At 74.0% G+C, this 57,671-nt stretch carries 45 protein-coding genes (1 of these 45 cut by a window edge); 11 read left to right on the forward strand and 34 right to left on the reverse strand.

Features of this window, described 5'->3' with window-relative positions; genetic code table 11:
* Window positions 1-288 precede the first annotated feature (288 nt).
* The 10 genes from ACFY4B_RS32025 to nrdR all read right to left on the reverse strand — a co-directional run bounded on the left by ACFY4B_RS32025 (window position 289) and on the right by nrdR (window position 13,045).
* On the reverse strand, window positions 289-1,677 hold the full coding sequence (locus ACFY4B_RS32025; protein WP_387973878.1) for an ABC transporter substrate-binding protein: 1,389 nt from the start codon (window positions 1,675-1,677) through the stop codon (window positions 289-291).
* Between the two features lie 334 nt (window positions 1,678-2,011).
* Window positions 2,012-3,226: a cytochrome P450 gene (locus ACFY4B_RS32030; RefSeq protein WP_387973881.1), complete on the reverse strand. Its 1,215-nt coding sequence runs from the start codon at window positions 3,224-3,226 to the stop codon at window positions 2,012-2,014.
* A 137-nt stretch (window positions 3,227-3,363) separates the two neighbouring features.
* Window positions 3,364-4,608 (reverse strand): cytochrome P450, encoded by a 1,245-nt coding sequence (locus ACFY4B_RS32035; protein ID WP_380741622.1) that lies wholly within the window; start codon window positions 4,606-4,608, stop codon window positions 3,364-3,366.
* Entirely contained in the window at window positions 4,605-5,309 is a 705-nt protein-coding gene (locus ACFY4B_RS32040; RefSeq protein ID WP_387973942.1) for an ATP/GTP-binding protein, read from the reverse strand. The genes ACFY4B_RS32035 and ACFY4B_RS32040 overlap by 4 nt, the downstream gene beginning before the upstream one ends.
* A gap of 118 nt (window positions 5,310-5,427) precedes the next feature.
* Window positions 5,428-5,796 carry a DUF742 domain-containing protein gene (locus tag ACFY4B_RS32045; protein ID WP_049653110.1) on the reverse strand — a complete coding sequence of 123 codons (369 nt, stop codon included), beginning with the start codon at window positions 5,794-5,796 and terminating at the stop codon, window positions 5,428-5,430.
* Window positions 5,797-5,896: 100 nt separating this feature from the next.
* A complete protein-coding gene (locus ACFY4B_RS32050) occupies window positions 5,897-6,331 on the reverse strand; it encodes a roadblock/LC7 domain-containing protein (RefSeq protein WP_049653112.1) in 435 nt (144 codons plus the stop codon).
* The gene (locus ACFY4B_RS32055; RefSeq protein WP_387973885.1) at window positions 6,331-8,187 is read right to left on the reverse strand and encodes an ATP-binding protein; all 1,857 of its coding nucleotides are present in this window, start codon (window positions 8,185-8,187) and stop codon (window positions 6,331-6,333) included. The genes ACFY4B_RS32050 and ACFY4B_RS32055 overlap by 1 nt, the downstream gene beginning before the upstream one ends.
* Window positions 8,188-8,491: 304 nt before the next feature.
* Window positions 8,492-9,259: an SDR family oxidoreductase gene (locus tag ACFY4B_RS32060; protein ID WP_387973888.1), complete on the reverse strand. Its 768-nt coding sequence runs from the start codon at window positions 9,257-9,259 to the stop codon at window positions 8,492-8,494.
* A 185-nt stretch (window positions 9,260-9,444) separates the two neighbouring features.
* Window positions 9,445-12,339, reverse strand: a complete 2,895-nt coding sequence (locus ACFY4B_RS32065) for a vitamin B12-dependent ribonucleotide reductase (protein WP_387973891.1) — start codon at window positions 12,337-12,339, stop codon at window positions 9,445-9,447.
* Window positions 12,340-12,544: 205 nt separating this feature from the next.
* Complete coding sequence (gene nrdR, locus ACFY4B_RS32070) at window positions 12,545-13,045, reverse strand: transcriptional regulator NrdR (RefSeq protein ID WP_049653458.1); 501 nt, start codon at window positions 13,043-13,045, stop codon at window positions 12,545-12,547.
* A 354-nt stretch (window positions 13,046-13,399) separates the two neighbouring features.
* Between nrdR and lexA the strand changes: the two genes are divergently transcribed.
* Window positions 13,400-14,281 carry a transcriptional repressor LexA gene (lexA, locus tag ACFY4B_RS32075; RefSeq protein ID WP_310593172.1) on the forward strand — a complete coding sequence of 294 codons (882 nt, stop codon included), beginning with the start codon at window positions 13,400-13,402 and terminating at the stop codon, window positions 14,279-14,281.
* A 176-nt stretch (window positions 14,282-14,457) separates the two neighbouring features.
* On the opposite strand, the gene ACFY4B_RS32080 is transcribed toward lexA, so the two are convergent.
* From ACFY4B_RS32080 to ACFY4B_RS32100, 5 genes are read right to left on the reverse strand one after another with little or no spacing between them, the layout of a single operon-like run.
* Window positions 14,458-16,587, reverse strand: coding sequence for an ATP-dependent DNA helicase (locus tag ACFY4B_RS32080; protein ID WP_079272798.1), 2,130 nt, complete (start codon window positions 16,585-16,587; stop codon window positions 14,458-14,460).
* Between the two features lie 12 nt (window positions 16,588-16,599).
* Window positions 16,600-18,423: an IucA/IucC family protein gene (locus tag ACFY4B_RS32085; protein ID WP_387973894.1), complete on the reverse strand. Its 1,824-nt coding sequence runs from the start codon at window positions 18,421-18,423 to the stop codon at window positions 16,600-16,602.
* Window positions 18,401-19,849, reverse strand: coding sequence for a lysine N(6)-hydroxylase/L-ornithine N(5)-oxygenase family protein (locus tag ACFY4B_RS32090; RefSeq protein WP_387973897.1), 1,449 nt, complete (start codon window positions 19,847-19,849; stop codon window positions 18,401-18,403). Before ACFY4B_RS32090 ends, ACFY4B_RS32085 begins: the two co-directional genes overlap by 23 nt.
* Window positions 19,850-19,858: 9 nt before the next feature.
* Window positions 19,859-20,572 (reverse strand): GNAT family N-acetyltransferase, encoded by a 714-nt coding sequence (locus ACFY4B_RS32095; protein WP_387973945.1) that lies wholly within the window; start codon window positions 20,570-20,572, stop codon window positions 19,859-19,861.
* Window positions 20,464-22,278 carry an IucA/IucC family protein gene (locus ACFY4B_RS32100; RefSeq protein WP_387973900.1) on the reverse strand — a complete coding sequence of 605 codons (1,815 nt, stop codon included), beginning with the start codon at window positions 22,276-22,278 and terminating at the stop codon, window positions 20,464-20,466. The genes ACFY4B_RS32095 and ACFY4B_RS32100 overlap by 109 nt, the downstream gene beginning before the upstream one ends.
* 412 nt (window positions 22,279-22,690) lie before the next feature.
* Between ACFY4B_RS32100 and ACFY4B_RS32105 the strand changes: the two genes are divergently transcribed.
* Together ACFY4B_RS32105 and ACFY4B_RS32110 are read left to right on the forward strand one after the other, a co-directional pair.
* Window positions 22,691-23,884 carry a serine protease gene (locus tag ACFY4B_RS32105; RefSeq protein WP_049658939.1) on the forward strand — a complete coding sequence of 398 codons (1,194 nt, stop codon included), beginning with the start codon at window positions 22,691-22,693 and terminating at the stop codon, window positions 23,882-23,884.
* Window positions 23,885-23,939: 55 nt separating this feature from the next.
* The gene (locus tag ACFY4B_RS32110; protein ID WP_049658941.1) at window positions 23,940-25,058 is read left to right on the forward strand and encodes a serine protease; all 1,119 of its coding nucleotides are present in this window, start codon (window positions 23,940-23,942) and stop codon (window positions 25,056-25,058) included.
* A gap of 68 nt (window positions 25,059-25,126) precedes the next feature.
* Here the strand turns inward: ACFY4B_RS32110 and hflX are convergent, their stop codons facing one another.
* The 5 genes from hflX to miaA all read right to left on the reverse strand — a co-directional run bounded on the left by hflX (window position 25,127) and on the right by miaA (window position 31,943).
* Complete coding sequence (gene hflX, locus ACFY4B_RS32115; protein ID WP_049658942.1) at window positions 25,127-26,629, reverse strand: GTPase HflX; 1,503 nt, start codon at window positions 26,627-26,629, stop codon at window positions 25,127-25,129.
* A gap of 237 nt (window positions 26,630-26,866) precedes the next feature.
* The gene (locus ACFY4B_RS32120) at window positions 26,867-29,044 is read right to left on the reverse strand and encodes a RelA/SpoT family protein (RefSeq protein WP_387973904.1); all 2,178 of its coding nucleotides are present in this window, start codon (window positions 29,042-29,044) and stop codon (window positions 26,867-26,869) included.
* A gap of 275 nt (window positions 29,045-29,319) precedes the next feature.
* A complete protein-coding gene (gene dapF, locus ACFY4B_RS32125; protein WP_387973907.1) occupies window positions 29,320-30,225 on the reverse strand; it encodes a diaminopimelate epimerase in 906 nt (301 codons plus the stop codon).
* Window positions 30,226-30,257: 32 nt separating this feature from the next.
* Entirely contained in the window at window positions 30,258-30,770 is a 513-nt protein-coding gene (locus ACFY4B_RS32130; RefSeq protein WP_049658893.1) for a hypothetical protein, read from the reverse strand.
* A gap of 228 nt (window positions 30,771-30,998) precedes the next feature.
* Window positions 30,999-31,943 (reverse strand): tRNA (adenosine(37)-N6)-dimethylallyltransferase MiaA, encoded by a 945-nt coding sequence (gene miaA / locus ACFY4B_RS32135; RefSeq protein WP_049658895.1) that lies wholly within the window; start codon window positions 31,941-31,943, stop codon window positions 30,999-31,001.
* A 163-nt stretch (window positions 31,944-32,106) separates the two neighbouring features.
* On the opposite strand from miaA, the gene ACFY4B_RS32140 reads away from it, so the two are divergent.
* Window positions 32,107-32,376 (forward strand): antitoxin, encoded by a 270-nt coding sequence (locus ACFY4B_RS32140; protein ID WP_241853171.1) that lies wholly within the window; start codon window positions 32,107-32,109, stop codon window positions 32,374-32,376.
* A gap of 25 nt (window positions 32,377-32,401) precedes the next feature.
* On the opposite strand, the gene ACFY4B_RS32145 is transcribed toward ACFY4B_RS32140, so the two are convergent.
* Entirely contained in the window at window positions 32,402-33,100 is a 699-nt protein-coding gene (locus ACFY4B_RS32145; protein ID WP_117489707.1) for a class III extradiol dioxygenase subunit B-like domain-containing protein, read from the reverse strand.
* A gap of 78 nt (window positions 33,101-33,178) precedes the next feature.
* On the reverse strand, window positions 33,179-34,681 hold the full coding sequence (miaB, locus tag ACFY4B_RS32150; RefSeq protein ID WP_255357448.1) for a tRNA (N6-isopentenyl adenosine(37)-C2)-methylthiotransferase MiaB: 1,503 nt from the start codon (window positions 34,679-34,681) through the stop codon (window positions 33,179-33,181).
* A 95-nt stretch (window positions 34,682-34,776) separates the two neighbouring features.
* Between miaB and ACFY4B_RS32155 the strand changes: the two genes are divergently transcribed.
* Window positions 34,777-35,796, forward strand: a complete 1,020-nt coding sequence (locus tag ACFY4B_RS32155) for a TAXI family TRAP transporter solute-binding subunit (RefSeq protein ID WP_074005693.1) — start codon at window positions 34,777-34,779, stop codon at window positions 35,794-35,796.
* Window positions 35,797-35,811: 15 nt separating this feature from the next.
* Here the strand turns inward: ACFY4B_RS32155 and ACFY4B_RS32160 are convergent, their stop codons facing one another.
* Window positions 35,812-37,245 carry a HAMP domain-containing sensor histidine kinase gene (locus tag ACFY4B_RS32160; protein WP_049655577.1) on the reverse strand — a complete coding sequence of 478 codons (1,434 nt, stop codon included), beginning with the start codon at window positions 37,243-37,245 and terminating at the stop codon, window positions 35,812-35,814.
* Window positions 37,246-37,251: 6 nt separating this feature from the next.
* Window positions 37,252-38,025 (reverse strand): response regulator transcription factor, encoded by a 774-nt coding sequence (locus ACFY4B_RS32165; protein ID WP_049655579.1) that lies wholly within the window; start codon window positions 38,023-38,025, stop codon window positions 37,252-37,254.
* Window positions 38,026-38,416: 391 nt separating this feature from the next.
* Between ACFY4B_RS32165 and ACFY4B_RS32170 the strand changes: the two genes are divergently transcribed.
* The 5 genes from ACFY4B_RS32170 to ACFY4B_RS32190 all read left to right on the forward strand — a co-directional run bounded on the left by ACFY4B_RS32170 (window position 38,417) and on the right by ACFY4B_RS32190 (window position 43,608).
* A complete protein-coding gene (locus ACFY4B_RS32170; protein WP_049655580.1) occupies window positions 38,417-39,190 on the forward strand; it encodes an amino acid ABC transporter ATP-binding protein in 774 nt (257 codons plus the stop codon).
* Window positions 39,191-39,312: 122 nt separating this feature from the next.
* Window positions 39,313-40,221, forward strand: a complete 909-nt coding sequence (locus tag ACFY4B_RS32175; protein ID WP_074005695.1) for a glutamate ABC transporter substrate-binding protein — start codon at window positions 39,313-39,315, stop codon at window positions 40,219-40,221.
* Window positions 40,222-40,274: 53 nt separating this feature from the next.
* Entirely contained in the window at window positions 40,275-40,925 is a 651-nt protein-coding gene (locus tag ACFY4B_RS32180) for an amino acid ABC transporter permease (RefSeq protein WP_049655583.1), read from the forward strand.
* Entirely contained in the window at window positions 40,922-41,770 is an 849-nt protein-coding gene (locus ACFY4B_RS32185; protein WP_117489699.1) for an amino acid ABC transporter permease, read from the forward strand. The genes ACFY4B_RS32180 and ACFY4B_RS32185 overlap by 4 nt, the downstream gene beginning before the upstream one ends.
* A gap of 122 nt (window positions 41,771-41,892) precedes the next feature.
* Complete coding sequence (locus tag ACFY4B_RS32190; RefSeq protein WP_380740142.1) at window positions 41,893-43,608, forward strand: FAD-dependent monooxygenase; 1,716 nt, start codon at window positions 41,893-41,895, stop codon at window positions 43,606-43,608.
* 28 nt (window positions 43,609-43,636) lie between these two features.
* Here the strand turns inward: ACFY4B_RS32190 and rny are convergent, their stop codons facing one another.
* The 7 genes from rny to ACFY4B_RS32225 all read right to left on the reverse strand — a co-directional run bounded on the left by rny (window position 43,637) and on the right by ACFY4B_RS32225 (window position 51,209).
* Complete coding sequence (rny, locus tag ACFY4B_RS32195) at window positions 43,637-45,106, reverse strand: ribonuclease Y (RefSeq protein ID WP_387973913.1); 1,470 nt, start codon at window positions 45,104-45,106, stop codon at window positions 43,637-43,639.
* Between the two features lie 133 nt (window positions 45,107-45,239).
* A complete protein-coding gene (recX, locus tag ACFY4B_RS32200; protein ID WP_387973916.1) occupies window positions 45,240-46,247 on the reverse strand; it encodes a recombination regulator RecX in 1,008 nt (335 codons plus the stop codon).
* 4 nt (window positions 46,248-46,251) lie between these two features.
* On the reverse strand, window positions 46,252-47,364 hold the full coding sequence (gene recA, locus ACFY4B_RS32205; protein WP_049659177.1) for a recombinase RecA: 1,113 nt from the start codon (window positions 47,362-47,364) through the stop codon (window positions 46,252-46,254).
* 195 nt (window positions 47,365-47,559) lie between these two features.
* Window positions 47,560-48,786 (reverse strand): AI-2E family transporter, encoded by a 1,227-nt coding sequence (locus ACFY4B_RS32210; RefSeq protein WP_387973918.1) that lies wholly within the window; start codon window positions 48,784-48,786, stop codon window positions 47,560-47,562.
* Between the two features lie 37 nt (window positions 48,787-48,823).
* The gene (locus ACFY4B_RS32215) at window positions 48,824-49,018 is read right to left on the reverse strand and encodes a DUF3046 domain-containing protein (RefSeq protein WP_117489691.1); all 195 of its coding nucleotides are present in this window, start codon (window positions 49,016-49,018) and stop codon (window positions 48,824-48,826) included.
* Window positions 49,015-49,605: a GNAT family N-acetyltransferase gene (locus ACFY4B_RS32220; RefSeq protein ID WP_387973921.1), complete on the reverse strand. Its 591-nt coding sequence runs from the start codon at window positions 49,603-49,605 to the stop codon at window positions 49,015-49,017. Before ACFY4B_RS32220 ends, ACFY4B_RS32215 begins: the two co-directional genes overlap by 4 nt.
* Window positions 49,606-49,697: 92 nt before the next feature.
* Window positions 49,698-51,209 carry a S8 family serine peptidase gene (locus ACFY4B_RS32225; protein ID WP_387973924.1) on the reverse strand — a complete coding sequence of 504 codons (1,512 nt, stop codon included), beginning with the start codon at window positions 51,207-51,209 and terminating at the stop codon, window positions 49,698-49,700.
* 159 nt (window positions 51,210-51,368) lie between these two features.
* Between ACFY4B_RS32225 and ACFY4B_RS32230 the strand changes: the two genes are divergently transcribed.
* Entirely contained in the window at window positions 51,369-56,081 is a 4,713-nt protein-coding gene (locus ACFY4B_RS32230; RefSeq protein WP_387973927.1) for an ATP-dependent helicase, read from the forward strand.
* A gap of 77 nt (window positions 56,082-56,158) precedes the next feature.
* On the opposite strand, the gene ACFY4B_RS32235 is transcribed toward ACFY4B_RS32230, so the two are convergent.
* The 3 genes from ACFY4B_RS32235 to ACFY4B_RS32245 form a co-directional block, all read right to left on the reverse strand.
* A complete protein-coding gene (locus ACFY4B_RS32235) occupies window positions 56,159-56,458 on the reverse strand; it encodes a hypothetical protein (protein WP_375877274.1) in 300 nt (99 codons plus the stop codon).
* A 55-nt stretch (window positions 56,459-56,513) separates the two neighbouring features.
* Window positions 56,514-56,882, reverse strand: a complete 369-nt coding sequence (locus ACFY4B_RS32240; protein WP_049660741.1) for a helix-turn-helix domain-containing protein — start codon at window positions 56,880-56,882, stop codon at window positions 56,514-56,516.
* A gap of 349 nt (window positions 56,883-57,231) precedes the next feature.
* Window positions 57,232-57,671 carry the 3' portion of a CinA family protein gene (locus ACFY4B_RS32245; protein WP_387973948.1) on the reverse strand. 40 nt of this gene lie beyond the right edge of the window, so 440 of the gene's 480 nt are visible here — the last part of the coding sequence; its start codon lies off the right edge, out of view; it ends in the stop codon at window positions 57,232-57,234.

Consider the following 57,671-nt stretch of genomic DNA (forward strand, 5'->3'; position numbering starts at 1 on the left):
CGCCGTGGCGGCGGGGGGGGCGGCTTCCGGTTTTCCCCCCGGGGGGGGGCGCCGGGGGGGGGGGGGGGGGGGGGGGGGGGGGGGGGGGGGGGGGGGGGCCCCCCCCCCCCCCTCGACAGGTGGTCCTCGGTGTGCCCGACCCCCGGGAACCGGCTCCTCGGTGTCGGCCCCGGAGGCCGGCGCCGGGCCCAGGACCGAAACCGGGGCCAGGGCCAACTCCGGGTCCAACTCCGGCTCCGGCTCCGGCTCCGAGACCAGCCCCGGAACCGAGCAGGACGGACGGCCCGGCTACTGCGGCCAGGCGGCGTCGATGTCGGCGGCGGTCTTCTGGATCGACTGCCCCTCGGCGAACCAGGCGGTCAGCGACTTCCACTCCTGCCCGGCACCCACCGCGGCCGGCATCAGGTCGGAGCCGTCGAAGCGGAAGGTGGCCGACGGGTCCGTCAGCGCCTCCGCCGACAGCTTGTCGATCGGGTCGGTGTAGAGGCTCTTGTCCACGCCCTGGTTGGCCGAGACCCAGCCGCTCGCGGTCTTCACCCGGCTGCTCGCCCAGTCCGAGCTGGACAGGTAGTTCTGCACCGCCTGCACCTCGGGCCGCCCGGAGAAGGCCGCCAGGAACTCGCCACCGCCCTCGACCGGGTTGGCGACCGACGGGTTCACCGCGGGCAGGTGGAAGGCGAAGACGTCCCCGTCCGGGCCGACCTTGGTGCCCTTGGGCCACTGCGCCTCGTAGAAGGAGGCCTGCTGGAGCATCAGGCACTTGCCGCTCAGGATCGGCGTGCCCGCGTCCTGGAAGGTGGTGGTGGCGATCGACTTCACGTCACCGAAGCCCGCGTTGACCCAGGCCGGGTTCTGCATCCAGTCGGCGACCGTCTTCATCGCGGTGGTGATCTTCTGGTCGGAGAACTTCACCTGGTGGCCGACCCACTGGTCGTACACCTCGCCGCCGTACGAGCCGAGCACCACCTCCTCCAGCCAGTCGGTGGCCGGCCAGCCGGTGGCCGTCCCGGAGGCGATGCCGCCGCACCACGGCTTGGCGCCGCCGGCCTTGGCGATCCGGTCGCTGAGCGCCATCAGGTCGGTCCAGGTCTTGGGCACCTCGTAGCCGGCCGCCGTGAAGGCCTTCGGCGAGTACCAGACCAGGGACTTCATGTTGGCGCTCATCGGGGCCGCGTAGTAGGTGCCGTTGACCGAGCCGTACGTCTTCCAGATCGGGCTCCACTTGTCCTGGTTGGCAACGGTCTGGGCGGGCGGCTTCACCACCTTGCCGCTCTTCACCATCTGCGCCAGCAGGCCCGGTTGCGGGATGATCGCGAAGTCCGGGGCGTTGCCGCCGGAGACCCGGACCGGCAGCTGGGACTCGAAGTCGTTCGAGCCCTCGTAGCTGATCCTGATCCCGGTGCACTTGCTGAACTCGGCCCAGGACTTCTCCAGATTGTCCGACTCCGGGCTCAGGATCGAGGCGAACATCGTCACGGTGGTGCCCGAGTGTCCGGCGTACGGCTGGTACTTGGCGCAGTCGCCGGACAGCGAGGCGGCCGATCCGCCTCCGCCGCCACCCGAACCGCCGGAGCTGTTGGAGCAGGCCGCGGTCAGCGCCAGTGCCGCCACCAGGGCGGGCACGGCGGCCAGACGGCGGCGGTAACTCGGTTGCGGCGCGGTCGGGTTGAGGGTCAATGCGGTTCTCCTCGCCAGGGCATGCTGCCGACGGTGGACTGAACGACATTGCGCTGTACCGGAGGTGGGCCTACACGGGGATCGCGGACAGGTTCACGGGAACGGAATCGCGGAACGGGATCATGAGCGGGATCACGAGCGGACGGCGGCCGGACTGATCGAAGACGTTAACGCAGCCGCCGCCCCCCGCCAAGGTCCCCGTTCGACCTTCACAAGCCGGTGTCCCGACCGTGACCCGCGACCGGAAGCCGAAGGCCCCGACCGGACGTTCAGCCGGACGTCCAACCGGACATCCGCCGTAAATCCAGCCAGGGCCTTGCGATATGACCGAACGTCAGAAGAGCCGGACCGGCAGCTCCAGCAGGCTGTTGACCACCAGCGAGGGGCTCGGCCGCAGGTCCGCGTCCGGCACCGCGAGCGACAGCCCCGGGAAGCGCTCGAACAGCGCGGGCAGCGCGACCCCCGCCTCCAGCCGGGCCAGCGGGGAGCCCGGGCAGACGTGCGGGCCGTGGCCAAAGGACAGGTGGCGGGACGGGTCCCGGGTGATGTCGAAGACCTCGGCGGTCACCCCGTGCTGGAGCGGGTCGCGGCCGATCGCGTTGTACGAGACCAGCACCGGTTCGCCGGCCGGGATCACCACCTCGCCGACCGGTATGGGCTCGGCGGCGAACCGGAACAGGAAGTTGCTGGTCGGCGGTGTCCAGCGGAGCGACTCCTCCACCACCGCGTCCCAGGACACCTGTCCCGAACGCACCAGTTCCAGCTGGTCCGGGTGGGCCAGCAGGGCCCGCACCGCGTTGCCGATCAGGTTCACCGTCGTCTCGTGGCCGGCCGCGATGATCACCCGCAGGGTGGCCGCCGCCTCCACGTCGCTCAGCGCCCCGCCCTCCGTGTCGGCCGCCAGCAGCACGCTCGCCAGGTCCTCGCCGGGAGCCGAACGGCGCTGCGCCACCAGGCCGTTGACGAAGGCGTTCAGCCCGGCGACGGTCGCCTGGATGCCCTCCGGGTTCGGCTTGATGCCGAAGAACCGCTCGTACAGGTCGCGCAGCAGGCCGTGGTCCGACTCCGGTACGCCCAGCAGCGAGCAGATCACCGTCATCGGCAGCGGGAAGGCGAAGGCCGTCTTGAGGTCCACCAGCGGCTCGCCCGCCGCCAGCGCGTCCAGCAGCGCGTGGGTGATCTCCTCGACGCGCGGCCGCATCAGCTCCACCCGGCGCGGGGTGAAGGCCTGCGCGACCAGTGCCCGAAGCCGGCGGTGCTCGGCCCCGTCGGTGGTCACCATGCTCGGGCCGGGCACCGCCAGGCCGATCAGCGGCCAGGTCTTCGGGACCTCGCCGCGCTGGTAGGCCGCCCAGTGCGCGGCGTCCTTCACGAGCCGGGCGTCCGTGAGCAGGTCACGCGCGGCGGCGTGCCGCGTCACCGCCCAGGCGGCGACCCCGCCGGGCAGCTCGACCGGCACCACCGGGCCGGCGGCCCGCAGCAGGGCGCCCTCGGCCGCGTTGTCGCGGGCCAGCGGGTCGAGGGCGATTCGGGCCGGGGCAGCGGTCATCGACGTCTCTCTTTCGAAGCTCTGGAGAAGCTCTCTCGAAGCCGTTCGAAGCCGTTCGAAAACAGCCGAAGCCTTTCGGAGGTTTCGAGGGCGTTCGAGGGGTTTCGCGGCTCTTTCGAACGGCGGGTGCGGGTGGATCAGGCCGGGTGGCCGGGGGTGAACGAGACCGGCAGCGCCACCAGCCCGCGCACCCAGGCCGACGGCCGCCACACCAGCGCGTGCTCGGCCACCGCCAGCCGCAGGTCCGGCAGCCGGTCGAGCAGCACCTCGATCGCGGTGGTGGCGATCACCTCGGCCGCCTCCTGGGCCGGGAACGGGCAGCCGTGCTCGCCGTACGAGTAGCTCAGGTGCGCCCGGTTGCCCTCCGCCGGGCGGCCGTCCGGCTGCCGGACCGCCGGGTCGGCGTTGGCCCCGGCGATGCCGAGCAGGACCATGTCCCCCTCGCCGATCCGCTGGCCGCCCACCTGGGTGTCGCGGACCGCCCAGCGTCCGGCGAAGATCTGGGTCGGGGTGTCCTCCCAGAGCGCCTCGTTCAGCGCCTGGCTGATGCTGCGCCGGCCGCCGGCCAGCGAGGCCGCGAACCGCTCGTCGGTGAGCATCAGCCGCAGCGTGTTGGAGATCCAGTACGAGCTCGGCTGGTGGCCGGCGATCAGCAGCACCCGCAGGTCGCGCATCACCTCGTCGTGGGTCAGCCCGGCCGGGTGCGCCAGCATCCGCGAGGCGACGTCGGCGCCCGGGTGCTCGGCCTTCTCCTCGACCAGCGCGAGCATCAGCTCCAGCAGCCGTTGGGCGCCGGCCGGCGCGTCCGGGCCGCCGTCCAGCATGGCCAGCAGCGCCGCGATCAACTGCGGCGCCTGCTCCTCGTCCAGGCCGAGCACCCGGCACAGCACCAGCAGCGGCATCCGGTGCGCGTACTCGGCGACCAGGTCGGCCTCGCCGCGCCCGGCGAACTCGTCGATCAGGCCGTCGGCGATCTCCTCCGCGTGCTTGCGCAGCTCGTACGGGTCGATCCCGGCCAGCGCGTCGGTGACCGCGCGCGAACGCCGGACGTGCTCCTCGCCCTCGGCGTAGAGGATCGAGGGGACGGGGGCCATCATCGGCTTCAGCGGCCAGTCGGCGGGCAGCGTCGCCCAGGCGTGCCAGCGGCTGGAGTCGCGGCCGAACAGCTGCGGCCGGCCGGTCACCTGCTGGAGCTCGCGGTAGCCGATGACCAGCCAGGCGGGCACGCCGCCGGCCAGCTCGACCGGGGCGACCGGGCCGTGCGCGGCGCGCAGCTCGCGGTAGAGCTGGGACGGGTCGGTCTGGAAGCGCGGCCCGTACAGCGGCGTGGCGCCGGCGTGCGCCGGGCAGCCCGGGGGCGGGGTGGCGGCGGGCTCGGTCACGGGGTGCTCTCCTCGTAGATCGCGGTGCGGGGCCCGGCCGGGGCTGGCCGCGCGGCGGGAGCCGTCTCGTCCTCCCCGGCGGCAGCGGCCGGGACGCCTCCGTCGGCCCCGGCCAGGACGGCTCCGTCGGCACCGGCCAGGGCGGCCTCGTCGGCCCCGGCCAAGGCGGCCAGGTGGTGGACCAGGGCGATCAGCACCCGCTTGCCGGACTCGCGGTCGCGCGCGTCGCAGTCCACCAGCGGCACCTCGGCCGGCAGGTCCAGCGCCTCGCGGACCTGCTCCAGAGTGTGGCCCGGCTCGCCGAAGTTGTTGCGGGCCACGATGAACGGCGTGCCGTGGTGCTCCAGCCGGTCGATGGCATACCAAGAGTCCTCCAGGCGCCGGGTGTCCACCAGGACGACCGCGCCCAGGGCGCCGCTGAACAGGCGGTCCCAGAGGAACCAGAAACGTTCCTGCCCGGGCGCGCCGAACAGGTACAGCACCTGCCGCTCGGAAAGGGTGATCCGGCCGAAGTCGAAGGCGACCGTGGTGGAGCGCTTGCCCCAGGCGCCGGCCGGGTCGATGCCCTCGCCCGCCTTGGTCATCACCTCTTCGGTGTTCAGCGGGCGGATCTCGCTGACCGAGCCGACCAGGGTGGTCTTGCCCACGCCGAAGCCGCCGACCACGACGATCTTCAGCGCGTTGTCGGCCGTCGCCCGCAGCGGGGTGCGCGCACCGGCGGGCCGGACGTCAGCAGCGGCCCGGACGTCGGCGACGACGTGGACATCGGCAACGGGCCGGGCCTCCACGGCGGTCCGGACGCCGCCGACGGCCGAGACGTCAGAGCTGTTGAAGGCCATGCAGCACCTGCTTCAGCGTGTCGAGGTCGGGCAGCCGGGCCTTGTTCGGCGCGAACCGGGGGTGGCGGGCGGTGACCGCCCCGGACTCCAGCAGGTCGCCGAGCAGGATCTTCACCACCGAGACGGGCAGCGCCAGTTCCGCCGCCACCTCCACCACGGCGGTCGGGGCCTCGCACATCCGCAGGATCCGGGCGTGCTCCGACTGCATCCCGGGCGCCGGCTGCCGCTCGGCGACAATCAGGGTCACCAGGTCGAAGGCGTTCTCCGGGGAACGGCTGCGGCCCCGGGTGATGGTGTAGAGGCGGTCCGGGTCGTCGTCGCGCCCCGGAAGCACCGGCCCCGGACTCATGCGCCCACCTCGCTTCGCGCGGCGGGGGCGTCGACCCCCGCGACCCCCGCGACCCCCGCGACCCCCGCGACCCCCGCGACCGTCCGCTCGCTCCGCGCGCTCATATGACCGCGCTCTCTTGCGCGGCCTCGCCTTCCGCCGCCCGGGCGGGCGCGCTGAGGTGGACCCCGATCTGCTCGATCAGGCCGTGCATGTTGTGGCCGACCACGCCGACGTCCGCGTCGTCGTCCGTGACCACCGCCAGGTGCGCGCCCTCGCCGGCCGCCACGATGCACAGGATGCCGCCGTGGAACTCGGTCATCGACTGCCGCACGCCGCCGCTGCCGTCGCCGAACTCGATCGAGGCGCCGTGCGCCAGGCTCTGCAGGCCGGAGGCGATGGCGGCCAGCTGGTCGGCCTGGTCGGTACTCAGACCGGCGGTGTGGCAGAGCTTGAGGCCGTCGGCGGAGAGCACCAGGGCGTGCCGGGTGCCGGGGGTCGCCGCCAGCAGGTTCTCCAACAGCCAGTCGAGGTCACGGTCGGTGGCACTGCTCATCAGGTGTCCTTCTCGGTGACGGGGGAAGCGTCGGGCGTGGTGTCGGGGGCTGTGGTCGGCACCCCGGAAGGGTCGGTGGCCGGCGGCCCGGCAGAGTCGATGGTCGGAGCCCCGGCAGGGTCCGTGACCGGCGTCCCGGCGGGGCCCTCGGTCGGAGCCCCGGCGGCGGGCCGCCCGGCCGCCACCGGACGGGCGGCGGCCCGGCGGAACGCGCCGAACCGGCCGGCCGCACCCGCCGCGTCGGTGCCGGCGGGCTTCGCCGCCCGGTCCGTCGCGGGGGCGGCGGTGGCCAGCGTCTGTCCGCGGCGGCGCTGCGGCAGGCCGCTGTCGGTCGTCCGGACGGGCGCGGCCGGCAGCGCGGGCGCGGTGGCGGTCCGCGTCCCGGCCGCGGCCTGCGTCCCGACGCGGGTCCGCTGCGCGGAGGGCGCCGGAGGCAGGGAGGCCGGGGCGGGGCGCGCCGAGGTGAGCGCGGGGCGTGCGGTCTCCGCGGGCGACGCCTGTACCGGTACGGACACCTGGACGGGCGCCGGGGCCGCGGCCGGTGCCGGGTGGGTGACCAGCTGATGCGGGATCAGCATCACCACGCCGGTACCGCCGCGCGCCGAGGGCCGGAAGGAGATCTGCAGCCCGTGCTTGCGCGCCAGCACGCCGACCACCGCCAGCCCCAGGCGGGTACCCGCGGAGAGCGTGGTGAGGTCCAGCGGTTCGGCGGAGACGGCCCGTTCGGCCCGGCGCAGCCAACTGTCGCTCAGGCCCAGCCCGCTGTCCTCGACGGTGACCGCCAGCCCGGCGGGCACCTCCTCGACGTAGACGTGCACCTCGGCCGGCGGGGCGGAGAAGTTGGTGGCGTTGTCCAGCAGTTCGGCCAGCGCGTGCATCACGCCCTCGGCCGCGTACCCGGCGACCGCGGCAGTGCTGGCGTTGTGCAGCCGCACCCGCTGGTAGGCACCGATCCGGCCGAGCGCGCCGCGCAGCACCGACTCCACCGCGATCGGCTTGGCCCAACGGCGGCCCGAGCGGGCGCCGGTGAGCACCGCGATGCTGTCGGCCATCCGACCCGCCTGGGCGGTCGAGTGGTCCAGGCTCAGCAGGTCGCCGAGGACCTCCTCGTCGTGCCGGTGCTGCATCTCGCGCAGCTCGGCGTGCATGCTCGTGGCCAGCGCCTGGACCCGCCCGGCGGCGGTCGCGCACACCGCGAGCGCGGCGGCCCGCAGCCGCTCGCCGCGGCCTATCTCCTCGCCGACGGCACGCAGCAGCGGGTACTGGGGGTGCTTGCGGTGGACGGCCAGCGCACTGTCCACCGCCGCGCCGGCCCGCAGCTTCGCCACCACCTCGGGCAGCACGCCCTCGGTGATCCGGGCCAGTTCGGCGCGCTCGGCCTCGACCCGGGTCCGCTCCGCCTCCGCCCCGGCCCGCTCGGCGTCGAGTTCGGCCCGCAGCCGGGCCAGCTCGGCGTGCGCGGTGGTGACGTCGGCCTCGGCCCGGGCCTGCCCGGCGCGGGCGGCGTCCCGCTCGGCGAGCGCGGCGGCGGCGCGGTCGACGGCGGCCGTCTCGGCCTGCCGGGCCGTGCCCGCGGCGACCAGCGCCGCCCGGGTCTCCTCGTGCTGCGCGGCCAGGTCCTCGGCCAGCCCGCGGGAGCGTTCGACCCCGGCCGCCGCGAGGCCGACGGCGATCAGCCAGAGCACTGTGACGGCGCCCACCGCGAGGGCGGTGAGCGGCTGGTGCGCGCCGAGCGCCCTGGCCACGCCGACCGGCGCGGCGACCAGCGCCAGCAGCACGGCGGCCGCGGTCAGGGCGACGGTGCGCGGCGCGGGCCGTCGGCGCGATCGGCCGTCGGGGCTGGTGGCTTCTCTCATCGGTGCGGTCCTCGGCAACGTCGGCGGGCGGCGGCGCGGGCGGCGGGTCGGCGACGGTTGCGGCCGCCGACAGCTGGTCGGGCGCATACCAGTCCGCCCGGCGACGTAGCGAAACGTCTCCGGGCGTCTGATCGGTTCACGCTTTCGGCCGATCATATCGATTCAGACATAGGCCTCAAGCGGCCAGTTGACGGCCAATCTCCTACCTTCACGCCGCCCACACCACACGGCGACACCCCCGACGCCCACCCGAGCACCACGCCTCACACCGTGGGCGCCCGCCCTGTACCGGCGGCCGCCGACCTCAGCGGCCGCCGAACCGTCGCTTCAGCGCCTCCTCGAAGGTTCCCCGGCCCACCGCCCGATCCGGCGTCAGGTTGCCGCCCGCCCGCAGTCCGCGGCCGGTCGCTCCCGGCAGGGGCAGCGGCAGCAGCAACCGGCGCCTGCCCGCCGCCCGCAGGTAGGCCTCGGCCAGTTCCCGGTACGAACGCACCTGCGGGCCGCCGACCTCCGGGGCGAAGCCGGCGGGCTCCTCCCCTGCCAGGTCCGCGACCGCCGCGGCCACCTCCCGTACGTCCACCGGCTGGCACGCCACCCCGCTCAGCACCGGGAGGACCGGCAGCTTCACGGAGGCGTCGAAGACCTTCAGCACCAGGTCGTGGAACTGCGTCGCCCGCAGCACCGTCCAGCCCAGCCCCGACTCCCGCACCACCCGCTCGCAGGCGAGCTTCGTCGCGTAGTACCCGAACGGCACCCGGTCGATCCCGACGATCGACACGTACACCAGGTGCCGCACCCCGGCCTCCCGGGCCCGGGCCACCAGCGTCCGGACCCCGGCCACGTCCGCCTTCTTCTGCGTGGTCGCGCAGTCCACCACCACGTCGACCCCGGCCATCGCCTCCGCCACCCCGGCCCCGCCGACCAGGTCCCCGACCACCCACTCGACCCCGTCGCCCCCGTCCCGCACCCGCCGGCTCAGCCCCCGCACCGCCACCCCGCGCGCCACCAGCAGCCGCACCACCTCCCGCCCCAACGTCCCCGTCGCCCCGGTCACCAGCACCGTTCCCACCACCGCGCCACTCCTTCCCTGAGGAAACCCGTCACCCCCTACAGACCGGACACCACCCCGGAACGTGACATCGGCACGCCCGGGGGCTCGGGAAAGGGCACACGAAAAAGCGGGGCGAGGACCGTTTGAAGGTCCTCGCCCCGCTTCAGGGGTTCACCTCAGGAGGCGACCACCGGGGTCGGGCACGGTCAGCTGCAGCCGCTGGTGGAGCCGCAGCCCTCGCAGAGGTAGCAGCTGCCGGCGCGGCGCATCTTGGTGCCGCAGGAGAAGCAGAGCGGGGCGTCGGCGTTGAGGCCGAGCTGGATTTCCATCAGCTCCGTGGAGTTGTGGGCCTGCTTCGGGGTCGCCTTGGGTGCCTCGACGACGACGGGGGCCGGGGCCGGGACGGCGGCCGGCTTGGCGGCGACGGGGGCGGACTGGGCGAGCGACTCGGTGTCGAGCTCCTCGGCCTCCAGCGGCTCGTACGAGCCCGTCTCCAGGTGGCGCTGGCGCTCCTCGACGGAGTGGATGCCGAGCGCCGAGCGGGTCTCGAACGGCAGGAAGTCGAGCGCCAGGCGGCGGAAGATGTAGTCGACGATCGACTGCGCCATCCGCACGTCCGGGTCGTCGGTCAGGCCGGCCGGCTCGAAGCGCATGTTGGTGAACTTCGAGACGTAGGTCTCCAGCGGCACGCCGTACTGGAGGCCGACCGAGACGGCGATGGAGAAGGCGTCCATCATGCCCGCGAGGGTCGAGCCCTGCTTGGACATCTTCAGGAAGACCTCGCCCAGGCCGTCGTCCGGGTAGGAGTTGGCGGTCATGTAGCCCTCGGCGCCACCGACCGTGAAGGAGGTGGTGATGCCCGGACGGCCCTTGGGCAGACGCTTGCGGACCGGGCGGTACTCGACGACCTTCTCGACCACGGCGGCCGGGGCGGCCGCCTCGGTCTTGGACTCGGAGTCCTTCTTCTTGGCCGAGAGCGGCTGGCCGACCTTGCAGTTATCGCGATAGATGGCGAGTGCCTTGACACCCATCTTCCACGCCTCGAAGTAGATCTCCTCGATCTCCTCGACGGTGGCGGACTCGGGCATGTTCACGGTCTTGGAAATGGCGCCGGAGATCCAGGGCTGGATCGCGGCCATCATCCGGACGTGGCCCATGGCCGAGATGACGCGCTCGCCCATCGCGCAGTCGAACACCTCGTAGTGCTCCGGCTTCAGGCCCGGGGCGTCCACCACGTTGCCGTGCTCGGCGATGTGGGCGACGACCGCCTCGGTCTGCTCGTCCTGGTAGCCGAGGCGCTTGAGGGCGCGCGGGACGGTGCCGTTGACGATCTGCATCGAGCCGCCGCCGACCAGCTTCTTGAACTTGACCAGGGCCAGGTCGGGCTCGACGCCGGTGGTGTCGCAGTCCATCATCAGGCCGATGGTGCCGGTCGGGGCGAGCACCGAGGCCTGGGCGTTGCGGAAGCCGTTCTGCGCGCCGAGGCGGAGCACGTCCTGCCAGGACTTGTTGGCGGCCAGCCAGACCGGGGCGTCCAGGTCGTCGTGGGAGACGGCGTCCAGCGAGGCGTCGGCGTGCTGCTTCATGACCTGCTGGTGCGGGGCCGCGTTGCGGGCGTAGCCGTCGTACGGGCCGACCACGCCGGCGAGTTCGGCGCCGCGGCGGTAGGCGGTGCCGGTCATCAGCGAGGTGATGGCGCCGGCCAGGGCGCGGCCGCCCTCGCTGTCGTAGGCGTGGCCGGTGGCCATCAGCAGGGCGCCGAGGTTGGCGTAGCCGATGCCGAGCTGGCGGTAGGCGCGGGTGGTCTCGCCGATCTTCTCGGTGGGGAAGTCCGCGAAGCAGATGGAGATGTCCATCGCGGTGATGACCAGCTCGACGACCTTGGCGAAGGTCGCCGCGTCGAAGGAGTCGTCGTCGCGCAAGAACTTCATCAGGTTCAGCGAGGCGAGGTTGCAGCTGGAGTTGTCCAGGTGCATGTACTCGGAGCAGGGGTTGGACGCGTTGATGCGGCCGGACTCCGGGCAGGTGTGCCAGTGGTTGATCGTGGTGTCGTACTGGATGCCGGGGTCGGCGCAGGCCCAGGCGGCCTCGGCCATCTTGCGGAACAGCTTCTTCGCGTCGACGGTCTCGATGACCTCGCCGGTCATCCGGGCGCGCAGGCCGAATTCGGTGCCGTTCTCGACGGCGGTCATGAATTCGTCGTTGACGCGGACCGAGTTGTTGGCGTTCTGGTACTGGACGGAGGTGATGTCGTCCCCGCCGAGGTCCATGTCGAAGCCCGCGTCGCGCAGGGCGCGGATCTTCTCCTCCTCCTTCACCTTGGTCTCGATGAAGGCCTCGACGTCCGGGTGGTCCACGTCGAGCACGACCATCTTGGCCGCGCGGCGGGTGGCGCCACCGGACTTGATGGTGCCGGCCGAGGCGTCGGCGCCGCGCATGAAGGAGACCGGGCCGGAGGCGTTGCCGCCGGAGGAGAGCAGTTCCTTGGAGGAGCGGATCCGGGAGAGGTTCAGGCCGGCGCCGGAGCCGCCCTTGAAGATCATGCCCTCTTCCTTGTACCAGTCGAGGATCGAGTCCATGGAGTCGTCGACGGACAGGATGAAGCAGGCGCTGACCTGCTGGGGCTGCTTGGTGCCGACGTTGAACCAGACCGGCGAGTTGAAGCTGAACACCTGGTGGAGGAGGGCGTGGGTCAGCTCGTGCTCGAAGATCTCGGCGTCGTCCTTGGAGGCGAAGTAGCCGTGCTTCTCGCCGGCGGCGCGGTAGGTGAGCACCACGCGGTCGATGATCTGCTTGAGGCTCCACTCGCGCTGGGGGGTGCCGACGGCGCCGCGGAAGTACTTGGACGTGACGATGTTGACGGCGTTGACCGACCAGAAGTCGGGGAACTCGACGCCGCGCTGCTCGAAGTTGATCGAGCCGTCACGCCAGTTGGTCATGACGACGTCCCGCCGCTCCCAGCGGACCTCGTCGTACGGGTGCACGCCAGGAGTGGTGTAGATGCGCTCCATCCGGAGACCGCCCTTCGGGGCCTTGGCGCCCTTGGCCGCGGCCTTCTCGGACTTCGACCCGCGTGCGGAACCGCTCGTGGTGTCTGTCACTTCTCGCTCCTCCTCCTGGGCAAACGCCCGAAGTGCCCTGAAAAGTCCGGGCACTGCTGGTTCGTTCTTCCGGTGTGCGGGCAGGCAGGAACCCTGCCTGCTTACGCACGGTTTGTAGTGTTCTGTGCCCCGTTTTCGGGCACGCGTGGGCCCCGCGGGGCCGTGGTGGTGCGGGTGGCTGGGCCCGCGAGGGGCCCGGCGCCTCCTAGGGCGCGGCGGCGGACACGGACACGCAGGTGTCGTCCGCCTCGGGGGTGCGGGGCCGTTCTGCGCGGAGCTCCGCGATGGCGGCCTCGAAGTCTTCCAGTCCGTCGTACGCCTGGTACACGGAGGCGAAGCGCAGGTAGGCGACCACGTCGAGTTCCTTGAGCGGGCCGAGTATGGCCAGCCCCACGTCGTGGGTGGTCAGCTCGGCGCTGCCGCTGGCGCGCACGCACTCCTCGACCCGCTGGCCGAGCTGGGCGAGCGCGTCCTCGGTGACCGGGCGGCCCTGGCAGGCCTTGCGGACGCCGGTGATGACCTTCTGCCGGGAGAACGGCTCGGTGACGCCGCTGCGCTTGATGACCATCAGCGCGGCCGTCTCCACCGTGGTGAAGCGGCGTCCGCAGTCCGGGCACTGCCGACGACGGCGGATGCAGCTGCCGTCCTCGGTGGTCCGGCTGTCGACAACACGGCTGTCGGAGTGCCGGCAGAAGGGGCAGTGCACCTCGGGATCCCTCCCTGGCAGAACGTTCGGACCTGTTGAGTCTATGCGATGCGCCCCCGGCCTGGGCAAGCTGATCATGCGGGGCGACCACTAGTACTGGGCACGGAGAGGACTGTAGCCACTACATCTAGGAGTCTGGGGGAGGTGAGCGCCTTGGCGTGTCGATGCCGCGAGGGGCCCGATTAGACTGCCGGGGGCGAGTTTCGCTCGAACATTTACTCGATGTACAACAAAGCCTTGATCGAGTCAGTCAACTCCCGAATAATTCACTCGAACGTGTGTTTGGCGCAACCTTTCGATAGGAGGCGCGTTGGGCTGGAAAAGGGGAGAGGACAGCCGTCGAGAGGGGCCGCCGTGAACACGATCGAAAGCAACACCATCCCGGTGCAGGAACACTCCCAGTTCAAGGTGGGGCAGCGCACCACGAATCAGCAGGGTGTGGACAGCAGCATGGACCGTAGCGAAGACCACCGCCTCTCCGGCGCGGCCCTTTCCGGGGCGACCCGCGTTCCCGACCAGCCGATCGAACACTCCACCGCCATGGACGACTCCCACACCTCCCCCGCCCGGGCGATGCCAGGTCGCCCCCCCGGCATCCGCACCGACGAGGCCGGTCTCACCGAGCGCCAGCGCCGGGTGATCGAGGTCATCCGGGATTCCGTCCAGCGCCGCGGCTACCCGCCGTCCATGCGCGAGATCGGCCAGGCCGTGGGCCTGTCCAGCACCTCCTCGGTCGCCCACCAGCTGATGGCCCTGGAGCGCAAGGGCTTCCTGCGCCGGGATCCCCACCGCCCGCGCGCCTACGAGGTCCGCGGCGTCGAGGTGGCCCGTCCGAACACCGCCGAGACGGCCGGCCGCCCCTCCACCTCCTACGTCCCGCTGGTCGGCCGGATCGCCGCCGGCGGGCCGATCCTGGCCGAGCAGACGGTCGAGGACGTCTTCCCGCTGCCCCGCCAGCTGGTCGGCGAGGGCGAGCTGTTCGCGCTCACCGTGCGCGGCGACTCGATGATCGAGGCGGCCATCTGTGACGGCGACTGGGTCACCGTGCGCCGCCAGCCGGTCGCCGAGAACGGCGACATCGTGGCCGCGATGATCGACGGCGAGGCCACCGTGAAGCGGCTCAAGCGCGAGGACGGCCGGATCTGGCTGATGCCGCACAACCCGGCGTACGAGCCGATCAACGGCGACAACGCGACCATCCTGGGCAAGGTCGTCGCGGTCCTGCGCCGCCTCTGAACGGCCCTGTGCCGCCCCTGGGCGGCCCCGTGCGCCTCTGAGCGCACCCGCGCCGCCTCGGCGCGCACAGCAACACGCACCAGCACGCACCGCACCACCACACACACCGGGAAGGGGCTCCTCCGCACAGTGCGGGGAGCCCCTCCGGCGTTCCACGGGCCGGGCGGCCGGGGCCCTCAGCCCCGCTTCACCACCGGCCGCACCGGCGCCGCCGAGGCGTCGATCGACGCCAGCGAGCGGCGCACCTGGTTGCGGTCCGTGGTGTACCAGAACTCCGGCATCGAGGAGCGGAAGAAGCTCCCGTACCGCTTGGTCTCCACCCGCGGGTCCAGCACCGCGACCACGCCCCGGTCGTCGGCCGCGCGCACCAGCCGGCCCGCGCCCTGCGCCATCAGCAGCGCCGCGTGCGTCGCCGCGACGGCCATGAAGCCGTTCCCGCCGCGCTGTTCGACGTCCTTCTGGCGGGCGCTCATCAGCGGGTCGTCCGGCCGGGGGAACGGGATCCGGTCCATCACGACCAGCTGGCAGGCCGAGCCGGGCACGTCCACGCCCTGCCAGAGCGAGAGCGTGCCGAACAGGCAGGTCGTCGCGTCCGAGGCGAACTCCCGGATCAGCTCGCCGAGGGTGTCCTCACCCTGGAGCAGGACGCGGTGGTCCAGCCGCTCGCGCATCGCCTCGGCGGCCGTCTGGGCGCCGCGCATCGAGGAGAACAGGCCCAGCGTCCGACCGCCGGCCGCGCCGATCAGCTCGGCCAACTCGTCCAGCATGTCGGGCCGTTCGGGATCGCGCCCGGGGTCGGCCAGGTGCTTGGCGACGTACAGGATGCCCTGCTTGGGGTACTTGAACGGCGAGCCGACGTCGATCCCGCGCCAGTGCGGCACCGCGTCCTCGCCGAAGCCCGCCTCGGCGTCCGGGTTGTCCCCGGCGGTGCGGACGTCCGGCAGCCGCGTCTCGGAGGGCAGGCCGACCGAGGCGGCGACGCCGTTGAAGTCCCCGCCGAGCTTGAGCGTGGCCGAGGTGAGGACGACCGAGCGCTCCTTGTACAGCCCCTCGCGCAGCAGCCCGGAGACGCTCAGCGGGGCGACCCGCAGCGAGGCGGTGCCCAGCCCGTAGCGGTCGCTGCGCTCGATCCAGACCACGTCGTACTCGGAGTCCTCCAGCAGCCGCTCGGCCGTCTCGTGCAGCGCCTCGGCCGAGGCCATCGCCTGCTTGCGGACGGCGTCCTCGTCGCTGAGCCCCTTGTCCCTGGTCTCGCCGAGCGAGGTGATCACCTGGCGGGAGGCGTCCCGGATCGCGGTGACCGCGTACGCGAGGTACTCGGGCAGCTCCTCGACCCGGCCGGGCTGGGCGGTCTCCATCAGGCCGTGGTAGTTCTCGGCGGCGGCCTGGAGCGCGTCCACCGCCTTCTCGTTGGCCAGCCGCGCGGCCCGCTTCACCGCCCGGTTGACGGCGCCGACGGTCAGCTCGGCGGTGGCCGCGCCGGTGACCCGGTTGACCAGCTCGTGCGCCTCGTCCACGATCAGCAGCCCGTGCTCGGGCAGCACCGGCGCGCCCTCGATCGCGTCGATCGCGAGCATCGCGTGGTTGGTGACCACGACGTCCGCCAGCTTGGCCCGCTCCCGCGCCTTCTCCGCGAAGCACTCCTGCCCGTACGGGCAGCGGGTGGCGCCCAGGCACTCCTTGGAGGTGACCGAGAGCTGGGCCCAGGCCTTGTCGGAGACGCCGGGGCTGAGGTCGTCGCGGTCCCCGGTGTCGGTCTCGTCGGCCCAGTCGCGCAGCCGCAGCACGTCCTTCCCGAGCTTCCCGGTGGGCCCGCCGAGCGCGTCCACCGGATCGAACAGGCCCTCGCCCTCGTCGCTCGGGGTGCCTTCGTTGGCCCGGTGCAGGCAGAGGTAGTTGGAGCGGCCCTTGAGCATCGCGAACAGCGGGCGGCGGCGCAGCACCGGGTGCATCGCCTCGACGGTGCGCGGCAAGTCCCGCTCCACCAGCTGGCGTTGCAGCGCCAGGGTGGCGGTGGCGACCACCACCCGGTCGCCGTGGGCGAGCGCGGGCACCAGGTAGGCCAGGGACTTCCCGGTGCCGGTGCCGGCCTGGACGAGCAGGTGCTCGGCGTGGTCGACGGCGTCGGCCACGGCCTCGGCCATCCGGACCTGGCCGGGGCGCTCCACACCGCCGACGGCCGCCACCGCGGCGTGCAGCAGTTCGGGGATCCGCGAGCGCGGGACGGCGACGGCTTCCTCGGCCTCGTCGCCGAGGACTGCCGCCCGCTGGGATTCGGAGTCGTGGGATTCGGAGTCGTTCGTCATGACCCTCCCAGCCTACGGGGCGGGGGTGACAATCCGGTCCCGTTGCCCGGGCATCCGCACGTCCACGGCGACCAGCGCGTTCGGCACCGTCCCGTACCGGGCGGCGTGCGGGCGGTGCGGGCGGTCCTGGTAGCCGTCCATCAGCAGCCGGTTGCGGTTGAGGCAGAGCCGGTCGATCCGGGGGCGGAACAGGTCGAACAGCTCGAAGCGCTCGCGCAGCTCGGGGAAGCGGTCCTGGTAGCGCAGCACCTCGGCGCGCAGCAGGGCCCAGAACTCGGTCTCGGGCAGTCCGGTCTGCGCCTCCAGCAGCGGGGCGAGGAAGCGGAAGACGCCGATGAACAGCCCGGAGTGGATGAACTGGCAGAGCCCCTGCGGGCTCTCCCGCAGCAGCACCTCGGCCACCTCGTCGGGCAGGCCGCGCAGTTCGGGCAGGTCCTGGGCGCTGAGGTTGACGTCGTCCACGAAGTCCTTGACCGCGAGCCGGACCGGCGCGTCGGTGGGGTCGAAGACCACGATGGCGTTCTCGCCGTGCGGGGAGAAGACCAGCCCGTAGCGGTAGAGGAAGTGCAGCAGCGGCGGCATCATCGCGGCGAACAGCCGGGCGGTCCAGTCGCCGGGGAGCAGGCCGGAGCGGTCGATCAGCTCGGCGGCGAGCGCCCGCCCGTCGGAGCCGGTCTGCAGCAGCGAGGCCAGGGTGCGGGCGCGCTCGCCGCCGTCCAGGAAGGGGCCGAGCGGCTGGCGCCAGATCGCGCCGAGCAGTTCCTTGTACTGGTACGGCGCCTCGGGCAGCTCGCGGTAGAGCGGGTGGTCGACGGTGACGGAGGCGATCTCGCCGAGCAGGATCACCCGGCACTCGTCGCGCAGGTACGGGTCGGCGTCGCGCAGTCCGAGCAGCCAGGCGGTGACGGCGGGCGCGGCCAGCGTGCGCTCGACCGGCAGGCCGCGCCAGACCAGGGTGTTGAGGATGGACAGCGGCAGCTTGACGGTGCAGCGCTCGGGGTGGGCGGTGTTGAAGAAGGAGCGGATGGACTGCTGGGGCAGCCGTGGGTCGCCGTCCGAGGGCAGCGGGACGATCTCGCCGGAGGCGATCCAGGGCGCGAACAGCGGCAGGACCGTCTCGTCCCACTGCCAGGGGTGGACGGGCAGCAGCAGGTAGTCCTCGGCGTCCGGGCCGAGCGCGGCGCGCAGCGCGTCCACGTCGTCGAGCTCGCGGGCGTACAGCTGCTCGGGCCGCTCCAGGCCGGGCACGCCGCGGTACTCGGCGAGCCGGCGGTGCACGGCGATCCACGGCAGCGGGCGCGGGCTGCGGGCCTCCGGGGCCCAGCGGGCGGCGTCGGCGGCGGAGAAGCCGATCCGGCCCTTGTTGGGGACGATCCAGGGGTGGCCGGTCTGCCGGCCCTCCAGCGCGGCGTGGTCGAGGTCGGCGAGTTCGGCGGCGGTCAGCGCGGTGGCGAGCTGGCGGGCGTCGGCGGTGAGGGTGGCGGAGAGCTCGCGGATCAGGTGGCCGGTGGTCTCGCCGCGCAGGCCGAGGGTCTGCCGGGCGTACGGGAGGAAGCGCAGCGGGTCCAGGCCGTCCGGGCGGGAGCAGCGGACGGACTCCGGGGCGACCTGCCAGCTGTCGTAGGAGCCGCGCCGGGCGGTGAAGCGGTACTCGGCCTCGGGCAGCTCCAGTCGGTACTCGCCGGGCTCGTCGCCGGGGACGGGTCGGAGCAGTTCCTCGTAGGCGAACTCGCCCAGCATCTTGGCCAGCAGGGCGCGGCCGGCCCGCTGCCAGTGCCCGGCGGTGAGGTGCGGGGGCAGGTGGAGCGGCGGTTCAGCGGCCGACGGTTGCGGCACGGGTCAACTCCTGGGGGCGGGGGACGGCGGGGGTGGGCTGTTCTACGGGACCGGCGGGGGTGGGCTGTTCCACGGGACCGGCGGAGGTGGGCTGGTCGGCGGGCCCGGCGGGGCCGGGCGGCGCGAAGCCGGTCCAGGCGGTGCGGCCGGGCAGCCGGTGGACGGTGCGCCCGGTGACGGCGTTGAGGATCACGGCGGCCCGGTGGGCGCCGAGTCCGAGGTCGGGGGTGCCGACGCCGTGGGTGTGCAGTTCGGCGTTCTGGACGTACAGCCCGCCGGTGAGTCCGGGCCGGGTGGCGACCCGGTGGTCCGGGTCGACCCGGTAGCGCCCGGCCTCGTCCCAGTCGATCAGTTCGGCGAGCGGTTCGAGCGCGGCCGGGCGGGCCGCCCGGTAGCCGGTGGCGAGCACCACGGCGTCGGTGCGCAGCAGGTGTTCGGCGCCGGAGTCGGTGTGCCGGCAGTGCAGTTCGAGGCCGCCGCAGGGGCCGGGGCGGGCGGCGGAGACGGCGGTGCCGGGGGTGATCTCGACCGGGGCGGCGTCGATCGGCCGGCCGATGGTGCGCTCGTAGAGGTGGTCGTGGATCTCGGCGAGGGTCTCGGCGCTGGCGGCCTTGTGCAGCTGCCACTGGGCGGTGACCAGCGCGTCCCGGACGGCCGCGGGCAGGCCGTGGAAGTAGCGGGTGTAGTCGGGGGTGAAGTGCTCCAGGCCGAGCTTGGAGTACTCCATGGGGGCGAGCGCCCTGGTCCGGGTGAGCCAGCGCAGCCGGACGTCGTCGCCCTCGTGGCGCCGGAGCAGGTCGAGGAAGACCTCGGCGCCGGACTGCCCGCTGCCGACGACGGTGATGTCGCGGGCGCCGGCCAGGTCGGCGCGGCGGTCCAGGTACTCGGCGGAGTGGAAGGCCCGCGGGTGGCCGGCCAGCGCGGCGAAGGCCTCGGGCAGCACCGGCCGGGTGCCGACGCCGAGGGCGAGGTTGCGGGCCCTGACCTCGGAGCGCCGGCCGGTCGCGGTGTCGGTCAGTTCGGCGCGGTACCAGGGCGCCTCCCAGTGCAGGGCGGTGACCTCGGTGCCGAAGCGGCAGTTGGCCAGCCGCTCGGCGGCCCAGCGGCAGTAGTGGTCGTACTCGCGGCGCGGCAGCTGGAAGCGCTCGGCGAAGTAGAACGGGAACAGCCGGTCCTGGTCGCGCAGGTAGTTGAGGAAGGACCACGGGCTGGTCGGGTCGACGAGGGAGACCAGGTCGGCGAGGAACGGCACCTGCATCCGGGCCCCGTCGACCAGCATCCCGGGGTGCCAGCGGAACTCCGGGCGCTGGTCGCAGAAGAGCGTGCGCAGGCCGGGGACGGGTTCGGCGAGTGCGGCGAGCGAGAGGTTGAACGGGCCGATGCCGACGCCGAGCAGGTCGTACGGAGGGGGTGTCGAGGTGTCCACAGGGTCGTCCTAGGCGGGGAGTTGGGCCTGCGCGGCGGGCCCGTCGGCCCGGTCGCGGACCATCAGGGCGGCGCGCTTGTCGGGCAGGTCGAGTTCGGCGGCGGCCCGGAATCCGGCCCGTTCGAAGGCCCGGACGGACCGCCGGTTGCGGACGTCCGGCTCGGCCACCACCCGTTCGCAGCGCGGATTCCGGCGGAGAATCAATTCTGCGAGGGCGGCCAGCAGGACGGCGCCCAGGCCGCGGCCGCGGCTGGCGGCGGGGCCGAGCAGCAGGTGCACGCCGGTGTCGTACGGCCGGGCCGGGTAGTGCGCGGCGAGCGGGTCGAGGTCGGCGCGGTAGACCTCCCAGTAGCTCATCGGCTCGCCGTCGAGCAGGCCGAGGCACGGGAGGCTGCGGCCGTCGCCGTCCAGTTGGGCCCGGACGTGCCGTTCGGTGACCTCCGGCGGCCCGGCGAGCTCCCAGAAGGCGTCGACCTCGGGGTCGTTCATCCACCGGGCGAGCAGCGCCAGGTCGGCGGGCAGCCGGACCGGGCCGAGCCGGAACTCGCCGGCCGGGGTGGGGACGGCGCCCCACCCGGACAGGCCGTCCGGCACCCGGCACCCGTCGTCCGTCATCAGGCACCCGCCACCGGGTTGGGGATGTCCACGTACACGGACTGGCTGGCGACCGGGCCGACCAGTTCGTCCATGCCGTTGACCCGGGTGAGCAGGTTGGCCTTGCAGGGCAGCGCGGGCGCGTCCAGCAGCAGCGCGGGCAGCGCCGAGCCGGTGGCGGCGGCCCGGGGGCCGGCCAGGAACCGGCGCAGCGCGGCCAGCAGCACCGTCTCGTCGGCGAGCCGCTGGGAGCCGAGGGCGCCGATCAGGCCGAGCACGTGGTTGATGCCGAGGTAGTAGGCGAAGTGATGGTCGATCACGTCGTCCGGCAGGAAGGTGTCGCTGTCCGCGCCGAGTCCGGGCAGCCGGGCGGCGAGCCGCGCGGCGGCGCTCTCCCGGTAGTAGTAGCCCTGGTTGTCGCGGTAGCGGCCGCCGCAGGGCCAGCCCTCGGCGTCCAGCAGGACGAGGCTGTTCTGCTGGTGCGCCTCCAGGGCGATGCCGCCCCGGCCGTCCAGCCAGAGGATGGGCAGCACGACCGCGTCCAGGTAGCGCAGGAACCATTCGGCGGCCACCGTCGGCAGCGGGCGGGCGCAGCGGACGGCCAGGGCCCGCAGGGTGTCGCCGAGCCGGGAGGGCACGGTGTCGCCGGTGCCGAGCGGCTGTTCGGCGACCAGGCCGGCGACGCACAGCGCCCGGTCGGTGGGCGCGAAGGGCTGGGCGCGCAGCACGGTGTCCAGGCCGCCCGGGTCGCCGAGGGCTGGGTGGTCGACGCCGATCCAGGCCGGGTCGCGGACGATGTCGAAGCCGGGGTGGGCGGCCCGCCACTCGGCGGCCAGCCCGCTCTCCAGCAGCCGGTGCATCTCCAGGCCGCGGTGCAGTTCCTTGCGCAGGTTCTCCCGGCGGGAGTTGGTGATCCGCAGGCCGAGCGAGAGCTTGAGCATCCACGGGGTGCCGGGCCGGTAGACGGTGCGCACCGAGGAGGTGGGGTACCAGGGGTCGCCGGCCGGGCCGAGGTCGTGCAGCAGCCCGTCGGCGAGCAGGGCGGCGACGGCCGGGCGGTGGGCGAGTTCGCGGGCCTGCCAGGGGTGCAGCGGGACGGCGGCGGTGCCGGGCGGCAGCGGCACGGCGCCGTCGAGCAGTCCGGCGGTGAGCCGTTCGGCGCTCTCGGCGACGGCGGAGCCGGCCGCGAGCAGTTCGCGGTCGACGGCGTACCAGTGCAGTTGGAAGGAGCCGTGCAGTTCGGGCGAGTAGGCGGCGCTCTGGGCCGGGCCGAGGCCGTCGCGGCTCTTCGGCGTGGGGTGCAGCGGGTGGCCGAGCAGCAGGGACTGCTCGGCGGCGAGGAAGTGCGAGCGCTCCGGCCCGCCGGGCACGGCGGCGGTGCGGCGGTGGGCGAGGATCTCGGCGGTGCGCACGACCGAGTCGCCGACCCTGGCGGCCAGGTCGGCGACCTGGCCGGGGTCGGGCCGTTCGGCGGCCGCGGCGGCGAGCAGCGCGGCGGCGGTGACGGCGTCGACGGGGGCCTCGCGGACGTCCCCGGCCGGGCCGGTCTCCCCGACCGCGAGGGTGGCGGGTCCGAAGCGGTGCCAGCCGCCGGGCGACCAGTAGCGGACCGGGGCGGTGAGCCGGGCGGCCCCGCCGAGGACGGCGATCCGCAGCCAGCCGTCCGGGCCGGGCCGGGCTCCGGTCTCCCGGGTCCAGCAGCGCAGCAGGGCCTCCAGTCCGGCCTGTTCGGCGGCGACGGCCGGGTCGGGGTGCAGCAGGAGGTCGTGCCCGTGGGCCCGCTCCACGGTGGGCGACGGTACGGGCGGGGCGACGGTGAGGGCGGCGGTGCTCAAGGCTGCTCCTTGGGGCGCGTGGGGGTGCGGACGCGCACTGTGGTGGAGGGGTCGGCGGGCGCTCGCACCGTCGCGTCAGGTAAGGGTTACCTATCCCTGACGGGTGATCACAAGGACGGCTCACTCGTCAGGGTGAAGATCGGGGATTGTCCACCAACGGGGCCCGATGCCCTGCTGCGTCGGCGGACCGGGCGGGCCCGGATCACGGATCGGTGACCTCCGGCCCGCACCGCAACCCGGGGGGCGGGCAGCGCCGTCCTCGTCCGCGATGGAAGACTCCATGGCGGCGAACCGCCGCACCGCGAACCGGCCGGACACGCACCACCGCGGTGCGCAACCGCCGGCCGTGACACCACCGGGCGGCCCGGCACCGACCGGCACCGACCGACCGAGCACAGGGGGAAGCGCACAGATGCCCACGATCCACCGGTCAGCCCTGGCCGCCGCCCTGGCCGCGGGCACCCTGCTCGCCGTGACCGCCTGCGGGCCGGACGGCCCGGCGGGCGGCGGGACGAGCCCCGCACCGCCGCCCTCCACCGAGTCGACCCAGGCCGCGGGTTCGGGCGGCGTGATCGGCGGGATCCCGCTCCCGTCCGGGCTGCCGACCAGCCTGCTGGAGGGACTGCCCAGGAGCTGGGACGACCTGAAGAAGTGGAAGTACGAGGACTGGGACAAGTGGGCGTCCAAGCACGTCTTCAACAACCCGGTGGTGAAGGACTTCTGGGACCCGGACAAGATGGGTGACTCCAAGCCCGCCGACCCGGCCCCGCCCACCGCCAAGCCCGCCCCCGCCACGCCCAAGCCGGCCACCGACGACGGCGTGACCGACCCCGATCCCGCGGCGGTCAAGGCCGTGACGGTGCCCCGCCCGTACCTGAAGCAGCCCTCCGGCAAGGTGTTCTTCTCCGCCCAGGGCGGCCGCGGCAACTGCTCGGCGACGGTGATCGCCGACCCCCAGCACCCGGGCAAGAGCAACCTGGTCTGGACGGCCGGGCACTGCGTGCACGAGGGCAAGGGCGGGAACTTCTACAAGGACCTGGTCTTCGTGCCCGCCTACAACAACTCCGGTGCCTCCAGCGGCGGCAAGCGGGCCCCGCTGTCCGAGCTGGCCCCGCTCGGCACCTGGTGGGCCGACCAGGTCACCACCTCGCCGCAGTGGATGGTCGAGGGCGGCGGCACCGGCGACGCCGCCAACCAGTACGACTTCGCGGTGATGCGCGTGCACAACCAGAACGACACCGGCAAGTCCCTGGAGGAGACGGTCGGTTCGGCCGTCCCGGTCTGGTTCGACGCGCCGCGCGACCAGCTCAAGGTCTCGGCCGTCGGCTACCCGCTCGCCAAGCCGTTCGACGGCCAGGAGCTGTACAAGTGCGACGGCGGCAAGCCCACCCGGCTCTCCTTCGACGCCAAGCGCCCGACCATGCTGACCATCGGCTGCACCATGACCCAGGGCGCCAGCGGCGGCGGCTGGTTCGCCACCATGCCGGACGGCCGGACCGCGCTGGTCAGCAACACCTCGATCGGCACCCAGGAGCACACCTCGCTGAGCGGGCCGTACCTGGAGGCGGTCGCCCGGCAGGCGCTGGACTGGATCTCCAAGAAGTAGCCGCCGCCGACGGGGGGTAGGGAACCACCAGCACAGCACGGGGGGACGAGCCAGCATGCCGAGAACCACCAGCCGGCGGCGCCGGGCCGCGACGGGCGGCGCCGCGCTGCTCGCCGCGCTCGCGCTGGGCGCGGCCGGGTGCGGCCCGGACGGCCCCGCCCGGCCCGCCACCGCGCCCCTCGCCCTGCCCAGGTCGTCGCCCACCAGCCCGGGCGACCTGAGCGGCTGGAAGGTGGACGACTGGGCCCGCTACGTCGCCGAGAGCGCCTTCGCCAACGACGCGGCGCCCGGCGCCTGGACGGCGGCCCGGATGGACGCCGCCAGGCCCCGGCCCACCCCGGAGTACTCGCTGACCGCCCCCGCGGCGGCCGGCGTCGAGCGGGACGCCCCGCCCGCCGCCGTCCCGGCCAAGCCGCAGCCGCACCCGTACGGACCGGTCGGTTCGGTGGTCGGCCGGCTCTTCGCGACCACGTCGCAGGGCGACGTGTCCTGCTCCGCCACCGTGGTCTCCGACCCGGTCAACCCGGGCCGCAGCAACCTCGTCTACACCGCCGCGCACTGCCTGCACGACGGCAAGGGCGGCGGCTGGCTGAAGAACCCGGTCTTCGTGCCCGGCTTCAACCGGGACGGCCAGGCGGTCCACGGCAAGGCGAACGCCGACCGGCTGGTCGCCCCGTACGGCCGGTGGACGGCGGTGCGCGCGCTGGTCTCGCCGACCTGGCTCCAGGAGAGCGGCGTCGGCGCCCACCACCAGTACGACTACGGCGTCCTGCGGGTGCGCGGCGAGGACGGCTCCGGGAGGTCCCTGGAGGAGACGGTCGGCGGCTCGGTGCCGATCTGGTTCAACGCCCCGCGCGACCAGATCACCGGGACCGCCGCCTACGGCTACCCGGCCGAGCGGCCGTTCGACGGCCTGGAGCTCGAGCACTGCGACTCCCCGCTCGCCCCCGGGCTGCTCTCCTTCGACCGGGACCGCCCGCCGATGTACGTGATCGGCTGCACCATGACGGCGGGCGCCGCCGGCGGCGGCTGGTTCGTCATCCGGGACGGCAAGCCCAACCTGGTCAGCGTCGGCGCGGTCGGCAACCGCAACCCGGCCGGCTACCAGGCCGGCCCCTCCCTCCAGGACCAGGCGAAGCAGGCCTTCGACTACTTCGCCAAGAACGTCCGGTAGCACCGCCGGAGACACGGAGGGGCCCCGGGACGGCGATCCGTCCCGAGGCCCCTCCGTGCGCTTCGGGCTCAGCCCTGCAGGGCCACCGCGAAGTACTCCAGCTCGGCGGCCAGCTCGGCCGGCACCTTGGCGTGCAGCAGGGTGCCCTCGCCGGTGTGCTCGGTGGAGAGCAGCTCGCCCTCGGCGTGCACCCGGGAGACCAGCGCGCCCTGGGTGTAGGGCACCAGGGCCCGCACCTCGACCGCCGGACGCGGCAGCTCGTCGTCGATCAGCCGCAGCAGCTCCTCGATGCCGGCGCCGCTGCGGGCCGACACCACGATGGCGTGCGGCTCGCGGCGCAGCAGGCGCTGGAGCACGTGCGGATCGGCGGCGTCCGCCTTGTTGATCACCACGACCTCCGGCACGTTCTGCGCGTCGACCGAGACGATGACCTCGCGGACGGCGGCCAGCTGCGTCTCCGGCTCGGGGTGCGAGCCGTCCACCACGTGCAGGATGAGGTCCGCGTCGGCGACCTCCTCCATGGTCGAGCGGAAGGCCTCGACCAGGTGGTGCGGCAGGTGCCGGACGAAGCCGACGGTGTCGGCCAGGGTGTAGAGCCGCCCGGTCGGGGTCTCGGCCCGGCGCACCGTCGGGTCCAGGGTGGCGAACAGCGAGTTCTCCACCAGGACGCCGGCGCCGGTGAGCCGGTTGAGCAGGGAGGACTTGCCGGCGTTGGTGTACCCGGCGATGGCCACGGACGGCACCTGGTGGCGCCTGCGCTCCTGGCGCTTGGTGTCGCGGCCCTTCTTCATGTCGGCGATCTCCTTGCGGAGCTTCGCCATCTTCTCGCGGATCCGGCGCCGGTCGGTCTCGATCTTGGTCTCACCGGGACCGCGGGTGGCCATGCCGCCGCCCGAGGAGCCGGAGCCACCGCCACCCATCTGCCGGGACAGCGACTGACCCCAGCCGCGCAGCCGCGGCAGCATGTACTGCATCTGCGCGAGCGAGACCTGCGCCTTGCCCTCCCGGGACTTGGCGTGCTGGGCGAAGATGTCCAGGATCAGGGCCGTCCGGTCGACGACCTTGACCTTGACCACGTCCTCCAGGTGGATCAGCTGGCCCGGGGTGAGCTCACCGTCGCAGACCACGGTGTCGGCGCCGGTGGCGGCGACGATGTCGCGCAGCTCCTTCGCCTTGCCGGAGCCGATGTAGGTGGCCGCGTCGGGCTTGTCACGGCGCTGGATGACGCCGTCCAGCACCTGGGAGCCGGCCGTCTCGGCGAGCGCGGCGAGCTCGGCCATCGAGTTCTCCGCCTCCTCCAGCGTGCCGTCCGTCCAGACGCCGACGAGCACCACGCGCTCCAGGCGGAGCTGGCGGTACTCGACCTCGGTGACGTCTTCGAGTTCGGTGGAGAGGCCGGCGACACGGCGCAGGGCGGCTCGCTCGCTGCGGTCGTACTGGTCGCCGTCGTAGTGGTGGCCGCGGTCCTCGTCGATGGCCGCGAGGTCCTCGTCCATGAGGGCTTCCGCCCGCAGACCGTCGAGGCGGCGCGGAGCGTCGGCGTGGTCGCGGGTGTCGAACGTGGAGGTCATTCTGTCCTTTGGCTGGCTGGTACGGGTGGCCTTCGGGGACCGCGGTGGCGGTCCCGTACGGAGTCTGCCCAGCTGCCGCCCCGGCTACCGTCCGGGCGGGGTGAGCTACCCCTCAGGTCCCCGGGTGCCCCCGGGCTCCTGTGCCCGGAGAACGCCGTGGACCGGCCGTGAATTCCCCATGATGGTCGCACGCCCGGCGCGGGCCGGTCATCCCCATTTTCCCCGGGACGGCGGCCCCTACGAACCCTCCGGGGCCTGCGGCCGGCTCACGTCGTACACCCCGGAGACCTTGAGCATCGCCCGCATCAGCCCGGGCAGCGCGGCCGGCTCGGGCAGTTCGACGGTGTAGGTGTGCCGGACCCGGGACTCCTGCGGCGGCTCGACCTCGGCCGAGACGATGCCGACGCCCGCGCCGGAGATCGCCGCGGTGAGGTCGGCGAGCAGCCGGGGCCGGTTCAGCGCCTCGGCCCGCAGGGTGGCCCGGTGCCCGGCCGCCGGCGCGCCCTCCGACTGCCAGCGGACCTCCAGCTCGGCCCGCCCGTCCGCGCGCATCCGCTCCCCCGCCGGGCAGCCGGTGCGGTGCACCGCGACCGCGCCGCCGCGGATCGGGTAGCCGGCCACCTCGTCCGGCGGCACCGGGGTGCAGCAGCGGGCCAGCCGGACCGACGCCCCGGGCCGGCCGGCCACCGCGACCGGGGCCGCCCGCCGCTCGGCGGCCGGGCGCCCGGGCGGGGCGGGCTGGCCGCCGGCCGGGCCGGTGCGGACCACCGGCTGCCGGGCCGGGGGATCGGCCAGCCAGCGCTCGATGGCCAGCCGGGCGGCGGGGGTGCGGGCGTGCGCCAGCCACTCGGGGGCGGGCCCGGAGGGCGGTCCGCCGCCGGCCGGGAGGGTCTCGGTGAGCACCGCGATCTGGTCGCCGTCCTCCAGCACGGTGGACAGCGCGGTGAGCCGCCCGTTGACCCGCGCGCCGATACATCGGTGGCCGGTCTCCTCGCCGAGCAGGTAGGCCGCGTCCACGCAGGTGGCGCCGGCCCGCAGCTGAAGCGTTTCGCCGCTCTCCGTCACCACGGTGATCTCGCGGTCGCCGGCCAGGTCGGCGGTGAGCGCGGACCAGAAGGCGTCCGGGTCGGGCGTCTCCTGCTGCCACTCCAGCAGCCGGCTGAGCCAGCCCGGGCGGGCCGGGTCGGTGCGGTCCAGCTCGTCGGCGTCCTGGACGGCGCCGGCCGGGGACGGGTCCCCGAGCGCGACCACCCCGGTCTCGGCCACCTCGTGCATCCGCCGGGTGCGGACCAGCACCTCGACCACCGCGCCGCCGCTCAGCGCCACGGCGGTGTGCAGGGACTGGTAGAGGTTGAACTTGGGCGCGGCCACGAAGTCCTTGAACTCCCCGGGCAGCGGCGTCCAGCAGGTGTGCAGCTCGCCGAGCACGGCGTAGCAGTCGGCGTTCTCCTCGACCACCACCAGCAGCCGCCCGAAGTCGGCCGGCCGCGGCCCCTGCGGCCGGCCGTCCGGCCCGGGCACGGCGGCCCGCCGGAGCAGCACCCGGTGCAGCGAGACGCAGTGCCGGGGCCGGACGGTCACCTCGGCGGCCACCCCGCCCTCGGCCAGCTGGCGGGCCAGCTGCCGGGCGAAGGGCTCCAGCAGGGTGTCCGGCTCGGCCTCGTGACCGGTCATCAGGGCGCGGGTGCGGGCGTGCTCCTCGGGGTGCAGGGTGGCGAAGACGATGTCCTCCAGCTCCGCCTTGAGCACCTGGATGCCGAGCCGCTCGGCCAGCGGGATCAGCACGTCCCGGGTGACCTTGGCGATCCGCGCCTGGCTGGCCGGCTTCATGTGCCGGATGGTGCGCATGTTGTGCAGCCGGTCGGCGAGCTTGATCACCATCACCCGGACGTCGTCCCCGGTGGCGACCAGCATCTTGCGGAAGGTCTCGGCCTCGGCGGCGGCCCCGAAGTCGACCTTCTCCAGCTTCGTCACCCCGTCGACCAGGTAGGCGACTTCCGGCCCGAACCCGGCGCCCACCTGGTCCAGCGTCAACTCGGTGTCCTCGACGGTGTCGTGGAGCAGCGAGGCGACCAGGGTGGTCGTCCCGGCGCCGAGTTGGGCCAGGATCATGGTGACGGCCAGCGGGTGGGTGATGTACGGCTCGCCGCTCTTGCGCTTCTGGCCGCGGTGGCTGGCCTCGGCGAGCCGGTAGGCCCGGGCGAGCAGGCCGAGGTCGGCCTGCGGATGGTGCCGGCGGTGGACCCGGACGAGCGGTTCCAGGGCGTCCGGCACGGGCGGCCGGCCGGTGGCGAGCAGGGCGGCCCGCCCGGCCCGGCCGAGGGCGGCCAGGCCGAGCTCCCCGAGGGGCCGCCTGGCCCCTCCCTGCCGTACGGTCGTCGGCTGCCCCAGGGGCTGCCCGGCTTCGATGGTCATCGGCACCTCCGGCAACGGTCGCCGGGCGCCGCCCCGTCCGAGGGGGTGATCTCGACACCCCTCCCCATGGGGTGATCGACCCGGTGGTCCATGCTACCGAGCAGAGCACGTTCCGCGACGCCCTGATTCCCGTCCGCGACCGGTATCACCCGATCGGGGGGATTCATCACCGAACGAATTGGGCAAACCGGGCTGCCGGCCCCCGGGCCTGTCGCCCCGCGGACGCGGGTTCGAAGACGAGCCCTACCGGAGACGGGCCCCACCGGAGACGGGCCCTAACGGACCGACTCCCACCAGCTCCCGTCCAGCCGGCCCTCGGCCACGATCACCGCCGGCCCGGCCATCTCCACCCGGCCGTCCGGGTGCTCGGTGATGACCAGCCGGCCGCCCAGCACGTCCACGGTGTACGAGACCGCCTCGCCGGTGACCGCCGGGTCGGCGCCGTCCCGGCGGATGGCCGCCACCGCCACCGCGCAGGCGCCGGTGCCGCAGGAGCGGGTCTCGCCCGAGCCGCGCTCGTGCACCCGCATCGCGACGTGCCGCGGCCCGCGGTCCACCACGAACTCGACGTTGACGCCCTCCGGGTAGGCGTCCGCGGGGCTGGTGAGCGGCGCGGTGTACAGGTCCCCGGCGTGCTCCAGGCTCTCCACGAAGGCCACCGCGTGCGGGTTGCCCATGTTGACGTTCAGGGCCGGCCAGCGCCGCTCGCCGACCGCGACCTCGATGCCGTCCGGCCCGGGCAGCCGGGCCCGGCCCATGTCGATGGTGACGTCGCCGGGCGTGCCGTCCGCGGCGGCCCCGGCGACCTTCGCGGTGAGCACCCCGGAGCGGGTGGCGACGGCCAGTTCGCCCGGCTCGGCCAGTCCGGCCTCGACCAGGAATCGGGCGAAGACCCGCAGGCCGTTGCCGCACATCTCGGCGACGCTGCCGTCCGAGTTGCGGTAGTCCATGAACCACTCGGCCCGGTCGGCCATCGCCGCGGCGGCCGGGTCGGCGGCGGCGCGCACCACGCGCAGCAGCCCGTCCCCGCCGATGCCGGCCCGCCGGTCGCACAGCGCGGCGACGGTCTCGGGACCGATCTCCAGCGCGCCGTCCGGGTCCGGGACGATGACGAAGTCGTTCTGGGTGCCGTGGCCCTTGAAGAAGGGGATGCCGACCTGCTGGGGGGAGGATGCGCTCACCCCTCCGATGGTACTGAGCCGCCGGGAGGCGCTCAGCGCAGGTAGGCGACCCGCCAGACCGCGAGCGCGCAGGCGGCCAGCGCGATCAGGGTGTAGACCGCGATCGCCTTCCAGCCGGCCCGCTGCCCGGAGCCCCGGCGCGGCAGCCCCGGCCACGTGTAGCCGGCGTGCCGGGCGGCCATCGCGCCCCAGCCCATCGAGGCGGCGGTGAACAGCAGCCCGAGCATCCCGACCATGGTGGCGCGCGCCCCGGCCGAGCCGAAGGCGAGCGGGAAGGCGAACATCAGCGAGCCGAGGGTGCCCAGCAGGGCGATCGGCAGCGTCTGCCACCAGCGCAGCCGGCGCAGCGGGCGGATCTCCCGTTCGTGCACCGCGCCGCCGGGCGGGGTGCGGGTGTCCAGGGCGGGCACCGCGGCCGCGTAGGAGGTCGGCGCCTCCAGGCCGGTCAGCACGGGCAGGTCGCCCATCGTCGACTCGTCGAACTCCTCGGCCGGTACGGTGACGCTCCCGCCCTGGCCGGATTCGGGGCCGGTACCCGTCGACACACGGCCTCCCCTGACAGTTCGACACGAGCGGACTCGCGGCCGGGCACGGCCGGCCCGTTCGGTCGACCCCTACGGCATCGATGATGGCATGTCCAGAGGGGCGTTCCGGGCCTGACCGGGGTCGACGGGTGATCCGTGGCCATCACGTGATCGGCCCGTGACCGCCGGTTCGTCCTGCACGGTCGCCTGCGCGCGCAGGTGCACCGCCGGATTGGCCGGAAACCCTTCCTACGCGGCCGGAACTCCCTGACGGTCGATCAGTTCCAGGGAGCGTTCCAGCAGCTCGACGGGGTCGGTGCCGGCCGGCCGGGAGAGCCAGTGGATCCGGTCGTCGCGGCGGAACCAGGACTCCTGGCGGCGGGCGAAGCGCTTGGTGGCCCGGACGGTCTCGGCCCGGGCCTCGTCCTCGGTGCACCCGCCGGCGAAGTGGTCGAGCACCTGCTGGTAGCCGAGCGCCCGGGAGGCGGTCCTGCCCTCCCGCAGTCCGACCTTCTCCAGCTCCCGCACCTCGTCCAGCAGTCCGGCCTCCCACATCCGGTCGACCCGCAGCGCGATCCGCTCGTCCAGCTCGGGGCGCGGCACGGCGACGCCGATCTGCACCGCCTCGTAGACGGCGGTGTTGCTCGGCAGGTTGGCGGTGAACGGCTGCCCGGTGATCTCGATGACCTCCAGGGCGCGGACGATCCGCCGCCCGTTGCCGGTCAGGATCGCCTCGGCGGCCGCCGGGTCCAGCTCGGCCAGCCGCCGGTGCAGCGCGTACGGGCCGGCCTGCTCCAGCTCGGCCTCCAGCCGGGCCCGCACCGCCGCATCGGTGCCCGGGAACTCCATCTCGTCGATCGCCGCCCGGACGTACAGCCCGGAGCCGCCGACCAGGACGGGCGTGCGGCCGGCGGCGAGCAGCCGGTCGATCTCGGCCCGGGCCAGCCGCTGGTACTCGGCGACGCTGGCGGCCTCGGTGACGTCCCAGACGTCCATCAGGTGGTGCGGCACCCCCCCGCGCTCCTCCATCGTGAGCTTGGCGGTGCCGATGTCCATGCCCCGGTACAGCTGCATCGAGTCGGTGTTGATCACCTCGCCGTCGAGACTGCGGGCGATGGCGACGGCCAGGTCGGACTTGCCGGCGGCGGTCGCGCCGACGATCGAGATGACGCGCGGGGTACGGGAGCTGCTCACCGCTCCAGTCTCGCAAAACGGCCGGGCGCCCGCGGACCGGGCTGCCACCCGCCCGCGACTGCGCGAGGATATGACTGTTTCCCGGACACTTTCCGGCCGTTTCCCCGGTTGGGCCGGTTTGCGAACGCTTTGCCGAGCCCGGTCGTTGTGCGGGGAACAGCGGATGAAGGAGATCGCCATGGGTCTGATGGACAACCTCAAGGGCAAGGCCGAGGAGCTCAAGGACAAGGCCAGCGAGTTCGCCGGCAAGCACAGCGACCAGATCGAGAAGGCCGTGGACAAGGCCGGCGGCGCGATCGACAAGGCGACCAAGGGCAAGTACAGCGACAAGATCGAGCACGGCGCCGGCAAGGCCAAGGGCGCGGTCGGCGACTTCGCCCACAAGCCGAAGCCCGGCGACGAGGAGCAGCCCCCGCAGGCCCCGCGGTCCTGAACCGCAGGCCTGCCCCGCCGACTTGCTAGGACCAGGACGCCACGAAGTACCCGACCCCGTACGGCGCGTCCTGGTAGCCCAGCCGCCCGGTGAGGCCGGCGCCCTGCGCGGCGCCGGCCAGCACCTGCCAGGGCGCCCGGCCGTCGGCCTTGAGCTCGGCGGCCAGGCCCGGGTCCAGTGCGGCCAGGGCGGGCAGGTCGGCCGTGCCCAGGGCGGCGGCCAGGGCGGTGTCGAAGCCCTCGGCCCGCTCGTCCAGGTAGCCGGGCGCCTTCACCGAGCGGCAGGCGCTGCCGTCGCCGAGCACCAGCAGGGCGACCCGGTCGGCGAGCCCGGCCAGGCCCTGGCCGAGGCCGAGCATCCGGTCGGCGGGGGCGTCGGCGGGCACCGCGCAGGCGTGCGTGGGCAGGCCCACCCCGGCGCGCTCCAGCAGCCAGGCGCCGACGGTCAGCGAGGGGGCCAGCTCCGGCCCCTCGACCCGCTCGCCGGGCAGCTTGGCGACCAGCGGCACCCCGTAGCGGTGGAAGGAGCCGGCCCCGCCCTCGGTCCACACCTCGGCCGCCGGCCCGGTGCCGACCACCACGACCAGCTGCGGTCCGGCCGCGACCAGCGCCGCGAGCGCCTCGTCGCAGGCCGCGCGCAGGCCGTCCAGCTCGGGCGCGGCCCCGGCGGCGACCTCGGGGACGAGCAGCGGCGGACAGGGACACACGGCGGCGGCTACCAGCATGCGGATCACTCTAGCCAACGACGACGGCGGCCCGGCGGGAGTGGATCCTCCCGTCAGGCCGCCGTACCGGGCACGGTGTCAGTCGCCGCAGCAGGCCCCGCCCGCCGGCGCGGCCAGTGGCAGCTCCGCCGGGGCGCCGATCTTCGGCAGGCCGAGCAGCACGCCGGCCGGCTTGGCGGCGGGCGCGGCCTGGCGCTTCTCCCAGGCGTCGCCGGCCCGGGTGCGGCGCACCGCGAGCGCAGGGCCCTCGGCGAGCAGGTGGTGCGGGGCGGCGTAGGTGATCTCGACGGTCACCGTGTCGCCGGGGCGCACCGGCTCCTCCGGCTTCGTGAAGTGCACGAGCCGGTTGTCGGGGGCGCGGCCGGAGAGCCGCCGGGTCTGGTCGTCCTTCTTGCCCTCGCCCTCGGCGACCAGGATCTCCAGGGTCCGCCCGACCTGCTTCTTGTTCTCCTCCCAGGAGATCTCCTCCTGGAGGGCGATCAGCCGGTCGTAGCGGGCCTGCACGACCTCCTTCGGCACCTGGTCCGCCATCTCCGCGGCGGGGGTGCCGGGGCGCTTGGAGTACTGGAAGGTGAAGGCGTTGGTGAAGCGGGCCTCGCGGACGACGTGCATCGTCTCCTCGAAGTCCTCCTCGGTCTCGCCGGGGAAGCCCACGATGATGTCGGTGGAGATCGCCGCGTCGGGCATCGCCTCGCGGACCTTCCGGATGATCCCGAGGAAACGCTCCTGCCGGTAGGAGCGGCGCATCGCCTTGAGGACGCGGTCCGAGCCGGACTGCAGCGGCATGTGCAGCTGGTGCATCACGTTCGGGGTCTCGGCCATCGCGGCGATCACGTCGTCGGTGAAGTCGCGCGGGTGCGGCGAGGTGAAGCGGATCCGCTCCAGGCCCTCGATCTGGCCGGCGGCGCGCAGCAGCTTGGAGAAGGCCTCGCGGTCGCCCAGGTCGGAGCCGTAGGCGTTGACGTTCTGGCCGAGCAGGGTCACCTCGATGACGCCCTCGCCCACCAGCGCCTCGATCTCGGCGAGGACGTCGCCGGGGCGGCGGTCCTCCTCCTTGCCGCGCAGCGCGGGGACGATGCAGAAGGTGCAGGTGTTGTTGCAGCCGACCGAGATGGCGACCCAGGCGGCGTACGCGGATTCGCGGCGGGTCGGCAGGGTGGAGGGGAAGGTCTCCAGCGACTCCAGGATCTCGACCTGGGCCTTGCGCTCGACCGCGGCCCGCTCCAGCAGCGCCGGCAGGTGGCCGATGTTGTGGGTGCCGAAGACCACGTCGACCCAGGGGGCGCGCTTGACGATGGTCTCGCGGTCCTTCTGGGCCAGGCAGCCGCCGACGGCGATCTGCATGCCCTTGTGGCGGGTCTTGACCGGCGCGAGCTGGCCGAGGTTGCCGTACAGCTTGTTGTCGGCGTTCTCGCGCACCGCGCAGGTGTTGAACACCACCAGGTCCGGGTCGCCCTCGGGCCCGGCCTTGACGTACCCCGCGTCCTCCAGCAGGCCGGACAGCCGCTCGGAGTCGTGGACGTTCATCTGACAGCCGTGCGTGACGACCTTGTAGCTCTTCAATCCGCTCTCACCGCTCACCAGACCAGGGTACGGGCAGCGGCGAAGGGCTTTTCCCGGAGCTTCCACCACCCGTTCCCCTCCCGTTCGGCCGGAGCGCCTGGCAGTATCCCTGCATGACCCCCACCACTCCGTACCGTCCCGGCGCCGCCGTCCGTGCCGCGGCCCGCAGCCCGTTGTGGCGGACGGTGCTGGTGCTGGTGCTGCTGGTGGCCGGGTTCGGCGGCTGGTGGCTGTCGGCGGGCCGCTCGCCCGGGTACCCGCGCGGCGAGGTCCGCTTCGCCACCGGGGTGCAGCGCGGCGTCTACGACCGGTACGGGCAGCTGCTCCAGGGCCACGTCTCGCGGGCGATGCCGGGGGTGCGGCTGGCCCTGGACAACTCCGAGGGCTCGGTCGACAACATCGGCCGGGTGATCGACGGCCGGGACACCTTCGCGATCGCCACCGCCGACGCGGTCGCCGACTACCACGAGCCCGGCAAGGAGAAGCTGCGGGCGATCGCCCGGCTGTACGACGACTACCTGCAGCTGGTCGTCCCGGCCTCCTCCCCGGTGCGGCGCACCGCCGACCTCAAGGGCCTGAAGGTCGGCGTCGGGCTGCCGCAGTCCGGGGTGAACCTGGTGACCAGGCGGCTGCTGACCGCCGCCGGGCTGGACCCGGACCATGACATCGTCCCGGTGTCGAAGGGCGTCGGCGAGGCCGCCGACGACCTGCGCGCGGGCACCCTGGACGCCTTCTTCTGGTCCGGCGGCCTGCCCACCAGCGCGCTCACCGACCTCTCCGAGCACGTCCGGATCCGGATCGTGCCGCTGAGCGACCTCGCCGAGGCCCTGCACAAGGCCGAGGGCGGCGGCACCGACGCCTACCGGGCGGCCACCATGCCCAAGGGCACCTACCCGAACGCCGAACCGAAGGACGCGGTCGCCACGGTGGCCGTGCCCAACCTGCTGATCACCCGGGACGACGTGGACCCGGGCCTGGTCGAGGGCATGACCCGCGCGGTGATCGACAGCCGGGACCAGATCGGCGCCCAGGTGCACGCGGCCCAGCTGGTCGACCTGCGCACCGCCGTCTACACCGACCCGCTCCCGCTGCACACCGGCGCGGCGCGCTACTACCGCTCGGTGAAGCCGTAGGCCCCGCCCCGGCGGCTACTTCTCCGGCTTCTCCGGCCGGGGCACCGCCAGCGTCACCGCGAGCCCGGTCGGCTTGACCGGCGCGAAGCCGAGCGTGCCGCCGCCGGCCGCCAACAGGGTGCGGGCGATGGACAGCCCGAGCCCCGAACCGTCCACGTTCTGGTGCCGCGGGCTGCGCCAGAACCGGTCCCCGGCCCGGGACAGCTCGTCCTCGGTGAGGCCGGGCCCGGCGTCGGTGACGGTCACCGCGACCTCGTCCCGGCGCACCGCGACCCGCAGCCGCACCTCGCTGCCGGGCGGGCCGAACTTGAGCGCGTTGTCGACCACGGCGTCCAGGGCCGAGCCGAAGCCGATCGGGTCGGCCATCCCGATCGCCAGCGCCGGGCCGTCCCAGCGCAGCGTGATCCCGCGCTGCTCGGCCGCCGGCCGCCAGGCGTCGACCCGGGCCAGGGTGAGCTCGGCGAGGTCGGTGCGCTCCGGTTCGGGGCGGGCGTGCTCGGCGGTGGCCAGCCCGAGCAGGTCGTCCAGCACCCGGGCCAGCCGGACGCCCTCCTCCCGTACGCCGCTGAGCTCCTCCTCGTGGCCCTCGGGCAGTTCCAGGCCGAGCAGCTCGACCCGCAGCAGCAGGGCCGACAGCGGGTTGCGCAGCTGGTGCGAGGCGTCCGCGACGAAGGCCTTCTGCTGGTCCATGGCGAGCACCACGTGGTCCGCCATCTCGTTGAACGAGCGGGCCAGCCGCTGGAGTTCGGGCGGTCCGCCGCCGGGGGCGACCCGGGCGGCCATCCGGCCGGTGGCGATGTCGTGGGTGGCCCGGTCCAGGGTGCGCACCGGGCGCAGCACCCACTCGGTGAGCCGGACGGCGAGCAGCACGGCGACGATCATCGCGGCGGCCTCGCCCGCGACGATCACCAGCCACTTGTGCAGCACCCGGGTGCGCAGCGCCTCGGTCGGGGACTCGCTCAGCACCACCGCGACCACGTCGCCGTCGCGCACCACCGGGGCGGCGACGATGATCGTCCGGTCCGGCGTCCACGGCCAGACCTGCGGCGGGTTGTGGCTGCGCCGCCCGTCCAGCGCCTCCTGGAAGGCCTGGGCGCCCCAGCCCTCGCCGGGCACCCGCCAGTCGCCCGGGGCGGCGGCGATCGCCACCCCGTCGCGCTGGAAGATGCCCAGGCGGACGCCGTACAGGTCGTGGTAGCGGCGGACCTCGGAGAGGATCGCGCGCTGCCGGCTGAGGTCGCCCGGGGCGGGTTCCGGTTCGCCCTTGCGGGCGGAGTCGGCGGCGCCGGAGGTGGGCAGGTCCTGGGCGAGGCGGGCGGCGTCGTCGAGCCGGTCGACGACGACCTTGGTCTGCTCGGCCGCCGCGACCGCCGCCGCGAGCGGCAGCCCCAGGGCGGCCAGGACGCAGAGCATGAGGGCGATCAGGATGCCGAGCAGGCGGGTGCGCACGTGCGGTCAGTGCTCCGCGGGAGCGGGGGCGGACGGGGCGGGGGCCGACGGGGCGGGGGCGGCCGGCGCCGGACAGTCGGGGATCAGCCGGTAGCCGACCCCGCGCACGGCCTCGACCAGTCCGGGCAGCGCCAGCTTGTTGCGCAGCGAGCCGATGTGCACCTCCAGGGTGCGCCCGTTGCCCTCCCAGCCGCTGCGCCAGACCTCGCTGAAGATCTGCTCGCGCCGGTAGACCACGCCCGGGCTCTGGGCGAGCAGCGCGAGCAGGTCGAACTCCTTGCGGGTGAGCGGCACGTCGCGGCCGTCCACGCTGACCCGGCGGCGCTCCCGGTCGATCCGGATGCCGCGGGACTCCAGCGGGCCGCGCTGCTGCGGCACGGTGTCGGGCGCGGGCACCGGCACCGCGGCGGGGGCGGCGCCGCGGCGGGCCACGGCGTGGATGCGGGCGAGCAGCTCGCCCATGTCGTACGGCTTGGTGACGTAGTCGTCGGCGCCCAGGTTGAGGCCGTGGATCCGGGAGCGGACGTCGGCGCGGGCGGTGACCATGATCACCGGGACGCCGCTGCCGGCCCTGATCCGGCTGCACACCTCGAAGCCGTCGCGGTCGGGCAGCCCGAGGTCGAGCAGCACCACGCGGTACGGCTCGTTGCCGTCCGGCACCAGGGCGTCCAGCGCCTCGTGCCCGCTGCGGGCGTGCCGGACCTGGAAGCCGTGCCGGCCCAGCACCGCGACCAGCGCGGCGGCCACGCGTTCGTCGTCCTCGACGAGCAGAAGTCGCATCCTGTTCTCCTCCTTCCCCCACCTGATCACCAGTGATCACCGGGCCGATCGGTCAGGTCCCGGTCCTGCGCAGTATGAGCCAGCGAACGGCCCGACGCCAGGTTCGACCGCGCACCGGGCCCGTGGGGGACGGGGAGCACCGGAGCGGATTCCCGCTGTGACATGCCCCGTCGGCGCCCGCGCGAACAGCGCGTGGGCGACGCGTGGCCGTTTCGTGATCCTCAAGTTCCGCTCAGATCGGCTGACGGCGAACGGTCACGGCTCCTAAGGTCGGCCCACCGGGGGCTGCGGCTCCGCCGGCCGCGGCCCCCGGATTCGCACCACCACTGCCTCCCAAGGGAGTTGAGACTTCTCGGGCAGGCGTTATTCGACGACAGAGGGAGCAGGCGCGATGACCGAGAGCCCGGTCGAGGACTCAACCACCGCAGCCGCCCCCCTGGTCGTGCTGAGCAAGGTCAACAAGCACTACGGCGCGCTGCACGTGCTGCAGGACATCGACCTCAGGATCGCCCAGGGCGAGGTGGTCGTACTGATCGGCCCGTCCGGTTCGGGCAAGTCGACGCTCTGCCGGACGATCAACCGGCTGGAGACGATCGACTCCGGCACGATCACCATCGACGGCCGACCGCTGCCCGACGAGGGCAAGGAGCTGGCCCGGCTGCGCGCCGAGGTCGGCATGGTGTTCCAGAGCTTCAACCTGTTCGCGCACAAGACCGTGCTGGAGAACGTGGTCATCGGCCAGGTGAAGGTGCGCAAGGTGCCCCGCCCGCAGGCCGAGAAGACCGCCCGGGAGCTGCTGGAGCGGGTCGGCGTCGGCGCGCAGGCGGACAAGTTCCCGGCCCAGCTCTCCGGCGGCCAGCAGCAGCGCGTGGCGATCGCCCGGGCGCTGGCGATGAAGCCCAAGGTGATGCTCTTCGACGAGCCCACCTCGGCGCTGGACCCGGAGATGGTCAACGAGGTGCTGGAGGTCATGCGCCAACTGGCCGCGGACGGCATGACGATGGTCGTGGTCACCCACGAGATGGGCTTCGCGCGCTCCGCCGCCAACCGGGTGCTGTTCATGGCCGACGGGAAGATCGTCGAGCAGAACACCCCGGACGCCTTCTTCACCGCACCGCGCTCCGACCGCGCCAAGGACTTCCTCTCGAAGATCCTCCACCACTGACGCTTCGAGACCAGCGGGGCCGCCCCCCGGCATCGTCACCGGTGCCGGCCGGTCCCGCCGTGCAACGCCTTCCAGACGCCAGAGCCCGGTTGACACCGCGGCCCACCCCCAGGAGAACCCTCATGAGGACGTCCCGCACCCTCGCCGTCGCGCTCTGTGCCGTCGCGCTCACCGCCACCGCCGCCTGCGGCAAGGACGGCACCCCCGGCACCACCGCCGCGAGCAGCGGCGGCAGCGCCGCCCCGGCGCTGCCGACCTACACGGTCAAGACCGACGTCAAGGTCGACTCCGCGGTCCTCGCCGAGGCCAGGAAGCGCGGCCAGCTGATCATCGGCGCCAAGGCCGACCAACCGAACCTCGGCTGGGAGGACGTCGCCAGCGGCGACCGCAGCGGCTTCGACATCGAGATCGCCAAGATGATCGCCGCCGACCTCGGCTTCACCCCGCAGCAGATCAAGTGGCAGACCCTGGTCTCCTCGCAGCGCGAGCCGGCCATCGCCAAGGGCCAGATCGACTTCTACGTCGGCACCTACAGCATCAACGACGAGCGCAAGAAGAGCGTCTCCTTCGCCGGCCCGTACTACATCGCCGGCCAGGACCTGCTGGTGAAGGCCGACAACACCACGATCACCGGCGCGGAGAGCACCGGCGGCAAGAACGTCTGCACCGCCACCGGCTCGACCTCGATCAAGAACATCCAGCAGTACAACCCGAAGGTCACGCAGTTCGACACCTACTCGGCCTGCGTCGAGAAGCTGATGTCCGGCGAGGTCGACGCGGTCACCACCGACGACGCGATCCTCAAGGGCTACGCCTCCAAGTACGCCCCCAAGCTCAAGGTGGTCGGCAAGCCGTTCACCAAGGAGAACTACGGCGTCGGCCTCAACAAGGACGACAAGGCGCTGCGCGACGCCATCAGCGACGCCCTCAAGGCCCACGAGGACAACGGCGACTGGAAGAAGGCCTACGACGCGACCCTGGGTGCCTCCGGCTCCGCCGCGCCGGACGTCCCGGCCCTTGAGCGCTACTGATCCGCCCGCCGTACGTCGACTTCCCGACCATGAACTGAGAGGAGGGCCGCCGGATGGGGTTCCTGTTCGAGGACGACAACTTCGCGTTGTTCCGCGACGGCTTCCTACAGACGATCGAGGTGAGCGCGCTCAGCGCTCTGCTCGCCCTGCTGCTGGGCACCCTGCTGGCGGCCTTCCGGGTCTCCCCGGTGCCGGTCCTGCGCGCCTTCGGCACCGCCTGGGTCACGCTCTTCCGCAACACCCCGCTGACCCTGCTGTTCTTCGCCGTCACCTTCGGCCTGCCGCCGCTGGGCGTGCACTTCAGCCACCTGGTGTTCGCGGTGCTGGCGCTCGGCGGGTACACCGCCTCGTTCGTCTGCGAGGTGATCCGCTCCGGCATCAACACCGTGCCGCTCGGCCAGGCGGAGGCCGCCCGCAGCCTGGGCATGTCCTTCGGCCAGACCCTCACCCTGGTCGTCCTGCCGCAGGCCGCCCGGACCGTCCTGGGCCCGATGAGCAGCGTGTTCATCGCCCTGCCCAGGAACTCGGCGATCGCCGGCGCGTTCAGCGTCTCCGAGCTGTACAGCGCCCAGCAGACCTTCTCCGAGCGCGGCTTCTCGATCTTCGCCATCTTCTTCTGGGTGGCCTGCGCCTACCTGCTGATCAGCGCGACGATCGCCACGTTCTTCCGCTTCCTGGAATCCCGACTGGCGGTGGCCCGATGAGTGTTCTGAACCGCCAGGCTTCGGCCAGCGTCCTCTACGACGCCCCCGGCCCGAAGGCCCGCACCCGGTACCGCGCGTTCGGCGTCCTCTCGGTGCTCGGCATCGCCGGTCTCCTCTGGTACGTCTTCACCGCGCTGAACGACAACGGCCAGTTCGACCCCGACCTGTGGGACCCGTTCCAGTACAACTTCGTCCAGCAGATGATCCTGGACGGCCTGCTGGCCACCCTGAAGGCCTTCGGGCTGGCGGCGGTCTTCTCGCTCGCCCTGGGCGCGCTGCTGGCGGCCGGTCAGCTCTCCGACCACAAGCCGGTCCGCTGGTTCTGCACGGCCTTCACCCAGTTCTTCCGGGCGATGCCGCTGCTGATCCTGATCGTCGGGCTCTACTACGCCTTCTTCGCCAAGGAGTCGATGTGGGCGCTGGTGCTCGGCCTCACCCTCTACAACGGGGCGGTCCAGGCCGAGATCATCCGCAGCGGCGTCAACGCCGTCCCGCGCGGCCAGGGCGAGGCGGCGTACGGGCTCGGCATGCGCAAGACCCAGGTGATGACGTCGATCCTGGTGCCGCAGGCCGTCCGTTCGATGCTGCCCTCGATGATCGGCCAGCTGGTCGTCACCCTCAAGGACACCTCGCTCGGTCTGATCATCACCTACCAGGAGCTGCTGTTCATCGGCAAGAAGATCGCCAGCCAGCCGATGAACGCCGCGGGCTTCCCCTACATCCCCGTGGTGCTGGTGATCGGACCGATCTACATCGCGATGTGCCTCCTGTTGACCGCGCTCGCACGCTGGATCGAAGCACGCGGCCGTCGCGGCGCGAACCGGCGCACTTCAGCTTCTGCTTGACGGACACGCAGGCGAACTGTTGCATTGCTCTTCGTGACACCTCCCGGGAGCATCCACGCGGCATATGCGGCAGCGGTAACTGACGCCGGCCGATCGGCCGGTTCGTGCCCGGAGGTTCCCTCATGGACCCGGTGATCGTGGTCGGGGCCGGACCGGTCGGTCTGGCCCTGGCCCTCGCCCTGGCCCGGCACGAGGTCCCCACCATCGTCCTCGACGAGGGCTCCGGCCTCTGCCCGGAAGGCCCGCGCAGCCTCGTCCTCGGCGCCGACACCGCCGCCTTCCTGACCCGGATCGGCTACCCGCGGGCCGTCTCGGACTCCGCGCTGTGGGACTCCTTCGCCGTCTGGCGCCGCCGCCAGGAGGTGCTGCGGATCGACCTCACCGACTCGCCCACCTACCACCTGCCCCAGCACCGCCTCCAGCGCGGGCTGCGCGACGCCCTGACCGGCACCCCGCTGATCAGGCTGGTCCCGCTCAACCGGGTCGTCGAGCTCGAACAGGACCGGGACGGCGTCAGCCTCCGCACCACCGGCACCCAGGACGGCTCCACCACCTGGTGGCGCGGCAGCCACCTGGTCGGCTGCGACGGCGCCAGATCCACCGTCCGCAAGCTCCTGAAGATCCGCTTCCCCGGCCGCCCGGCGGTCGACCGCAACGCCATCGCCACCGTCCGGGTCGACCTGCCCTTCGACGGCGCCCGGCTGCACCGCGAGCCCCCGTGGCGGGGCGACCGCGAGGCCTCCGCCCGTCCGCTGCCGGACGGCGTCTGGCGGCTCGACTGGCGGCTGCCCCCCGGCCGCCCCGCCGCCACCGAGACCGTCGACCCGCACGCCACCTGGCCCGGCATCGTCACCGGCGACACCCTGCTCACCCGGGTCACCTCCACCCTCACCGGCTGGTGCGGCGAACTGCCCCGCTTCGAACTGCTGGCCGCCGCCGACCACACCGCCCAGCAGCGGCTCGCCGCCCGCTTCCGCAGCGGCCGCTGCTTCCTGGCCGGCGACGCCGCCCACTTGCACGGCGCACTCGGCATGCAGAACCTCGCGGACGGGCTGCGCGACGCCGACAACCTCGCCTGGCGGCTCGCCCTCGCCTGGCACCTCCACTCCGGCGGCCCGCAGCCCGGCGGCTCCCTGCTGGACGGCTACGAGGCCGAGCGGCGCGGGGCGGTCGGCGCCCGGCTGCGCGCGGTCGACCAGTCCATGCCGCTGCTGCGCCCGCTGCGCGGCTGGCAGCAGACCCGGCGCTCGCTGCTGGTCGGCGGCTTCCGCAAGCACGCCCCGCTGCTCGCCGACGGCCAGCTCGGCACCGGCCGGTTCGGCGGCGCGCCCGCCTACCCGGCGGCCCCCTCCGGCGTCCCGGCCCGGGTCCCGGTGCAGCGCGGCGCGCGCGGCACCACCTCGCTCAGCGAGCTGCTGCCCGCCACCGCCCCCGGCGTGCTCGTCCCGGACCTGCCGGTGCTCGCCGACGACGGCACCCCCGACCACCTGCACGCCCGGCTCGGCACCACCTTCCTGCTGCTGCTGGTCGCCCCCGGCACCGCCGTCTGGTCCTCCGAGCACTGGCTCGGCGCCGGCCTGATGCCCCGCCTCGCCGAGGTCGCCGCCGCGCTGCCCGTCCCCGCCGAGGTGCTGGTCACCGAGGACTACCCGGGCGCCGGGCCGCACACCGTCCTGCTGATCCGCCCGGACGGCCACCTGGTCGGCACCACCCAGGGGGCCGTCGCCGAGGACCTGCTCGCCCTCGCCGACCGCGCCCGCGGCGGCCCGGCCACGCTCGGCCCGGCCCCCGACCCGGCCGAGCAGCCCTCGCCCCAGCAGGTGGACTCCCCGAGCTGAGGCCTCCGGGCCGCGGCGGGCCACGGTCTCAGCCGGCCACCGCCGTGGCCCGGCTCTCGCGGACCACCGTCACCCGGATCTGGCCCGGGTACGTCAGCTCGGTGGAGACCTGGCGGGCGACCTCACGGGCGATCAGCTCCGCACCGAGGTCGTCCACCGCGTCCGGACGGACCATCACCCGCACCTCGCGGCCCGCCTGCATCGCGAACACCTCGGCCACGCCCTCGTGCGAGCGCGCGATCTCCTCCAGCCGTGCCAGCCGCCGGACGTACAGCTCCAGCGACTCCTTGCGCGCACCCGGCCGGCCGCCCGAGCAACCGTCCGCGGCCTGGGTCAGCACGGCCGTCACGGTGCGCGGATCGACCTCGTTGTGGTGGGCGGCGATCGCGTGCACCACCTCGGCGGACTCCCCGTACCGCCGGGCGAGCTCCGCGCCGACCGCGGCGTGGCTGCCCTCCGACTCGTGGGTGAGCGCCTTGCCGATGTCGTGCAGCAGCGCCGCGCGCCGCACCGGCTCCGGGTCCACCCCGAGCTCGGCGGCCATCATCCCGGCCAGGTGCGCGGACTCCAGCAGGTGCCCGAGCACGTTCTGCCCGTACGACGCCCGGTAGCGCAACGAGCCCAGGGTGCGGACGAGTTCGGGGTGCACCCCGTCGACCCGGGCCTCCAGCAGGGCGTCCTCGCCGGCCCGGATGCAGCTCTGCCCGACCTCCTCGCGGCTGCGCTCGTACAGGCTCTCGATCCGGGTCGGGTGGATCCGGCCGTCCTCGACCAGCTGCTCCAGGGTGAGCCGGGCGGTCTCCCGGCGGACCGGGTCGAAGCAGGACAGCTGCACCGACTCGGGGGTGTCGTCGACGATCAGGTTCACGCCGGTGACCGCCTCGAAGGCGCGGATGTTGCGGCCCTCGCGGCCGATGATCCGGCCCTTCATGTCCTCGTTCGGCAGCCGCAGGACGGTGACGGCGCTCTCCGCGGTCTGCTCCGTCGCCAGCCGCTGGACCGCCCCGGCGACGATGTCCCGGGCCCGGCGCTCGCCCTCCTCCCGGGCCTCGCGCTCGATCTCCCGGACGGTGACCGCGGCCTCCCGCCGGGCCGAGTCCTCGGCCTCCCGCAGGAGTTCGGCGCGGGCCTGCTCGGCGGAGAGCCCGGCGGCCCGCTCCAACGCCGCCGCCCGCCGGGCGACCAGCGCCTCGGCCTCGCCCCGGGACTGCTCCACCTCGGCGGAGCGCTCGGCCAGTTCGTCCTCCCGGCGGCGCAGCCTGCGCAGCTCCTCGGCCATGTCCTCCTCGCGGCGGGCCAGTTCGGTCCACTGCCGGGCGGACTGCTCCTCGGCCCACCGGCGGGCCTGCTCGGCCTCGGCCAGCGCACCGCGCCGGGCCGCCCGGAGCCGCCTGATCGCCAGCCCGGCGGCGGCCACGACCACCAGCAGCAGGAGTGCGGCCGATCCGGCGACCGGCACCAGTGAGCCGCCCGGGCCGGTGCCCGCCGAGATCCCCATTCCCGCCCACTCCCCCGTCGCCGCGCGCGCCGCCGTCCGGAGGCGCCCCGGGCACTGAAGGCGAGGCTAGGTGGGGGTCACGGGAGGGTCAAGAGTTGACCTGGTCCACTCCAAGACACCTACAGAACTGCCACTACTCCCGACCCGACGGTTCACTCCACTCCTCTTCCAGCGCGCTGCGCACCACCCGGAACGCCAGTCCTTCGGAGTAGCCGCGCCGGGCCAGCATCCCGACCAGCCGCCGGGTGCGCACCTGGGCGTCCAGCCCTCGGGTGGACCGCAGCTTGCGCTCGACCAGCGCCCTGGCCGCGTCCGTCTCGTCGTCGTGGTCGAGCTGGGCGACGGCCTGCTCGACCAGGTCGGCGGCGACGCCCTTGGTGCGCAGCTCCTGGGCCAGCGCCCGCCGGGACAGGCCCCGGACGGCGTGCCGGGACTCCACCCAGGCCGCGGCGAAGGCCGCGTCGTCGATCAGCCCGACCTCTTCGAGCCGGGTGAGCACCGCGTCGGCGGCCTCCTCCGGGATCTCCCGCTTGCGCAGGGCGTCGGCGAGCTGCTTGCGGGTCTTGGCGGCGCCGGTCAGCAGCCGCAGGCAGATGTCCCGGGCGCGGGTCTCCGGGTCGGCCGACTCCTCGGCCTGCTTCCGGGAGGTACGGCCGGAGCCCTCCTCCCCGGGCAGCCCGGTGGCGGAGCGGCCCCGGCGCCCGCCGCGACGGGAGGCCGAGGCGGCCACACCCCCGTGACCGGCCGCCTCGCCGCCGCCGCGGCCGCTCTCCACGGCCGTCGGTGTCGAAGCGGGCCCGGCCGCTTCGGTTTGCTCGGCCTCCAGGGCCGAGCGCCGCCGCCGGCGGCCGGTGGGCAGCTCGGAGGCGGAGACCAGGCCGAGCGCCTCGACCGGGGTTTCCGCCGGCTCCGGCCCGGGCGCCGCGCCGCGCACCGCCCGGGTCGGAGCCAGGTCGAACTCCGGCTCGGCGCCGGATGCCCACTGCGCGGTGGACGGACGGCCGCGCCGGGAGCGCGAGGCCCGGGGCTTCGCGGCCACCGGCTCGGGCTCCTCCGCGACCGCGGCGAACCAGTCCGGCGGCCCGTAGTCGTCGTCCTCCGGGCCCGCCGGGCCGCCGCCCACCGTGTCGTACTGCGTCAACGGCTCAGGCCTTGGCCGCCGCCGTCTTCTTCGCCGCGGCCGTCTTGGTGGCGGTCGCGGTGATCGGCTTGGCCGCGCCGTCGGCGGCGGCCTCGGCACTCTCCTCGGCCGGCTCCTCCACCTTCGGGCCGATGCCGAGCTTGCCCTTGATCTTCCGCTCGATCTCGTCGGCGAGCTGCGGGTTGTCCCGCAGGAAGTTGCGGGCGTTCTCCTTGCCCTGGCCGAGCTGGTCGCCCTCGTAGGTGTACCAGGCGCCCGACTTGCGGATGAAGCCGTGCTCCACGCCCATGTCGATCAGGCCGCCCTCGCGGCTGATGCCCACACCGTAGAGGATGTCGAACTCGGCCTGCTTGAACGGCGCGGCGACCTTGTTCTTGACCACCTTGACGCGGGTGCGGTTGCCGACCGCCTCGGTGCCGTCCTTCAGGGTCTCGATCCGGCGGATGTCGAGGCGGACCGAGGCGTAGAACTTCAGCGCCCGGCCACCGGTCGTGGTCTCCGGCGAACCGAACATCACGCCGATCTTCTCGCGCAGCTGGTTGATGAAGATCGCGGTGGTGTTCGACTGGTTCAGCGCACCGGCGATCTTGCGCAGCGCCTGGCTCATCAGCCGGGCCTGCAGACCGACGTGCGAGTCGCCCATCTCGCCCTCGATCTCGGCGCGCGGCACGAGCGCCGCGACCGAGTCGATGATCACCAGGTCGATCGCGCCGGAGCGGATCAGCATGTCGGTGATCTCCAGCGCCTGCTCACCGGTGTCCGGCTGGCTGACCAGCAGGGCGTCGGTGTCCACGCCGAGCTTCTTGGCGTACTCCGGGTCGAGCGCGTGCTCCGCGTCGACGAACGCGACCGTGCCGCCGGCCTTCTGGGCGTTGGCGGCCAGGTGCAGGGTCAGGGTGGTCTTGCCGGAGGACTCGGGGCCGTAGATCTCGACCACGCGGCCACGCGGGATGCCGCCGACCCCGAGGGCGACGTCCAGGGCGGTGGACCCGGTGGAGATCACCTCGACCGGCTCGTTGGCCTTCTCGCCGAGGCGCATCACCGAGCCCTTGCCGAACTGCCGCTCGATCTGGGCGAGCGCGGTCTCAAGGGCCTTCTCGCGATCCGTACCTGCCATGGCTTTTTCCCTCGGGTTCTGTGCTGTGCGCTTCATCGTCCTCGACGCTAGCGCGTCCCACTGACAAACGGGCCCGGCCGGGCTCCGCCTGTGGAAAACTCCACGCCGGAGAGTACAAAGAACATCTGTTCGATTCAAGCGTCGCACGTCCGGGCCCCGCCGCCCCCGGGGACACCCCGGGGGCGGCGCCCCGGGTCACTCCCCGCGCCTCGCCCCGTCCCCGCCGACCATCCGGCGCAGCCGCCGGGCCGCCTCCCGGCGCAGCTCCCGCCGGGCCCGCCGCTGCTCGCCCCGGTCGATCCGCGGGTCGGTGGCCACCTCGTACCGCCGCACGTACGTCCCCACGAAGCCCTGGAGCGTCGCCGCCGCCGGGATCGCGATCACCGCGCCGACCGCGCCGAGCAGCGCCGCGCCCGCGATCACCGAGCCGAAGGCCACCGCCGGGTGCACGTCCACCGTCCGCGCGGTGATCCTCGGCTGCAGCAGGTAGTTCTCGATCTGCTGGTACACCACGACGAAGACCAGCACCCAGAGCGCGTCCACGGGCTTCACCGTCAGCGCCACCAGCACCGGCAGCGTCCCGGCCAGGTAGGTCCCGAGGGTCGGCACGAACTGCGACATGACGCCGACCCAGACTGCCAGCGCCGCCGCGTACGGCAGGCCGAGCAGTTCGAACATCACCCAGTGCCCGGCGGCCGACACCACCGCGAGCAGCGCCCGGGAGTACAGGTAGCCGCCGGTCTTGGCGAGCGCGATCTCCCAGGCCCGCAGCACCTCGGCCTGCTTGGCGGGCGGCAGCATCGAACAGACCGTCCGGCGCACCCGCGGGCCCTCGGCGGTGAAGTAGAAGGTGAACAGCCCGACCGTGAAGGCCTTGAAGAGCCCGCCGATCACGGTGGACGAGACGCCCCAGGCGTTGTCGGCGGCCTGCTGGACGTAGGTCTCGATGGTGCCGGAATCCTTGAGCAATCGATTCTGCAACTCGCCCAGCGAGAGGTCCTGGTGGAAGGTCCGGTTGATCCAGTCGATCAGGTTGTCGACCAGGTGCGGCAGGTCCCCCGCGAGCTTCGCCACCTGGTCGACCAGCAGGGTGCCGAGCGCGGCGAGGAAGCCCACCACCGCGATCCCGACCGCCACGAACACCAGGAAGGTCCCGACCCCCCGGCGCACCCCCCGCGCGGCCATCCGGTCCACGGCCGGCTCCAACGCCAGCGACAGGAAGAACGACACCAGCAGCATCACGAACAGGTCGATCAGCTGCCGGAACGCCCAGTCCGCGAACTGGAAGGCCCCCACCAGCACCAGGAACAGCACCATCGCCCGCGGCAGCCAGCGCGGCATCCCGCCGCCCCACAGGCCCCCACCCGCCGGAGCGCCCTCGGCGTCCCGGTCCGAATTCTTCTGTTCCGCGCTATTTGTCACCCGAACAGTCTGTCCCATGCCCCCGGGGGGCCGGCAGTCAGCGCAGCACCCCGGAGACGCCCTGGGTGTCGCAGACCACCCGCCAGACCTCCTTGGCCTCCCAGCCCGCCTCCAGCGCCTGCCGCACCGTCCGCCCGCCCAGCTCGCTCATCACGTGGTCGGTCGCGAACGACTCCGCGTACGCCTCCCCGAAGTGCGCGTACATCCGTCGCCAGAACTCCGTCAGCCTCATGCCCCAAGTATCCCGGACCGGGCCCGCCACTCCCCGGCCGTCAGCGCGTACTCGACCTCGCCGTGCTCGCTGCCCGGGATCATCTCCGGGTAGTCCTCGTGGAACGTGCGGACGTACGACAGCCCGCTCTTCTCCATCACCCGCCGCGAGCCCGCGTTCACCGCCATGGTGTACGCCACCACCCGCTCCACCCCCAGCTCCGCGAACCCGAGCCGGACCAGCGCCCGCGCCCCCTCCGTCGCGTAGCCGCACCCCCACGCGGCCTGCCGCAAGCGGTACCCGAGCTCGACCTCCCCGCGCTCCCCCTCCCGCGTCGGTCGGAACTCGAACCACCCCAGGAACGCCCCGCCCGCCCGCTCCTCGGCCGCCCACCAGCCGAGGTCGCCGTAGCGCCGGTAGTGCTCCAGGTAGCGCGGCAGCAGCTCCCCCTCGACCCACTCCCGCGGACTCGGCTTCCCCCCGGTGAGGAAGCGCATCACCGCAGGGTCCCCGTCCAGCTCCACGAGCCGGTCCACGTCCGCCGTCGTGAAGCGCCGCAGCACCAGCCGCTCGGTCGTCAGGAACACGGCCGCACCCGAATCACCCATGCCCCGATCCTCACCCCCGTCCCACCGCCCCGTCACCTGCTTTTCCCCGCCCCACCACCCGACGGGCGCGCGGGGCGCGGCCCGCGCCCCCGTCACCGGGGCAGCACCAGCAGCCCCGCCCCGAAGTACTGCCGTTCCCCGCAGCCCAGGAGCCCCGGGGGGCACCCCGGCGCCGCCGCCCCGGCCAGCAGCGCGGCCAACCCGTCCGCCGCCAGCTCCGGGTGCAGGGCCGCCGCCACCGCCACCGCCCCGGTCACGTGCGCGGCCGCCATCGAGGTCCCCGCCAGCGCCGCGTACCGCCCGTCCGGCCAGTCGGAGACGACCGCCCCCTGCGGCCCGCCGTCCGGGTCGCCGCCGGGCGCGGCCAGCGAGACCCGTCCGCGCCCGTAGTTGGAGTAGGCCGCCGGGTGCCCGTCCCGGTTCACCGCCGTGACGGTGACCACCCCGGGCAGCTCACCGGGCAGCCGTACGCACTCCGTTCCCAGGTGACGCAGGGGCGCCGGCCCCGAGACCCGGTCGTTGGGGCTCCGCTCGTCGGTCCGCGAGGCGCCGAGGTCCTGCCCGTCGTTGCCCGCCGAGGCGACCACCACCGCCCCCGCCCGGCGGGCGTACCCGGCGGCCCGCCCGACGGCCGCGATCAGCGCGGCCTGGTCCGCGTCCCCGGGGCAGTTGTACTTCCACGGGTCGGCGAAGTAGCTGTTGTTGACCGCCTTGGCCCCGTGGTCGGCGGCCCAGAGCATGCCGCAGACGATGTTCTCCGCGTAGTACTGCCCGAGCGGCCCGAGCAGCCGGACGGCGGCGATCCGCACCCCGGGCGCCACCCCGGTGACGCCGTGGCCGTCCCGGGTGGCGCCGACGATCCCGGCGACGTGCGTGCCGTGGCCGCTCTCGACCACCCCGGGGTCGGGCCGCCAGGCGCCGGTGCGGGCGTCGGGCCGGCCGTCCGCGCAGGAGGCGGAGGCCTTCGGGTCGACGGCGGCCCGCAGGTCCGGGTGGGTGTCGTCGACCCCGGAGTCCAGCACCGCGACCAGCACCCCGCGCAGCGCGTCGGCGCTCGGTGCGGCACCGCCGGAGACCGCCGAGGCGTCCGCCGCCCCGCGGGCGGCACCGCCGAGCATGGCGAGGTTCCAGGCGCCCGCCTCCCCCGGATCGGGCACCGTGACGGTCCCCCCGTCCATCCGGTCGCCGCCCGCCCGGCCACCGGTCCCGGCCCCCGCCGTGAAGTCCCCCGCCCCCGTCACCGCCCGCGGCGGCGCGACCACCGGCGCGGTCCTGGTCGCCCCGACGGCGGCGATCCCGGGCCGGCCCCGCACCCGGTCGGCGAACGGGCCGGTCGCGTACACCAGCACGGCCCCGATCTGCGGGTACTCCTGGACCACCTGCCCGCCCGCCGCCCGGCTCTCCGCCCCGGCCCGGGCGGCGCCGGCGGCGTCCTCGCCCTCGGCCAGCACCAGATAGCTGAGGTACGCCCGCCCCGCCCCGGACACGGACGGGACGGCGCCGCCCACCACGAGCGCCATCAGCAGCATCGCAAGCAGCGCCCGGGCGGGCCCGCGGACCCGACGGCGTCGGGCGGGCCCGCCCGACGGGTGCGCCTGCGCCATCGCACGGTCTCCGCTCGTCGGTCCGGTGGGTCACGGGTGGATCACCCATCCGATTCCTCACCATATGAGCGGATTGTGGTTTCTGCTCCCCGGCTTGCACCCCTCCTCCGAACCTCCTGCCCGCCCCCGCTTGTCGGTCCCACCCGGCACCATGGGGGCATGGCGCCCCAGCACCCGACCCCGTCCGCCGACGACCCCCTGGCCGGCTTCGCCCCGGCCACCCGGGCCTGGTTCACCGGTGCCTTCTCCGCCCCCACCGCCGCGCAGGCCGAGGCCTGGCAGGCCATCCAGCGGGAGACGGACGTCCTGGTGGTCGCCCCCACCGGCTCCGGCAAGACGCTGGCCGCCTTCCTCTCCGCCCTCGACCGGCTCAGCACCACCCCTCCCCCCGCCGAGCCGAGGCACCGCTGCCGGGTCCTCTACGTCTCACCGCTCAAGGCCCTCGCGGTGGACGTCGAACGGAACCTGCGCGCCCCCCTGGCCGGCCTGCGCCAGGCCGCCGTCCGACTCGGCCTGCCCGAGCCCGAGGTCCAGGTCGCCATCCGCTCCGGCGACACCCCGGCCGCCGACCGCCGCCGCTTCGCGACCCACCCGCCGGACATCCTGATCACCACCCCCGAGTCGCTGTTCCTGCTGCTCACCTCCGCCTCCCGGGAGGCCCTGCGCGGCGTGGACACGGTGATCCTGGACGAGGTGCACGCGGTCGCCGGCACCAAGCGCGGCGCGCACCTCGCGCTCAGCCTGGAACGGCTGGACGAACTGCTGGACCGCCCGGCCCGCCGGATCGGCCTGTCCGCGACGGTCCGCCCGGTCGAGGAGGTGGCCCGCTTCCTGAGCCCGCGGCGCGGCGCCGCCGTGGTCCAGCCCGCCACTGCCAAGGAGTTCGACCTCTCGGTGGTCGTCCCGGTCCCCGACCTGGACGACCTGCCCGCCGCCCCGGCCACCGGCGGCGCCGCCGGCACCGACCCGCAGCGGCAGGCCTCGATCTGGCCGCACGTCGAGGAGCGGATCGTCGACCTGGTCGAGGCGCACCGCTCGACCATCGTCTTCGCCAACTCCCGCCGGCTGGCCGAGCGGCTGTGCAACCGGCTGAACGAGATCGCCTACGAGCGCGCCACCGGCACCGCCGTCCCCGAGGCGCACTCCCCGGCCGAGCTGATGGGCGGCTCGGGCGCGGCCAAGGGCGCGCCCCCGGTCATCGCCCGGGCCCACCACGGCTCCGTCTCCAAGGAGCAACGGTCGCTCGTCGAGGAGGAGTTGAAGGCCGGCCGGCTGCCCGCCGTGGTCGCCACCTCCAGCCTGGAGCTGGGCATCGACATGGGCGCCGTCGAACTGGTCGTCCAGGTCGAGTCCCCGCCCTCGGTCGCCTCCGGCCTGCAGCGGGTCGGCCGGGCCGGCCACCAGGTCGGCGCCGTCTCCACCGGCGTCTTCTTCCCCAAGTACCGGGGGGACCTCGTCCAGTCCGCCGTGGTCACCGAGCGGATGCGGGCCGGCCGGATCGAGGCGCTGCGCATCCCGCGCAACCCGCTGGACGTGCTCGCCCAGCAGCTGGTCGCGATGACGGCCCTGGACACCTGGCCGGTGGACGACCTGCTCGCCGTGGTCCGCCGCGCCGCGCCCTTCGCGACCCTCCCGCAGTCCGCCTTCGACGCCGTGCTCGACATGCTGGCCGGCCGCTACCCCTCGGACGCCTTCGCCGAGCTGCGCCCCCGCCTGGTGTGGGACCGGGTGGCCGGCACCGTGACCGGCCGCCCCGGCGCCCAGCGGCTGGCCGTCACCTCCGGCGGCACCATCCCCGACCGCGGCCTGTTCGGCGTCTTCATCGCGGGCTCGGACCCCGAGAAGAAGGGTGGTGGTGGGCGACGGGTGGGCGAGCTCGACGAGGAGATGGTCTACGAGTCCCGCGTCGGCGACGTGTTCACCCTCGGCACCACCTCCTGGCGGATCGAGGAGATCACCCACGACAAAGTGCTGGTCACCCCCGCCCCCGGCGTCCCCGGCCGGCTCCCGTTCTGGAAGGGCGACACGCTCGGCCGCCCGCTCGAACTCGGCCGCGCCCTCGGCGCCTTCACCCGCGAACTGGGCGCCCTGCCGCCCGAGGCCGCCACCGAGCGCCTCAAGCGGGCCGGCCTGGACGACTGGGCGGCCGCCAACCTGCTGGACTACCTGGCCGAGCAGCGCGCCGCCTGCGGCCACCTCCCCGACGACCGCACCATCGTGGTCGAGCGCTTCCGGGACGAGCTCGGCGACTGGCGGATCGTCGTCCACTCCCCCTTCGGCGCCCAGGTCCACGCCCCCTGGGCGCTCGCCCTCGGCGCCCGGCTGCGCGAGCAGCACGGCCTGGACCCGCAGGTCATGCACGCCGACGACGGCATCGTGCTGCGCCTGCCCGACGCCGACCTGCTGAGCCTCGACTTCGACTTCAGCAGCCCCTCGGCCCGGTCCGGCCAGGACGAGGCCCCGGTCGGCGCCGACGCCACCCTGTTCGACCCAAGCGAGATCGAGCAGCTGGTCACCGACCAGGTCGGCGGCTCCGCCCTGTTCGCCTCCCGCTTCCGGGAGTGCGCCGGCCGCGCCCTGCTGCTCCCCCGCCGCAGCCCCGGCCGCCGCACCCCGCTCTGGCAGCAGCGCCAGCGCGCCGCCCAACTGCTCGAAGTCGCCTCCGAGTACGGCTCGTTCCCGATCGTCCTGGAGGCCGTCCGGGAGTGCCTGCAGGACGTCTTCGACGTCCCCGGCCTGGTCGAGCTGATGGGCGATCTGGAGTCGCGCGCCGTCCGCCTGGTCGAGGTCACCACCCCCGAGCCCTCGCCCTTCGCCCGCTCGCTGCTGTTCGGCTACGTCGCCCAGTTCCTCTACGAGGGCGACTCCCCGCTCGCCGAGCGCCGCGCCGCCGCCCTCTCGCTCGACTCCCGGCTGCTGTCCGAACTCCTCGGCCAGGCCGAGCTGAGCGAGCTGCTCGACCCGCGGGTGCTCGCCGAACTGGAGGCCGAGCTCCAACGCCTCGTCCCCGAGCGCCGGATCAAGGACGCCGAGGGCGTCGCCGACGCCCTGCGCCTGCTCGGCCCGCTCTCCGAGGCCGAGTTGACCGTCCGCGGCGCCGAGCCGCTCTGGGCCCTGGAGCTGGAGGCCGCCCGCCGGGTGATCCAGGTCCGGATCGCCGGAGAGCGCCGCTGGGCCGCGATCGAGGACGCCGGACGGCTGCGAGACGCGCTGGGCACCCCGCTGCCGGTCGGCGTCCCGGAGGCCTTCACCGAGCCGGTCAAGGACCCGCTGGGCGATCTGATCGCCCGCCACGCCCGCACCCACGGCCCGTTCACCGCCGCCGAGGCCGCCGCCCGCTACGGCCTCGGCACCGCCGTGGTCACCGGCACCCTGCACCGCCTGACCGCCGCCGGCCGCCTGGTCCAGGGCCACTTCAGGCCCGCCGGGAGCCAGACCGACCCCGAGTGGCACACCGCCCACGAGTGGTGCGACGCCGAGGTGCTGCGCCGGCTGCGCCGCCGCTCGCTCGCCGCCCTGCGCCACGAGGTCGAGCCGGTCCCGCCGCGCGCCCTGGCCGCCTTCCTGCCGCAGTGGCAGCACCTGGCCGGCCACCGGCTGCGCGGCCCGGACGGCCTGCTGCGGGTGGTCGAGCAGCTCCAGGGCACCGCCCTGCCCGCCTCCGCGCTGGAGAAGCTGATCCTCCCGGCCCGGCTCACCGACTACTCCCCCGGCCTGCTGGACGAGCTGATGGCGGCCGGCGAGATCGGCTGGTGCGGGGCCGGCGCCCTGCCCGGCAAGGACGGCTGGCTCAGCCTGCACCTCACCGAGAACGCCCACCTGCTGCGCCCCGAGCCCGTCCCGCCCGCGCTCACCCCGGTGCACAGCGCGCTGCTGTCCGCGCTGGCCGGCGGCTACGGCCTGTTCTTCCGCCAACTCGTCCAGCAGCTCCCGGAGGAGACCGCCGAGCCGGAGGTCGTCGAGGCGCTCTGGGACCTGGTCTGGGCCGGTTTCGTCACCAACGACACCCTCGCCCCGCTGCGCGCCCTGCTCGGCTCCGGCCGGACGGCGGGCGCCACCGCCCACCGCGCGCCCCGGTCCACCCCGCGCGGCCGCTACGGCGGTGCCGGCCGCGCCCTCGGCCGGGTCGGCGGCGCCCTGCGCAGCGGCCCGCCGACGGTGGCCGGCCGCTGGTCGCTGCTGCCCGCCTTCGCCGCCGACCCGACGGTCCGGGCCACCACCCAGGCACAGAACCTGCTGGACCGCCACGGCCTGCTCACCCGGGGCGCGGTGGCGGCCGAACGGGTGCCCGGCGGCTTCGCCGGGGTCTACCGGGTGCTCGCCGCGATGGAGGAGCGCGGCCGGGCCCGCCGGGGCTACTTCGTCGAGGGCCTGGGCGGCGCCCAGTTCGCCATGGAGGGCGCGGCCGACCGGCTGCGCTCGGTGAACGGCCGGTTGGAGCGGGCCAGGGCGGCCGAGTGGCCGGCCGCCCGGGCGGGCGAGCCGCCGCAGACGCTGGTGCTGGCCGCCGCCGATCCGGCCAACGCCTACGGCGCGGCCCTGCCCTGGCCCGACCCGCCCGCGGCCCCCGACGGCAAGGAGCCCACCGCCCACCGCCCGGGCCGCAAGGCGGGCGCCCTGGTGGTCCTGGTGGACGGCGAGCCGGCGCTGTACGTCGAGCGCGGCGGCAAGTCCCTGCTGGCCTGGCCGGAGGACGAGGCCACCCGGGCGCTGGCGGCCGGGGCGCTCGCGGCCGCCGTCCGGGAGGGCGCGCTCGGCAGCGTCACGGTCGAACGGGCCAACGGCGAGCCCGCCCTGGGCTCGGCCCTGGGCCGCGCGCTGGAGGAGGCGGGCTTCCACGCCACCCCGCGCGGCCTGCGCCTGCGCCCCTGATCCACGGCCACGGAACCAGGGCCGGAAGACACCGGAGGCCGCGGGGTCGTCGACCCCGCGGCCTCCGGCCACGTCCATCACCCGATCGGCGGTGGCTGTACCTCCACCGGTCCTACCGGCTCCGCGCGCGGGCGCCGGGCCGGTCCGGTCGCGTTCCAGTCTGCGTGGACCGGAATGAGACCGAGTCCCCAGCCGCCGGCCACGAGCAGCCCCAGCGCCGCACCGTCGGTCAGCTGTCCCCGGACCACCAGGAGCCACCAGGCGAGCCCGGCCGCCGAGGCCGCCAGCACCCACCGCACCGGACGCCGTACCCGGAGGAACAGCCGCGCCCGGGCCCGTATTCGGGCCATCGGGCGCGTCTGCGCGTCTGTTCGCACGACCGCCCTCCCTTCGCTCGCTCCGGGCAGGGGCGCCCGGGAGTCGAGGCCGGGATCAGGCGGCGACCACGTCCATCGCGGCGGCCTTGGGCGACATGTTCGCCCGGTCGGTGCCGGGGGCGGGCAGCGGAACCGGTTCGAGTACCGGCCTCAGCAGATCACCTTCGGAGAGGGTGGCCATCGCCGCAAGTTCAGCGAGCGACAGTTCGTCGCTGACCTCGCGCATGACCTCGGACATCCGGACGTCGAGTGCGTCGCAGATGGCGGAGAGCAGCTCCGAGGAGGCCTCCTTCTGTCCCCGCTCGACCTCGGAGAGGTATCCGAGCGAAACCCTGGCTGCCGCCGACACCTCGCGGAGTGTGCGGCCCTGGCGCTGGCGCTGCCGACGCAGTACATCGCCCAGTAGGCGACGAAGCAGGATCATCGGTGCCTCCCTCCTCGGACTGCGGATCGAGATGTCACGACCCCACCGTACCGCCTTGCCCGCTTCGCGTGCGGGGACCCTGGTCGTGTTCACTCTGGGCTGCAAGGCCGTCCCCCTCCTTGTTCCGGTGTCGCACCCGGGTTCGCGGGCCCCTCGTGGTACCCGTAGCGACCCACCCGGCCACCGTCACGCAACTCGTTCGCCACCTGGTTTCTGCCCAACCAGGGTGTTGGATGTAACACGATCCTCCCGCTGTCCCATACCCGCGCGCCCGCCCGGCGATCCCGGTCGGTGGAGGCCCTCCCCACGGGCCCCGGTCGCGCGAAACCGGCCGGCCGTACGAACCGGCCTACCGTGCGAACCGACCGACCAGCAGCTCCAGCGCGGCGGTCACCGCTTCGTGACGGATTGTGGCACGACCGCCCGACAGCAGGGGAGAACTGACCAGAGTTCCCCCCGGGCCGGCGACGGCCAGGTGTACGGTGCCCACCGGCTGCCCGTCCTGGGGGTCCGGCCCGGCCACCCCGGTCGTCGCGAGCCCGTACGTGGCCCCCAGCAGTGCGCGCACGCCCTCGGCCATCTGTCGGGCCACCACCGGGTGGACCGGCCCGTACACGTCCAGCAGGCCCTCGTCCACCCCGAGCACCGAGGCCTTCAGCTCGGTCGCGTACGCGGTGACCGAGCCCCGGAAGGTCGCGGACGCCCCGGGGACGTCCACCAGCGCGGCGGCCAGCAGCCCCCCGGTCAGCGACTCGGCGACGGCGAGCGTGCCGCCCTCGGCCCGCAGCG

It is taken from the genome of Kitasatospora sp. NPDC001261, assembly GCF_042896795.1.
Lineage (GTDB): Bacteria > Actinomycetota > Actinomycetes > Streptomycetales > Streptomycetaceae > Kitasatospora.

Excerpts from the sequence above, each read along its gene's own strand:
- ACFY4B_RS32030 (WP_387973881.1), bottom strand. The coding sequence starts at position 3,226 with ATGACCGCTGCCCCGGCCCGAATCGCCCTCGACCCGCTGGCCCGCGAC.
- ACFY4B_RS32045 (WP_049653110.1), bottom strand. The coding sequence starts at position 5,796 with ATGAGTCCGGGGCCGGTGCTTCCGGGGCGCGACGACGACCCGGACCGC.
- ACFY4B_RS32050 (WP_049653112.1), bottom strand. The coding sequence starts at position 6,331 with ATGAGCAGTGCCACCGACCGTGACCTCGACTGGCTGTTGGAGAACCTG.
- ACFY4B_RS32055 (WP_387973885.1), bottom strand. The coding sequence starts at position 8,187 with ATGAGAGAAGCCACCAGCCCCGACGGCCGATCGCGCCGACGGCCCGCG.
- ACFY4B_RS32080 (WP_079272798.1), bottom strand. The coding sequence starts at position 16,587 with ATGACGAACGACTCCGAATCCCACGACTCCGAATCCCAGCGGGCGGCA.
- ACFY4B_RS32105 (WP_049658939.1), top strand. The coding sequence starts at position 22,691 with ATGCCCACGATCCACCGGTCAGCCCTGGCCGCCGCCCTGGCCGCGGGC.
- ACFY4B_RS32110 (WP_049658941.1), top strand. The coding sequence starts at position 23,940 with ATGCCGAGAACCACCAGCCGGCGGCGCCGGGCCGCGACGGGCGGCGCC.
- hflX (WP_049658942.1), bottom strand. The coding sequence starts at position 26,629 with ATGACCTCCACGTTCGACACCCGCGACCACGCCGACGCTCCGCGCCGC.
- ACFY4B_RS32120 (WP_387973904.1), bottom strand. The coding sequence starts at position 29,044 with ATGACCATCGAAGCCGGGCAGCCCCTGGGGCAGCCGACGACCGTACGG.
- ACFY4B_RS32140 (WP_241853171.1), top strand. The coding sequence starts at position 32,107 with ATGAAGGAGATCGCCATGGGTCTGATGGACAACCTCAAGGGCAAGGCC.
- ACFY4B_RS32145 (WP_117489707.1), bottom strand. The coding sequence starts at position 33,100 with ATGCTGGTAGCCGCCGCCGTGTGTCCCTGTCCGCCGCTGCTCGTCCCC.
- ACFY4B_RS32155 (WP_074005693.1), top strand. The coding sequence starts at position 34,777 with ATGACCCCCACCACTCCGTACCGTCCCGGCGCCGCCGTCCGTGCCGCG.
- ACFY4B_RS32165 (WP_049655579.1), bottom strand. The coding sequence starts at position 38,025 with ATGCGACTTCTGCTCGTCGAGGACGACGAACGCGTGGCCGCCGCGCTG.
- ACFY4B_RS32170 (WP_049655580.1), top strand. The coding sequence starts at position 38,417 with ATGACCGAGAGCCCGGTCGAGGACTCAACCACCGCAGCCGCCCCCCTG.
- ACFY4B_RS32175 (WP_074005695.1), top strand. The coding sequence starts at position 39,313 with ATGAGGACGTCCCGCACCCTCGCCGTCGCGCTCTGTGCCGTCGCGCTC.
- ACFY4B_RS32180 (WP_049655583.1), top strand. The coding sequence starts at position 40,275 with ATGGGGTTCCTGTTCGAGGACGACAACTTCGCGTTGTTCCGCGACGGC.
- ACFY4B_RS32185 (WP_117489699.1), top strand. The coding sequence starts at position 40,922 with ATGAGTGTTCTGAACCGCCAGGCTTCGGCCAGCGTCCTCTACGACGCC.
- ACFY4B_RS32190 (WP_380740142.1), top strand. The coding sequence starts at position 41,893 with ATGGACCCGGTGATCGTGGTCGGGGCCGGACCGGTCGGTCTGGCCCTG.
- rny (WP_387973913.1), bottom strand. The coding sequence starts at position 45,106 with ATGGGGATCTCGGCGGGCACCGGCCCGGGCGGCTCACTGGTGCCGGTC.
- recA (WP_049659177.1), bottom strand. The coding sequence starts at position 47,364 with ATGGCAGGTACGGATCGCGAGAAGGCCCTTGAGACCGCGCTCGCCCAG.
- ACFY4B_RS32215 (WP_117489691.1), bottom strand. The coding sequence starts at position 49,018 with ATGAGGCTGACGGAGTTCTGGCGACGGATGTACGCGCACTTCGGGGAG.
- ACFY4B_RS32220 (WP_387973921.1), bottom strand. The coding sequence starts at position 49,605 with ATGGGTGATTCGGGTGCGGCCGTGTTCCTGACGACCGAGCGGCTGGTG.
- ACFY4B_RS32225 (WP_387973924.1), bottom strand. The coding sequence starts at position 51,209 with ATGGCGCAGGCGCACCCGTCGGGCGGGCCCGCCCGACGCCGTCGGGTC.
- ACFY4B_RS32230 (WP_387973927.1), top strand. The coding sequence starts at position 51,369 with ATGGCGCCCCAGCACCCGACCCCGTCCGCCGACGACCCCCTGGCCGGC.
- ACFY4B_RS32240 (WP_049660741.1), bottom strand. The coding sequence starts at position 56,882 with ATGATCCTGCTTCGTCGCCTACTGGGCGATGTACTGCGTCGGCAGCGC.